Source organism: Paenibacillus sp. YN15, assembly GCF_003285005.1.
Lineage (GTDB): Bacteria > Bacillota > Bacilli > Paenibacillales > NBRC-103111 > Paenibacillus_AR.
The window spans coordinates 1-57,671 of the sequence record NZ_QMFA01000037.1 but is presented as its reverse complement, the minus strand read 5'-3'; the positions used below and the strand labels follow the sequence as shown (position 1 = coordinate 57,671).

The window sequence follows — 57,671 nt, the reverse complement described above, 5'->3', positions numbered from 1 at the left end:
CCTGGCTCCCCCAAGGGGGATCGCAGGCGGACCCGGTATTCAGGCCCGGAGGAGCGGGTTATCTGACGGAGACCAATCTGGTGGACGCATTGGCGTCCGTCCCCCTGGACCTGCAAATAGCCAGCGCCAATCTCCAGCACGGGATGCTGTCGGTGGATCTTTTTTTGCCGAAGGGTGTGAGCGGGGAAAGATTCGTCTATCATGATTTGTATGGGCTCTTCGCCTTCTCCTGGAATTCCACCGCCAATGTAAACCATCTGCTGGTGCGGGTGCTGCAGCCAAACAACGGCGACCGGCACTCCAAGGAGCTGCTGCTGGCCATGGAGGCCAAACGCAGCCAATGGAACAGGGAGCTGCTGCCTATGGACAGTCCCGTTTCCCTGTTCAAAAGCGAGCTGGAGAAGCAGGGGAATTTCAGCTATACTCCCGTTTGGATGAAGCAAAACTGATCGCCGCCACAAAATATTCACGAAATCGTGCGGTCAATTGCAGGTTATGCTATAATTAAATGCTGTAGATTTGAGTGTGATTTTCATCATGTTCGGAGGCAACCGGATGAATTCATTTCACCTGCCAGAGTTGGCAAAGCAATATACACAGTACGATATGATCCGGCTTCACACGGATGTGCCCGACTTCCCGGAGGCGCGCTCCAGGCTGCTTCTGGCCTTTCTTAAGGAATCCGGAAATGCGGGGAAGGCGGCGGAAAACCTGACGCTGGCCGTAGCCCTGGTGCAAATGGGCATTGATATCCATGAGATGGTCTCCGTGTCCAATCAGGTGAAAGAAAAGAAAGCTGTCCGTTCCCGCCAATTGAAGGTATTGGCGGGCGATTATTTCAGCTCGGGATATTACCAGCTTCTGTCCGAAGCCGGGCAGATTGAGATGGTGGAGCAGATTGCCGGTTCCATATGTGAGGTCAACCGTCTCAAAATGACCCTGTATGCCCGCATCCAGCAAATGAAGCTCACGGCTGACGAGTATTTGCAGCGGATGACGGTCATCCGCGCCCAGCTGTTCGCCCGCTTTGACCACCTGATGAAAAACGGGCTGGGCAAGGCGTGGCACGGCATCCTGGAAAGCTTCGCCTGCTGCGAGCTGCTGGCGGACGAGCTGGACCATTGCGGCAACCCGGACAAGTTTTGGGACAGCTGGGCGTATTGGCGGATCAGGGAGCAGGGATATGCGGAGGCGCTCCGTCAGCTGGAGTCTTCTGCGGACAGGAAGGAGCAAGTCGCCAGCTTGATGCAGAAATGCAGGATCAAGGAACAGCTCCTGCAGCTGCTCGATGAGCAGGTGGGTTATTTGTACGAAAAGGCAAAGCTACTGGATTCGGACAGACTGATGCAGGAGCTGCTGCAGACCGGGGACCCTTTTCTCCGTATGGTGCGGCAGCCGCCGGCTGCTGGAGGAGCGATGAGGTGACGAGCGGATGAATTCCACCCAAACCAAGGAAAAGTTTGTGCATGAGGTCTTTGAAAGCATCGCCCCCAAGTATGATTTGATGAATGATGTGCTGAGCTTCCGGCGGCATAAGGCCTGGCGCAAACGAACCATGAAGCGGATGGCCATGAAGCCGGGGGATACGGCCATCGACCTGTGCTGCGGAACCTGCGACTGGACCATTGCCATGGCCCAGGCCAGCGGCTCCGGGCGGATTGTCGGGCTTGATTTCAGCAGGAACATGCTGGAGCTGGGCAGGCGGAAGGTGCAGGAGATGGGGCTGGAGCGGCAGGTTGACCTGATCGAAGGCAACGCCATGGCGCTTCCCTTCCCGGACAATACCTTCGATTACGCCACCATCGGCTTCGCTCTCCGCAATGTGCCCGATCTGGTGCAGGTGATTAAGGAGATGCGGCGGGTGGTGAAGCCCGGCGGAATGGTGGTTTCTCTGGAATTGTCCAAGCCCGTCTGGCAGCCCTTCAAGTCCATTTATTATTTTTACTTCCAGAGAATTCTTCCCTTGCTGGGCCGGCTGTTGGCCAAGCGGTACGAGCAGTACAAGTGGCTGCCGGAATCATTGATTCATTTTCCCGATCATCAGGAATTGGCGCGAATCTTCCGGGAATGCGGTCTGACCCGGGTGGAAGCCCGGCCCTTCACCGGCGGCATCGCCGCTCTTCATCTGGGAATCAAATCCGGTGAGGAAGGAGGGGGCGCGGCGTATGTGGAATAAAATCAAGATTTTCCTGGAGATGATTAAATTTGAGCATACCGTGTTCGCCTTGCCTTTCGCGTATATGGGCGCTCTGCTGGGCTCAATGATGGTAAACGGCCACTTGCCTTCATGGGGCCAGATCGGCTGGGTGACGCTGGCCATGGTGGGCGCCCGGACGGCGGCCATGAGCCTCAACCGGGTCATTGACAAGGCCATTGACGCCAGGAATCCCAGAACCCGGAACCGGGCCATTCCCGCCGGTCTAATCAGCTCCGCGGAAGTGATTTTGTTTATTGCGGTCTCATTCGCCTTATTATTCTGGGCCAGCTCCCAACTGAACTCATTATGCGTCAAGCTGCTTCCCATCGCCGTCTTTTTCCTGGTCTTTTACTCGTATACCAAACGGTTTACCTGGCTGTGCCACATTATCCTCGGTTTAACCATCGCCCTTGCGCCTCTGGGCGGCTGGGTGGCGGTAACCGGCAGGATCGACTGGACATCCATGATATTCTATCTGACGGTGGCTTGCTGGACGGCAGGTTTCGATGTCATTTACGCCTGCCAGGATATCGAATATGACCGCTCCGCCGGTCTGCATTCCATTCCCGCCCGGTTCGGCATTGCCAAGGCGCTCTTGATCTCCAGAGGGCTGCATGTGCTGACCGCCATCGGTTTTGCCACGCTGTATATGATTACCGATTTGAGCTGGGTATTTTTTGCGGGACTCATTATTGCGTATGTGATTCTGTATTATGAGCATCACCTGGTCAAACCCCATGATCTTAGCAAGCTGAATACGGCATTCTTCACCATGAACGGCATTCTGAGCATGCTCGTATTCGCATTTACCTTATTCGATATGGTGGTGCACTGATGGCAAAGGCAAGGAAGCCGTGGATCGTCGGCATAACGGGGGCAAGCGGTGTGGTATACGGCGTGGAGCTGTGCCGCGAGCTGCTCCGGCAGGGGATTCAGGTGCATCTGATTGTAACGGATGCAGGATGGCGGGTGCTGAAGGACGAGCTGGGCTGGAACACGTCGGACCGCACAGCGGAGCTTGGACGGCGGCTGGACCCGGCAGACGGATTGCTTACCCTGCATCCGGTCCGCGATGTGGGCGCCGCCGTAGCCAGCGGCTCCTTCCTTACATCCGGCATGGTCATCGTCCCCTGCTCCATGGGAACCTTGTCCGCCGTGGCCAGGGGAGCATCCGACAATCTGCTGGAGCGTGCGGCGGACGTGGTGCTGAAGGAGGGGCGGCCCCTCCTTCTGGTGCCGCGGGAAACCCCCTTGCATGCGATTCATCTGGAGAATATGTTAATTCTCGCCCGGAGCGGTGTGAAGATTATTCCCGCTATGCCGGGCTTTTACCACCAGCCCCGGACTCTGGAGGATATGGTCCGATTCCTGGTGGGGAAAATCCTGGACATGATGGATGTCGAACACGATATGTATACAAGATGGGGAGCGCATACAAATGAATCCATATCCGATACGGATCGGCCGTATTGATTACACCAATGTGTGGCCGATCTTTCATCACTTTCCGGAAAGTCAATTCGCCGGCAGAGTGGAGCTGGTCCGCCAGGTTCCTGCCAGTCTGAACCGGGCTATGGCGGAAGGAACGGTAGCCATGGGGCCCATCTCCAGCTTCGCTTACGGGGAGCATGGGGATGAATATGTGCTGCTGCCGGACCTGTCCGTCAGCGCCTGGGGGCCGGTAAATTCCATCCTGCTGTTCCACCGGAAGCCGCTCGCCGAGCTTGCAAACGGCAGGGTTGCGCTGGTAAATACCTCGGCCACCTCCGTAAATTTGCTAAAGATCATCCTGGAGCATTATTATAAAGGGACACCCTCCTACTTCTCCTCGCCCCCGGATCTGGACGCCATGATGAAGGAAGCCGACGGCGCTCTCCTCATCGGAGATGACGCCATCCGGGCCAGTTGGCAGGATCACGGGTATCTGATGACGGATCTTGGCCAGGAATGGAACCGGCTAACCGGGCAGTGGATGTCCTTTGCCGTCTGGGCGATCCGGGAGGATGCGGTCCGGCAATATCCGGAGCTGATCCGCGAGGTGTATGAATCCTTTGTGGAGAGCAAGGAGAAGGGCTTGAAGGACGCCTCCGGCATGATCAGCCTGGCAGTGGCCACGGTAGGCGGAACTGAGGCCTATTGGGACCGCTACTTCCGCCAGTTGGCCTACGATTTTGCAGAGGCCCAGTGGAAGGGATTGTCGCTGTATTTCAGGCTGGCTGCAGAGCTTGGGCTTTTGGACAAACAGCCGGCTATCCGGATCTGGAAGGAAAATACCCTAATGCAGGTGAAGGAATGAAAATAGTCGACATTTATGCCCGCTTAAAAAAAGATTTGAACCAAATAGAAAAAGAACTGGACCGCTCCGTCCGTTCGGAGCATGTCCAGTTAAGCGAAGCCTCCCTGCATCTGCTGAAGGCGGGGGGCAAGCGGCTGCGCCCGGTGTTTGTCCTGCTGTCCGGCCAGTTCGGACGCTACGACATGGACAGGCTGAAGAATATAGCCGTATCGATGGAGCTGATCCATATGGCGTCGCTGGTGCATGACGATGTCATCGACGACGCGGATACCCGCCGCGGCCAGCCCACCGTCCGCGCCAAGTGGGATAACCGGGTGGCCATGTATACGGGGGACTATATTTTTGCCAGGGCGCTGGAGGTGATTACCAAGCTGCCCGATCCCCGGATTCACCGGTCCATGTCCTCCGCATTGGTGGAGATGAGCATCGGCGAAATGGAGCAAATCCGGCTGTTCTTCCATTCCGGCCAGCGGGTGAGGGATTACTTGCTGCGCATCAAGCGGAAGACGGCCTTGCTGATCGCCATAAGCTGCCAATTGGGCGCGCTGGCTGCCGAGGCCGGCGACCTGATCAGCCAGCGGCTCTGGCGTTACGGGTATTACGTAGGCATGGCCTTTCAAATCCGGGACGATGTGCTGGATTTAAGCGGGACGGAGGAGCAGATCGGCAAACCGCCGGGCAGCGACATCCGCCAGGGCAATATCACTCTTCCCGTGATCTATGCCCTCCGGGAGGAAACCTCCAATGTGGAGCTTCTGACAGAGGTGGAGCGCATCCAGGCCGCCGACGGCCAAACGGATATCAGCCGGTTTTTGGAGCTCATCCTGAACAGCGAAGGTGTGCGGCATGCAGAAGCCTTGGCGGAGCGGTACATCCGCAAAGCCATTGAGGCCCTTGCGCCCCTGCCGGATGGACGCCACAAGGAGGATTTGATCCGCATCGCCCATTTTGTGGGCAACCGTTCATATTAGGTCCTGTCCGGAACGGGCAGCAGCAATAGCCTCTACATACTTGCGCGCTTTTGCCTCCAGATGGGCCAGACTATCCTGGTCCTTCCCCGCTCCGGGGCTGTAAAGAGCGCTTCCCAAGCCTGCAGCCGCGGCTCCCGCACGCACATATTCCCCGATGTTGGACAGGCCGACTCCGCCTGTAGGCATCAGGGGGATCTGCGGGAGAGGCCCGTGGATATCCTTGATATAGGAGGGGCCAAGAGGGCCTGCGGGAAAAACTTTAACTACATCAGCCCCCAGTTCATACGCTGCCAGAATTTCCCCGGGGGTCATGGCTCCGGGGATGCTTATGACCCCGTAGCGCTTGGTCAGAGTTACCGTCTCCGCCTTCAAGCTGGGAGACAGGATGAATTGCGCCCCCGACAGAATAGCCCCGCGGGCCGTTTCCGGGTCCAGCACCGTCCCCACCCCAACAATAAGATCATCGGGCATGGCCGCCCTGGCCTTCTCCACCAGCCCCATAATTCCCGGTGTTGCCGCTGTCAGCTCCAGCACCCGGATACCGCCGGCATACAAGGCCCGGATAACGGGCAGCGCCTCCTGGGGCGAGGCTCCCCGCACAATGGCCACTGCAAAATTCCGTTTGATTTCTTCTAACAGATTCATGCCCTTCCCTCCATCCCGCAGTTTCATTCCATTTTTTGGCTTCAGCCGGGGATTTACCGGCTCGGCTTCCAATGCAGCGCAAGCAAATCCAGATCCTTCAGCGTCTCCCAAACCTCATCGCGCGTGCGGGAATCCAGAGGCGCGTTGGGATTGCGGACATGGGAGGAGGCAATAACCCCGCCCTGCTGCAGAATTTCCTTATGGACCGCCATGGCATAACCCGGGAGTGTGCCGATCCGGATAAAGGGGAGGTACCGGTAGAAAATCCGCCGGGCCGAATCCCGGTCCCCGCTTTGGAAGGCCTTGTAAATCTGGACGCATACCTCCGGAAATTCGCAGGCCGGCATCGTCCCGACTGCGCCGCGCACCAGCTCCTCATAGAAGTACATGGCATTCATTCCTCCGAAAACAGCCAGCCTGCCCTCTGTCTGCTCCAGCACCTCGGTGATTTTCACGGTGGTTGGAGGCGCTTCCACCTTTACCATCGTAATATTCCCGAAGTCCTTGGACAAACGGGCCAATAAGGAAGCGGGAATGGACACACCGCTGGCATTGGGCGCGTCCTGAATCATAATCTCAATATCCACGGCCTTGGCGATGGCGGCAAAATAATCGTACAGCCGCGTTCCGTCCGCTTTTGCCATGTAAGGGGGAAGGACCATCAGGGCAGCCGCTCCCTGCTTCTGGGCCTGTTTGCTTAGCTGAACGGCAGCCTCGGCGCCTGTATGGCCGCTGCCAAAAATAAGCGGGACCCGTCCCTTCACCTCGTCCGAGACGATCTCGGCAATCCGCTGCCGTTCTTCCTCCAGAAGCGTGTACATTTCACTGGCCATGCCGAACAAAGCGATGCCGTCCACTCCCGCCGACAGCTGGAACCGGACCAGCTCCCGCAGACTGGCTTCATCCACCTCTCCACGGGTGTTGAAGGGTGTGGCAAGAATCGGGTAAATTCCTTCAAATTGTGTGCGAGCCATACTTAAAACCTCCCAAGTGATCATAATTTGCAATTTAATTCTATAATACAGAATATAATTTATCAATATGAAATTAAAGTGTTTATTTTACGCATTTCGTTTGTATGGCGCTTTTGGTTCATATATAATGATCTGGATCACTTACAGAGGCTTGTTTCAATGAAGAGGAGGGGTGTTGTAAATGAAGGAAGAAAAAAATACAGCTTTGCTGACGCAAAGCGTTACCCGGGCATTGGCGATTCTGTCCTGCTTCTCCGACGAGCAGCCGGAGGTGCGCATTATTGATGTGGCAAAGAAGCTGAATCTGACCCAAAGCAATGTTTCCCGCTTGCTGACTACCATGGTTTGTCTGGGCTTCGTGGAAAAGGACGAGTTTTCCGGCTTTTACCGTCTGGGCCCGGAAATCGTGTCCTTGGGAGGGATTGCTCTCAACCATTACGAGATCCGCAAGCAAGCCCTTCCCGAGCTGCATCAGTTGGAGAGCCGGCTGGGGCTTGGGGCCAATCTTGCCATCTTGAATAAGCAGCGGATTTTCTATCTGGCCCATGTGGACAGCCATCAATCTCCGCGCATGTACACGCTCATCGGGCGTTCAAACCCGCTGCATGCTACGGGAATCGGGAAGGTGCTTTTGGCTCATATGGAGGAGGGAAAGGCGGCAAGCCTTCTGAAGGAGGAGGAGCTGGTGGCGTATACGGACAAAACCATTACCGACCCGCTGCATCTTCTGGCCCAGCTGGAAACGGTGCGCAAGCAGGGCTATGCCATTGAGGATGAGGAGCTTGCTTTGGGGCGGGTCTGCCTGGCCTGCCCTGTCCGTGGGCGCACGGGCGGGGTGATTGCGGGAATCAGCCTGTCAGGGCCGGTAACGGAAATGAAGCTGGCCAGCCGGCAGACGGAGCTGGCGCAAATTCTCATCGAGACCACAGACCGGATTTCCATGAAGATGGGTTACATAACGGCGGGAAGCGGCAGATAAGCTATGGCTCGATGAAGGGCTGATGCGAATGCTTGAATTCGTTGGGGGTCAGTCCGGTGTATTTTTTGAACAGCGTGCAGAAATAGGAGTAGCTTCGAAACCCGATCTTCGACGCCAGCTCGTAATTCCGGTATTGGCCCGTCAGCAAATAATGCTTCGCCATCTCCATCCGCTGCTCCAGAATATAGTCGACGATGGAGACTCCCACCTCCTTGCGGAACAGCTGGCCCAGATAGGAGGGGCTCAGCTTCACCCGGCTGGCGATGAGCTCCACATTGAGGTCCTCGTTCAGATGCGTCTTGATGTATTGCACCGCGGCGGAGAGCTCATGCCGCAGATGGATGGACTGGGACTGCCGTTTGCGATACTCGGCGGCTTGATAAGAAACCGTTTCCAGCATGCGGTTGAAGGAGGATTCGCCGTGCAGGGACGGGGAGACGCCCGGCGAGCGCTTCGGCTTCGGCTCCGGCATGGACGCAGCCGCGCCGGGTGAGGCATCCGTCAAATACCGCAGCAGGCTCTCCAGCCATTCCGCGGCGAAGGACGGCTCCGGCCTGTAGGTCAGAAATTCCTTCCGGACGGCCGAAACCCATCCCTCCGGCTTATCGTCGAATCCGCGGGCGATGTCCTCGAACCGTTCCTCCAGCTTCTGCAGAATCTTGGAAGGGACGGTGCGGAAGGGAACAATCTGGTCGCTCCATACCGGCTCGGCGCCGTCCGAATAGAAATGATGGACCCGCTGCTTCACCGTCTCCTTGTACATTTGGCAGATGAAGGAGACGGAGGAGAAGGGGCGGCTGACGGTAACCGATAAGCGGATTTTCATATATTGGCCCAGCGGCTTGGAAATTTTCCTGAGCAGCAGGGTAATGTTCTCCTTACTGAGGGCATCGCAAGCTGTGCGCTGTCCCGTCAGGATCAGAACGAACCGGCCAAAGGCAACGGGGAACAGCTCGAACCGGCCGGGAATTTCCGTCTGGGCGCACTCTCTTACGATTTCCAGCATGCTGAATTCGATGAGCGAACGGTCCTTGCTGGGATACCGCTGCTCGAAGGCTGCCAGCTCATCCACGGAGCAGTCCAGAAGCAGGTATGCCGGACGGTGAAGATCCACTCCAAGCCTGTCCCCGGAGGCAAGAATTTCTTCCGGGCGGGACAGCAGCGAGGAGAGGATGTCCTCGAAAAATTTTTGCCGCAGCGGATATTGGTAGTTTTGCACCAGAGCCTTATGGCTTTGTTCGCTGACGGTCAAGCGGTTAGCCTTGTCATGCTCCTCGCTGGCGCGCTGCAGCGCCGTCCGCAGCTCCTCGGCGGAGATGGGAGCCTTCAGGATGTAGCCGTCCGCCCCCTTGCGGATAGCCTCCTGGGCATAGGCGAAATCGCGGTGGGCGGTTAAGACGATGCAGCGGATATGAGGATGCTCTTCCCGGATGCGGCGGAGCACCTCCAATCCGTCCATAAGCGGCATGGTAATGTCCAGAAGCAGAATGTCCGGCTTTAGCGACCGGCAGCATTCCAGCGCCTCCGCGCCGTTCTCCGCTTCCCCCGCGATGGCGTAGCCCCATTCCTTCCAGGGAAATTGGGAACGAATATGCTGCCGGGTCATCCACTCGTCATCCACAATCAAGATTCGTTTCATCGGTTTCCACCCCCAGATGTATCAAAATTCTTGTTCCCTCATCAGGCGCGCTTTCGATCTGCAGCTCGTAGCCGCCGCCGAACATCATCTGCAGCCTGCGGTGCACATTGGAGAGGCCGATGCCGTGGCCGTTGGAGGAGTCCTCCGTCAGGCTGGGGCCGTAGGCCGGGTGCCGGGCCAGGCGCTTCTCGATCTCCATCCGCACATCCTCCGTCATCCCTCTTCCGTTATCTTCGATCATAATATCCCAGCCGTCCGGACCGCTGGTAGTTCCGATGAACAGCACTCCGTTTGCATGCGAGGAAGCAAGGCCGTGAAAGATGCTGTTCTCCACGAGAGGCTGAAGCACAAACTTTGGCAGGCGGCGCTCCATCGTGAGAGGGTCCAGGTCCATATGGAATGTAAATTTGTCCGGATAACGGACCTTCATCAGGTGGATGTAGCTTTCCAGAGCGCCGATTTCCTCGCGGAGCGTAACCGGACCGGGATTGGCCTTCAGGGAATAATCCAGCTGCGCCGTCAGGAAAGAGATCAACTGGTCGACCTTGGCGTACTCGCCGGTTCTCGCGGCCATGCTGATGGTATTCAAGGTATTGAACAGAAAGTGGGGCTTGATCTGCGCTTGCAGAGCGAGCATATCCGACAGCTGCTTCTGCTTCTCCGTATCCTTAAGATCGGCGATCAGCTCGCGGATGCGCGTGGTCATCCGGTTGAAGTGGGTGGCCAGCAGGCCCAATTCATCCTGCCGGTTCATGCGGATGGACGTATCCAGACGCCCGGCGCTGACGGCACTCATGGAATCGGCGATGACGCGCACCGGACGGCTGATCAGGAGGGAGATGGTATAAGCCATGCCCACGGACAGCAAAAGCGACACCAGGCCAAGCGCCCATGTGAAGGAGAGGGTTTTTTGCAGCGGCTGGAGCAGCGCCGTTTTGTCCAGAATCCAGACCACATCCCATCCGACGATGGGGTTGGTCGCTCTGGTCAGGACCAAGCTATGCCCGGCGGCCGTTTGCCGTTCGGCTTGGCGCCAGCCGCCTTCAAACCAGCCGGTTTCGACGCCGTTTAAGCGGTAGGATTTGTTGAAGACATCATATTGGGCAAAAGGGGGACGCCCGAACACCGGCTGATGCTGGGCATCCAGCAGGACGAATTCGCCGCTCACCTGATTCGGGGCTTGGGGAAGCATGGATTCATACAGCCGGTCCAGATAAAGATCCAGTAGGATAAGCTTGTCACCCCCTGCGGAAGGAAGCTTCATGGCCGCCGTGACCGTATAGTTGGACGCGATGGAGAAGTACGGGCCGATCCAATATACTGTTCCGTTCAGCCGAACCTGCTCCATCTCCTTGGCAAGAACGGGGTTGTCGAGAAGCGCCCACTGCACGTAGGAGGTGCTGGCCGACAGGCTTCCTTGCTCCAGCAGATGGATGTTGTATACATTGGGCAAATAGGGGAGCAGGCTGTCGTTGAACCAGTCGATGATCTCCTCGCTGGAGCCGGACTGGAAGCGGCTGTCCGCTCCGATGGTGATGAACAGATTGCGGATATGCTCCAGTGTAATTTTCAAATAATCATTGGATTTATTGGCGATTTGCGATGCGTATTCATATTGGGCGTCCAGCAGGGAAGCGGAGGAATGCCGGTAATAGCGGTAGCCAAGGATCAGGATAATCGATTCCACCATGACGAAGGTGATGATGAATACTTTCACAGCGATGCGGCGCTTCATATGGCGAACCTCCACGGATGTCCGTTTTCCTCTATATTATAGACGAACGAAAGTCGAATGTTACCGAATTTTGCAGCTTCGTTAATATTTGAAGCTTTTTCAGAGATATTGAACGGTCATCCTCCTCTGCGCTATGGATAATGAGGGTAGCGCAGCTATATTCAACCAAGCAAGGGGGATATCCGATGAAACGGATGGCAAGAAGAATGATGGCCGGCACGCTGGCAATGCTGCTTCTGGCGGGGCAATGGACGGCAGGGGCCGGGAGGGCGGCGGAAGGGGTGACCGGCGCGGGAGAAACAGTTTTGGAAACCATCATCATCGACAATGACAGAACCGGCGCTCCCAATACGCCGGGGGGGAGCGCCGACAACAACGAAGGGCTTCTTCCAATCCGGCATGTCCGCCGGAGGGTACAACGCGCTTGCCTATGCAGGAGGCACTCATAACGCCAACAACAATACGGCGTACGCCATGTATACGCCCTCCGAGAGCGGAGAGAGCTTCGTTATCGGGACGTACCGGGTATCGGTTTGGATTTTTCAGCGGGCTTCGACGGAGGCCCTTCTGCTGACCGAAGTATACCGCAACGGCGAAGTGGCGCGGGCGTCCTTTCCCAACAAAGCGCCTGCAGGCGGCTGGGTGGAGCTGGGAGTCTTCGATTTCCAAGGTTCGGGAACGGAATATGTAAAGCTGTTGCGGGACCCAACGGGACCGACAGGATACTTCAATGCGGATTCCGTAAGGTTCGAGCGGCTGCCGTCCCGCATATCCTCGCTCCGTGATTTAAGCGTCGGCGGCATCTCGGTTTACCGGCCGGGGGTTACGGAATTTACCTATAATGCCGGCTACGAAACAAGCTTCATCACCTTGACGCCGACGGCCGCAGATCCCAAGGCTGTGGTGGAGGTGAACGGAGCCGTGTTGGAGCAGGGCCAAACCAGCGGCCCGATCCCGCTGGAGATCGGCGAGAATTGGATTCCGGTGGATGTCACCGCCGAGAATCCGGATTATTCCCAGAGGTATATGGTGAAGGTGAAGCGCTCGTCCGGGACAAGCACGGATGCAGATCTGAGCGGTGTGCTGCTGGATGGAGGGGCGCTAACCGGCTTCGACCCGACCGTGACGTCTTATACCTATACCGTCCGTCATAACACAGCCGCGGTTTCCGTTGCGCCGATTCCTTCCCATCCCCAGGCCACCGTTAAGGTTAACGGCGCGGAGGCCGACGGAGCGGATATGCCGGTTGCCGTCCCCCTGAACGAGGGAGCAAATGAGGTGCGGATCGAGGTAATCGCCCAGGACCCGGCTTATACCAAGACCTATGCTTTAAACGTGATTCGGCAAAAGGCGGATGCCACGCTGAAGCGGCTGCTGATTGACGGAGCGCAGCCGACACGCGGCTACCAGGTGGGAGGCGGCCAGAATCAGTCGCCGGGCTTCGAGCCGGATGTAACCGATTATGTCCACGCGGCGCCGGTGGGGGCGGAAGGTGTTGTCATATCGGCCGAACCCGGGGATGTGAACGCGGAGGTGCGCATCAACGGCGCAAGCTTGGGGGAAGGCAGGGAGAGCTACACGGCGGCCATACCTGTGGGACCACGCCAACGGCGGAAGAAGCAGGGAATCACGAGCATCTGACCGTCTGGTTCATCGGAGACGATGGCATACCCGCTCCGGTGACAAGCGGCAAATACGAACCGGAGACGGGAAGGGTGACGTTCGCTGCGTCGCATTTCGGCACGTATGCAGTGGTGTATGTCACGATGGAGTTCAATGATCTGGATGGGACGCCCTGGGCCCGGAAAGCGGTTGAGGTGCTTGCAGCCAAAGGAATCGTGCAAGGGACTGCTCCGCGGACATATTCGCCGGAGGCCGGCATCACACGGGCTGAGTACGTCACTCTGCTTGCGAGAACGCTGGGCTTGTTCTCCGGCAGCAGCGGGACCGGGACCGGCGGACCGCGCTTCACCGATGTGCAGCCCGATGATTATTTCTTCGCTGCCGTGACGGCATTGTCCGAAGCGGGGATCTTGCAGGGCTATGAGGACGAAACCTTCCGTCCGGAAGAGCGGATCAAGCGGGAGGAGCTTGCGGCGTTGACGGAGCGTGCGCTCCAGGCGGCGCAAAAGCCCCTCAAGTCCGGGGACGCCTCCCTGCTGGATGGCTATGCCGACTCCGCGGATATCGCAGCTTATGCCCGCGGCAGCTTCACGCGGTTGATAGCCGCCGGCCTGCTGACGGGAGACCAATACGGGCTGCGTCCGGCGGAGGGCGCCACCAGAGGGGAAGCGGCCGTTCTGCTGCATCGGGTCTACAGCGGCGGGACGGAGTGAAATTTTAAAGCTTTTTTAGAAAAATTGAAAGGTTGCGGCTCTGCCTCAGGGTGTACACTATAGTTAGGTGATGAACCACGGAAGCTGTTCAAGCCGTGTACACCTTGAGGAAAGGGACGGGAGAAGCATGAGCAAGCAGCGATCGCGCATCGTTCCCGCATTGGCCGTCATCCTGTTGCTTTCGATAAGTCTGGCAGGCTGCAGGCAGCCGTCCGGAGGGGCGGAGCAGGAAGTCGGAAACGGCGGCGGACCCGTGACCCGGGTGAAAATCGAAGCCATGGTTTCGGCCCAGAACACCCTGCCGGCCGACGCCTCCCAGGACGTCATCAAGCAGGAACTGGACAAAGCGGTGGGCATCGATCTGAAGATTACCTCTTTGGTCGGAGGGGTGGATTACCGAAACCATTGGAACCTGCGGATCGCAGGCAACAGTCCCCCGGATATATTTTATGTGGACCGGATGGATATGATCCGGCTCTCCCGGCAGGGGGCGCTTTTGGACCTGACTCCCTATCTGGAACAGCTGGAATCGGCAATCCACTTCGTCGGCGAGGATTCCCTGGCCACGGGGACGGTGGACGGCAAGGTGTTTGGCATCCCCAAGACTTCCCCGGCTCCCCAATATACCTTGTGGCTGCGGCAGGACTGGCTGGAGCGGGTGGGCATGAATCCCCCGGCCACTCTGCAGGAGCTGATGCTGGTGATGAAGGCCTTTACCGAGAAAGATCCGGACGGCAACGGCAAGAATGATACCTACGGCTTCACGGGAAATCCGGTTACCAACGCGCTGGACCAGATTTTCGGCGCATTCGGCACGACGTTTCCCGGGAAACTGTATATCAAGGATGGTCTGCTGACCAATTCCGTTTACGATCCGTCCATGAAGCAGGCGCTGGCTTTCCTGAGGGAGATGGTAGTGAGCGGAGTTGTGGACCCGGATTTCCTGGCCAACACGAAGATGCAGCAGGTGAACAAGGCCTACCAGGGCCAGGTGGGCGTGCTTAACTTCAATTGGCCGATGGTCATCAACAAGGACACGGCGAAGCAAATCGAAGAGCTGCAGCCGAATGCCAGGTGGATTCAGATCCCGCCGCCGGAAGGGCCGGGCGGAGCCTATAACGAAATCGACGATTTCGGCGCCCGCAGCATTCTGGTCATGCCGGTGACGTTGCAGAATGAGCCGGGCAAGCTGGAGGCGATCATCCGGCTTCTGACCTACATGTCCTCGCCGGAGGGCTCCCGTCTTGTACAGTACGGGCTGAAGAACGTGCATTACACCATGGACGGCAGCGATGTCAAGCCCACGGACAAAATCAACGAGGTGCTGTATTCCCATCTGTACCAGCTGCTGGGCCGGGAGGAAATGACGTACCTCCAGACCAAATTCCCGGCGGCGGAGCCGTACTTCCGCTTCGCCATCGCCCAGCCGCGGATCAAGGTGTACGACTCGTTCGTCCAGATGCCGGACGACTACCCGGCGGCGGACATCAAGCGCTACATCATGGAGCAGACGTACAAGTTCATCTATGGCAACCGTCCGTTGGAGGAGTACGACGAGTTTGTGCGCACCCTGGAAGCGAAATACGGCTACGATTCGTATATGAAGACGGCGCAGCGGCAGTTGGAAGAGCAAGGGCTGCTGCAATGACGAGGGGAGGAGAAGGGAATGGTTCGACTGGCAGAGGATGCGGAGCGCGACGTGCTGGTCCGGGATTTCGGGGCCGTGCCGGATGACCCGGCCGACCAGGCGGCGGCACTCCGGGCGGCCATCGCCTATGCGGCGGCACACGGGAAAGCCCGTGTGCTGCTGGAGGCCGGCCGCTACTCCCTGCACAGCTTCGTGGTTGACAGCGACGAGAAGCATCCGGGATGGTGCATGAGGCATCTGTGGTTATGCGGGGCGCAGGGGCTGACGCTGGAGGGCGCTACAGACGCCAACGGCCGTCCTGCCACCGTTCTGGCCGGCTGCCATGCAGGAGAGAACGAGCAGTATCTGCCCGCCATTCTGTGGGCGGACCGGTGCGCTGGCCTGCAGCTCCGGAATCTGGCCTTCACCCGCGATCCTGTATATTCCAGTGCAGGTGTAGTTGTGGGAAGAGGCGAGGATTACGTTGTTGTGGATGTATTCGAGGGCAATCCCCATAAGGACGGAATGGCCTGCTTCTGCGCCAACCGCTTCGACCTGCAGACCAAGGCGCTGCTGGGTGAAAGCGTAACCTATGGCCAGGGGGCCGAGGCCGGAGCCGTGTGGCGGAGCATCGAAGGCGGCGAAGGGCGGAGGCTGCGCCTGGACAGCGCCATGGTGGCGGGGCAAGTGAAGATCGGTGAAGGGTTTTCCTGGCACATGGGGGCCAACACGGAGTTTCAGGTTCAGTTGAAGGAATGCCGGGACCTGATCCTTGACAATCTGCATACGTCAAGCTCCAACGGATTCGCCATGCAGACCGAGTGCTGCCGCAATGTGAAGGCCAGCCGGATCAGGTTTCAGCCCGAGGGCAATCTGCTGTTCACGGCCCCCCGGGATGCCTGGAAAATGTATAAGTGCGAAGGTGTGTTCGAAATCGAACATATGTACGTGGAGGGCGTGCGGATGGACGGACAGAACATGCACAGCACCTTCCTGCTGGTGGACCGGATTCTGGATGACAGACGCTTGAGGCTGTGGGCCAAATGGAGCTACGCGCCTCTGCGGAACGGCTCGACGGTATCCATCTTCGCCGGCTCGGAGGAATACCGGAATACCATCCGCAGCTGGCGTCCGGACGGACAGGGAGAGAACGGCCACTATTATTGGGTGGAGCTCGCCGAGCCGGTGAACTCCATCCCTTTTACCCCCGCTGCGCATATGGTTGCTGCCTGTTGGGAGCCGGAGTCCTATACCATCCGCAGCTCGGCCTTCCGCAACATTGCCGGGTGCGGGCATATCGTCAAGCATCGGCAGGTGACCATCGAGGATGTGGACTACCGGAACCTGATGAACCCCGGCATTCTGATCGGGGCGGAATGGACGGGATTCTTCGAGGGCGGGCATCCCGGGCAGGTGACGGTGCGTCGCTGCACCTTCGACAACTGCGGCTATACGCCCCGCTGCGGCGCAACCGGGGGCATCGGCATCCGGACCGAGGGGCTGAAGGGCTTCTACAACAAGGATATTGTAATCGAAGATTGCACCTTCTGGCGGGTCCCGGTGGGGGTGGATGTGCATCATGCGGAGAACGTGCGGCTTACCGGGAATATATTCCCCAAGGGGGGAGAACGGTACTGGACCGATTCCCGCACGACGAAGCGCATCGTGATTGAAGAGAGGGAGTGAGCATCGTGGAGTTGGCAGCCGACAAGAAAGAGGAGGCTCCGGCAGCGGAGCGCAAAAGTGAGCTGAGAAGGCATTTCAGCTTGCATAAGTGGCTTTATATTTTCCTGATCCCCGGTTTTCTGTACCTGCTGGTCTTTAAATACATTCCCATGTTCGGCATTGTCATTGCCTTCAAGGATTTCAGCCTGGTGCGGGGAATTTGGGGGAGCGATTGGATCGGCTTGGAGAATTTCGCGTACTTGTTCCAGTCCAAGGACTTCTACATTGTGCTGCGGAACTCGCTCTTGCTGAGCTGCTACCAGATCATATTCGGGTTCCCGGCGCCGATCATTTTGGCGATCATGCTAAACGAAGTGCGCAGCGTCATCTTCAAGCGTGTGTCGCAAACCGTTTTGTACCTGCCTCACTTTATCTCCTGGGTGGTGCTGGCGGGAATAGTCATGAATTTTCTGTCGCCGTCCACGGGACCGGTCAACCATGTAATCAAAGCGCTGGGCCACGAGCCCATCTCCTTCCTGCTGGAGCCGAGTTATTTCCGGACGATTCTGGTATCGGCGGAGGTGTGGAAGGGTGTCGGCTGGGGAACCATCATCTATCTGGCCGCCATGACCGGCATTGATCCGTCTCTGTACGAATCGGCCCGGATGGACGGCGCTTCCCGGATACAGCAGGTCCGCTACATCACCCTTCCCGGCATCGCCTCGACCATCATCGTTCTGTTGATTTTGCAGCTGGGCAATATTCTTGACAACGGCTTCGAGCAGGTATTCCTGCTGTATAATCCGAGAACCTATGATGTGGCCGACGTCTTCGAAACCTATACGTACCGGATCGGACTCATCGACGGCAGATTGTCCTTCGGTGCGGCGGTGGGCCTGTTCAAAGCGGCAGTCGGCTTCGTATTGATCCTCATGGCCAACCGGATAGCGAAGCTGTTCGGCAAACAAATTTGGTAGGTGAGCAGGATGAGAAAAGCAAAATGGGATCTTTTCGATGCAGTCAACTATACGCTGATTACGATTATTTGCGCGGTTATGCTGTATCCGTTCTTGAATGTGGCTTCCGTATCGTTCAGCTCTTACAGCGCGTATGTGAATAACCCGATGATGATCTGGCCCCATGAATTCAATATCGATTCGTACAGAGAAATCATGAAGCGCGCCCTGTTGTGGAAAAGCTACCTGAATACGATTATCGTGACGATCTCAGGGGTCGGAACCGGGATTCTCCTGTACATTCTGACGGCTTATCCCTTGTCCAAGCGGATCGTGAAGGGACGCCGGACGCTGATGGTGCTGGTGGTGTTCACCATGCTGTTCAACGGGGGGCTGATCCCGAATTTCTACCTGATGCGTTCCCTTGGTTTGCTGGATACGTTGGCCGCTCTGGCCCTTCCCGCCCTGCTGTCGGGCTTCAGCCTGATTCTGATGAAGAATTTCTTCGAATCGCTGCCCGAGGAGCTGGAGGAAGCGGCCCGGATCGACGGGGCATCCGACCCGTTCATTCTCTTCCGCATCGTCGTCCCGCTGTCCAAGCCGATTATCGCCACGTTGTGCCTGTTTGCAGCCGTCGGCTACTGGAATAACTTCTTCAACGGAATCGTCTACATCCGCAGCGAGAACAAATGGCCGCTTATGCTGTATCTGCGCGAGGTGATCCAGTCTGCCAGCACCATGGCCGAGCAGGCCAATGCGGCGGAGATGGGTGCCCAGAACGTCACCAGCGAAACCTTGAAATATGCCACGTTGATCATTGTCATGATTCCGATACTATGCGTATACCCGTTCCTGCAAAAATATTTCGTCAAGGGCATCATGCTGGGTTCGGTCAAAGGATAGCTGCCAGGGGTTACCCTGATGCTATAAAAAGCTTTACCAATGCGTTCCACACAAATGGGAGGGGATCTGAATGTTCAAAAAACGGAAAGGAATGCTGGCCGTCCTGTCAGCCGCCGTGCTGATGACTACTGCTGCGTGCGGAGGGTCGGACTCAGGCAATGAAGCCGCCACAACGTCCCCCGGCGCCACGGGAGGGGCCGCAACGGCTGCGCCAACCACATCGGCGCCGGTGGCGATTAAGATTATGGGGAACTATGACCAGCCGGAGATCAGCGAGACCGACGCCAAATTCATTCAGGAGCTGGAGAAAAAGAACAATGTGAAGCTGACCTTCGAAATTCCGCCGTCCACAGGCTATGTGGAGCGTGTGCAGCTTATGCTGGCGTCGGGGGAATATCCGGATGTGGTGTTCTTCGGCAATACGTCGGAGAAGAGCTTCCAGAACGCGGTGAAGGACGGCATTCTCATCCCGGTCAACGACTACATCAAGTCAGCGAAAAATCTGGAGAAGTTCACGTATCCCGCTTCGTGGGACCAACTGAAGATCAACCAGGACGGGAAAATTTACGGCATTCCGCGGACCTCGGTGGTCCGCAACGACGGCTACTGGGTGCGCAAAGACTGGCTGGACAATGTAGGCATCACCATTCCGGCCAACAGTGAAGTGACCATTGCCCAGTTCGAGGACATTCTGGTCAAATTCACGAAGAATGATCCGGACAAAAACGGCAAGAACGACACCTACGGCTATGCCGGGGCGTATAACGGCCGCAAGGTGCTGGACCCGCTTCTGACCGGTCCCTTCGGGCTGCTGGGATGGCAGAAGGCTGCCGGCGGCGCTTACGAATATATGAACCCGATGTATGACAAGCAGAGCGACGCGTTCAAAAAAGCCTTGGAGTTCACCACCAAGATGTACAAGGCCGGCGTGTACGATCCGGACTCGGCATTGAACGACGGCACGAAGCAGCGGGAGCGCTTCTGGCGCGGACTGACCGGTGTTTATCCCGGCTTTGCCGGCCATTACGCCTGGCATTTGACAGAAGTTCAGAAGCAGAACCCCAAGGCGGAGCTTACCTTCATTCACGTGCAGAATGAGAAGGGCGAAGTGAAGGGCGGCAATCTGGCCACCAGCCCAACCGGCTTGTGGGGCTTCTGGGCAATTACGAAGTCGGCGAAAAATCCGCAAAAAATCGTGGAGCTGCTGGACTCCTGGCTGTCGGATGAATTGTGGCCCACCGTTGTAGACGGATACGAGGGGCAAGATTACGCCTTGCAAAATGGAGAGAAGGTTGCGATTAACCCCGCACCGAAAAACTACATCCGCCGCAATTCCATGCGCAGGGCCTATGACGCCGAATTCTTCATTACGGCAGGAACGCCCAAGGATGTGGAGAGCAAGATCATGCCTTGGCTGCAGAAGTCGCTGGATACGGTGATTGCGGGCAAGGATCTGGGCTTCCAGCCGGAGGCTTCAAAGAAGCCGAACTTTATGGATTACCAGAAGGTTTGGGACCAAACCATGATGAAAATCGTGGTGGGCGAAGCAACCGTCAGCGAGTTCGACAAGCTTCTGGACGGCTGGTATAAAGCCGGAGGGGAAGACTATGTCAAGGAAATGAATGAGTTTATCAAGAAAATGGAAGGCTCCAAATAGTCCCGATAAGATGACAGGGGAAGCGCAAAGCGAAGGAGGCTTGCTTCCCCTTTTTCAATGGAGGAGGAATGGTTTATGGAAGCATCGGCAGCACAGCATCATGCGCAAACCTTCACTCTGGTTAGCCCCGGCGGTATGGTGAAGGGCGACATCCGCCTCTCATCCGCCGGAGTATTGGTCTATTCCGTTGCGGTTTACGGTGAGTCCGTTGTTGAGGAATCGGAGCTTGGCATTACGGTGGATGGGGTGTGCTTAGGCTCGGAGGTGCGGATAGAGGGCGGGAGCGTTGCGGAAATCCGGGAAACATACCCCACCAGGGGCTGTCATACGCAGGCGGTAAACCATTGCTTCCAGTTGACGGCCGCTATCCGGCATGTGCCGTCAGATACCGTGTGGACGCTGATGGCCAGGTGCTACGACGACGGATTTGCCTTCCGGTATGTGATTCCCGGAGAAGCGGGAGCAGGCTCGCGCCTGGTAGGCGGCGAGGCCTCCAGCTGGACTATGCCGGCAGGCAGCAGCGTCTGGTACTTCGAGCGGGATAACGGCTGGAAGCTGAAGAGCTATGCGGGGGAATGGCTGAAGGTCCCGGCGGAGCGGCTCCATGAGGTATCCGGGCAGGGGCCGGTGCAGGGTACGCCGCTGGTCTATGATCTGGCCGGCGGGGATGGGCGACGGGTCCGGTATGCGGCTGTGATGGAAGCGGCCTTGTCCGATTACAGCGGCATGAGAATCGAGGCGCAGGAAGGACGGCGGCTGCGGGCGAATTTTACGGAAGGGGAGAACGGCTTCGAGGTTGCGGGGACCATTGTGACGCCCTGGCGGGTTGTGCTGGTCAGTCCGGATTTGGACGGTCTGGTCAATTCCGATCTGTTGACCAATCTGAACCCGGCCCCGTCTCCCGAGTTGTTCGCCGATACGGGCTATATCCGGCCCGGCCGCTCCGTCTGGCGCTGGTGGAGCCTCGGAACCGGCACGCCGGAAGAGGAGCGCCGGATGATCGATTGCGCACAGGAGTTGGGCTTCGAATATACGACCATCGACGAGGGCTGGGAGCGGTGGGACGATCCATGGGGCAGCCTGCGGGAGCTGACGGCTTATGCCGCTGAACGGGGGATCGGCGTCTTCGTCTGGAAACGGTCCAAGGAAATCAACCATCCTGCGGACGGCTGGGCCAGCATCCGCAGCTTCTTCCGCAAGGTGAAGGAAGCGGGATGTGCCGGCCTTAAGGTCGATTTCATCGACTGTGAGGATAAGGCTTCTATCGACTTCGAAGTGAATGCCCTTCGGATTGCCGCAGAGCTTAAGCTGATGATAAACTTCCACGGCATCTCCAAGCCGACGGGAGAGTCCCGGACCTATCCCAACGAAATCTCCCGTGAAGGCATTCGCGGACTGGAGCTGAACAAGATGAAGGAGGGGCCGATCCCCGCCTTCCATAATGCCGCTCTGCCGTTTACCCGATTCGTTGCCGGGCATGGCGATTATACGCCGGTGGGCTTCACCAATCCGGGGGCTACCACATGGGCGCATCAGCTGGCCACCGCCGTCCTGTTCACCTCGCCGCTTCAGGTGATCGCCGAGAATCCGGAGGTGCTGCTGCGCGACCAGCGGGTTGCTCCGGCTTTGGAGCTGCTGAAGGCGATCCCCAGCGTATGGGATGAGACCCGTGTGCTGCCTGTGAGCGATATCGCCCGGTTGGCCGTGATGGCCCGCAGGAGCGGGCAGGTCTGGTTTCTGGCGGCATTGAACGGCACCGGCAAGGCGATGACGGTGGAGCTGGAGCTTGCCCCGCTGCTTGGCGATGTCCGCTGGGGCGGCGTCCAGGTCTTGAGTCCGACGCCTGAAGTTTTGGAGAGACGGGAACTGCGGCGGGAGCCTGGGGATGGTGCCATACGGATTGCTCTGCAGCCGGCTGACGGCTGGGTGGCCATGATCACCCCCAATTAGAATGACAGATGATATCCATGCCTTTGCCACTTTTGCTGAGGTTGTCCCTTATTTTGGGGGCAGCCTCTTTTTTGCTTGCGCGCTCGGACAGGTGCGAAAAATTTTTATACTATTTCAAAAAATATTTCAAAAATCATCCAGCCGTTTTTTTTATCATGGAAAGGGACAGGGAAGGGGGGATACTCAGCGAAATTTCAAGAGCTTCAAATGAAAGCGGTAACAAATTGGGAGGCCCTGTTTTGCCGGTTTCCTGAATGACAATTTTTGGGAGGGATTTTATTTTTATGATGAAGCGAATGCTCTCTCTGCTTTTGGCCATTTTGCTGCTGGGCTCATTTATCCCGCAGCTGGCTTTTACTCCAACAGCCCGGGCGGATACCGGACCGCAGCCGGAAGAGAAGCTGCACTATTACATCCCGCCGAACTATTTTTACAGCTTTGGTTCGTGGACGTTAACCGGAAGCTACGTAACCGGCCGGGCCACGGCGTCTACAGCGGAGGAAGCGGACCCGGGCGACGGCGGGGAGCCGGCTATTGCCAGGGTCAATGTTGAGTCTGCCGGCCAATACAAGCTGTGGGTGCGGGACCGGGATTTTGCCACCAATCAGCCTGGCACCCGTACCTTCCATGTGGGGGTGGACGGGGCAAGGGCGGACAAGAAATTCGGCGCTCACGGACAAGAGGGCTTCCGTTGGACGGAGGTGGGGGTTTACACCTTGGAGGCCGGGGTTCATGAATTGTCCCTGATCGATACCTCCGCCTTCTATGCCCGTTGCGAAGGGTTCTTTCTCACCAAGGATTTAAGCCTTGTTCCTCCGGAGGATCTGGATGAATTGATTGAGCTGGCGCAGCCTGAGGACCCGTTCTCCGCGCTGCCTCCCGCCGATTTTCCGGAATGGGCGGCAGCCGATGTCCCTTCCGCTGAAACAGCCTCGATTGAAAACGGGAGCGTCAAGGTGGTGTTTCATAAGGGAACCGGCCAGGAAGGCGATCTGGTGCAAAATGAAATTTTTATCAAAGAGGATGGCCAATGGCTGCAGGTGAAGGAAAAGACAGAGCAGCTGGGTTTCCTGATGATGGCCGCCTCCAATAGCCAGTTTGCCGGCCAAGACGGGCAGTTTATTCAATTCAGTCAGGAAGTGGAGCTGGAGGGTGTCTCCGTCAATACCGTCGTCAGCGATTTTTTTCGCTCCGGGGTTCCCGTCTGGTTTATTCCCAGCGGTTTTACGAAGATCAATGACCATAAGGTAGAGCTCAGCTTTCCAAGCCACAGTGAAGCGGAGCTGAAGGTTGTCTTTGAATTGGATGATCTGAGCGATGATCCCAAGGTTACTCTGGAGGCGGAATTCTCTCAGGAGGGAGCCTATTCGTTCCTGCTGTTCAGCGGGAATGAAACCGCCTACAGTGACTTTGACACCGTTACTGCGCCTTTGCTGTATGTGAAAAAGAATGTTCCGGCCGGCTCAACGATTGTGCCGGAGTCCTACTTGTTTACGCCAATGGCTACCCTGCATTACGCGGAGGGAAACACCCGCTTTGGGGGCAAGGCGATGACCTCGGGCATTGCCATGGACCCGGTGTCGGTGCCGCAGGATTATGCCTATCCGGAAACCTCCTCCTTCGGTCTGGTGCTCCGCGGGCCGGAGCAGAATGTGCGGCCGCAATTTACCGCGCCCATGTTCGGTTCGGGGCACAGCCTATTCGAGGCGGGGGACAGCTATTCCGTGTCCTACCGGATTATTAACCAAGCGGCTTCCTGGTATGATACCTTCAAGCATACCGCAGAAAATCTGTATAACGCCCGGGATATCCGCACCAACTATTTCCACTCGCTGAATGAAGCCATCTATAACGCCACCGACCTGATGATGGACGACGATTACGGCGGCTGGGATACAGAAGACATGGCCCATTACAATATGGAGGAGAAGGATCTGGTTACCGTCTCCAACAGCATGGCGGCTTTGCAGCGCTATCTGCTGACGGAGGATGAAGCGATTTTGGATGACCGCGCCATACCCACTCTGGCCTACATATTGGGCAGAAACAGGCCGCATTTTCGGGGAACGGGAGACGGGGGAACCAGCAATTATGCAGGTGCCCTGCCCACTCCTATTGGCGGGCCCATCACCAATTATTCTGCGCATGTTTACGGCGGTCTGTATGAAATGACCCAGGGACGGATGCCTTTCCTGTTGGATCAGGCGGTACAGTCTCCCTCCCAGCAAGCCAGCCTAGCCGGAGTGGCGGACCAGGCGATTATGTTCAAATACACTGAGGATGAGCAGTATTTGAATCATTTGCGGACGCTGGCCGACCGCTATTTGCAGCAGCATCCCAATGCGGGAGCCAACCGGGAAATCCGCTTTGTCAACGGCTTTGTATATGGGGATTATATTCCGATGGTTGCCACTCTGCTGGCCGCTTATGAGGCCACGGGAGAACAGCGCTATCTGGATGGGGCGGAGCAGAACGCCCAATTGCTTCTGACCGGCGTATGGACTACGGGCTATCATGATGATTACGCGGAAACGGATTATACCGTCACTCAGGAAAAATCCGGCACCCGGCCCCTGTACGCCAACCGCTTCAATTTCTGGTGGCACGGCGAGCAGCAATGGCGGCTGGGCAATGTGGACGGAGAAGCCAAACCCGCCCAAGAGCTGGGCGTGCCTCTGGAAACGGAAACGGCTCCGGGCTGGCTGGGCGGCCGGGTTGGCATGGGGACGGAGCATCCCTCTACTCCGGGGCACGGCAATGTGATCACCATGAACAACTGGGCGGGGATGCTCGCGAAGCTGTCGGTGTACACCGGGGATGAGTTTTTCTACAACATGGCCCGCAACGCTACCATCGGCCGGTACGGCAACTATCCCGGCTACTATCAGGACCGGATTCTCTTCCATCAGATGAAGGAGGATTATCCGTACACCGGACCGGACTTTACCTCCATCTATTGGCACCACATTCCGGTGTTCATCAGCATGCTGGAGGATTTCCTGATCAACAGCGCCTGGGTGAAGTCGGAGCAGCATGTGGAGTTCCCGTCTCTTTACCAGTCGGGGTACGCCTATTTCGCCTCCAATCAATTCGGCCATGCGCCGGGGAAATTTTATGAGGAAGAGGACATGTGGCTGTGGCTGGACCGGGGCATCGTAGAGCCGGATACGGTGGAAATCGACTATGTGGCCGCCCGCAAGGACGGGGTGCTGGGCGTGGCCCTGATGAATGAAGGCAATGATGCGGTGACCTCCACAGTGACGCTGGGAGAGAAGGCCGATCCTGCCGGGAGCTATACGGGTACGGCAACGGTCTATGAGGCGGACGGAAGCAAAAGCGCGGTGAGCGTGGTGAACGGAGCCTTTACGCTGACCATCCCGGCCAAAGGGATCAAGTCCGTGGTGCTCCATGGCCTGACAGCGGTGAAGACGCCGGCGTATGCCAATCCGGACTTCGAGTATTCCAATTATACGGAAGGCACTACAGTGGAGCATACCCGGGGCAAGGGCCATGTGATCCAGGTAACGCCGGAGAGCTATTATGCCTACGTGTACGCAACGGATCAGAATGACACCACCGACAAGGCAGTTCTGAACTATACCATTGGAGGAGAGTCCTTCAGCGCGGAAAAGACGGGTTATCCCTATGAGTTCCTGATTAAAGTGGATGATCCTTCCAAGAGCTTTCAGTATGAGCTGACAGTTTTCAAAACGGACGGCGGAACGGAGGTTCTGGGCGGCGGAGAGCTGAAGCCCTATGATTTCTCCCATTCGGGCATCGAACTGGAGACGAGTCAAGGGAATACTGTAAGCATGGATACATGGGCGCTGAGCAGCGGCGCCGATTCCCAAAACAATACGCTGCGGTTGGAGGTGCCGGCGGAGGACTTCTTCCCGCTGCTCCCGGCGGCGAATGTGCTGAAGGGGATGAAGGTGAGCGGTGTGCTGACCCATAGGACGGATGGCTCCACCAGGCTGCTGTCCAGTGAAATTGTGGGCAACGAGGTGAATCATGCGGCAGGGACGTTAACGCTGATAGTCAAACCGACTGCCGCAGTTCCGTTGGCTTCCTATGACAGCTATAATATCTTCCTTTCTGTTCAGGTGCCGGCGGAGCGGGTGCTGGAATATGAGGAATTGGAGGTTGCGGTGACTCTGGCAGGCATGAACTCCTCCCGCAAGGAAATCCGTCTGGTGGTCAGCCAGTCCGATTTTCCCTATCCGCTGGAGGAGAATAAGCTCAAGGGCTTGAGGATCAAGGGGACGCTGACCCATAAGCAGGATCAATCGGTGCTGCAGCTGGATTCGGTAATCCGGGGCAATGAAGTGCGAGCCGGCGGCACCACGGTGCTGGTGGTGGAGCCTACGCTTGATGTTCCATTGAAAGATTATAAGGATTACAATTTTGCGGTCAAAGTGGTTTCTCCGGCGTATTGGCGCGTGGACTCGCTGCTTGAGCCGGTAGATGTTGCCGTGACTTTGGCGGGCATGAACTCCGCGAAAAAAGAAATCCGTCTGGTGGTCAGCCAGTCCGATTTCCCTGAGCCCTTGGAGGTCAATTCCCTGCAGGGCTTGAAGATCAAGGGAACGCTGACCCACAAGACGAACCAATCGGTGCTGCAGCTGGATTCGGTGATCCGCGGGAATGAAATTCGGACCAACGGAACGACGGTGCTGGTGGTGGAGCCTACGACGGCGGTCCCATTGGCGGACTATAAGGACTATAATTTCGATATAGCGGTATATTTCCCAGTGTCTGAACAAGGAAGCTATGAAGCTCCGTTCGATCTGACCGTAACTCAGGCGGGCATGAATCCCGGCCAGCGGGTGCTGCGGCTGGTTGTGCCCCAGAGCGAGTTTCCTGTGCCTTTGGAGGAGCTTCTGCCCAACGGGCTGCGCATTACTGGCGAATTCAAGAATATCCACGACGGCACGGTGCTGGGGCTGGACAGCTTTGTGCTGAGCACGGAGATCCGGTCCTCCGGCACAGCGGTTCTGGTGGTGCCTCCTACCTCCCGGGTATTGCTGAAGGAGTACAAAAACGCTGATTACACCATGAGCCTGACCATCCATCCCCAACTGGAGGGAATCTGGAATCTGGATGACCGGCGGGAAGGGCATTTCCTGTACAAGGTCAATGAGGATGGCAATGGAGTGACCGTCACCGGTTTCACCGGACGGGGGGAGGCGGTTATTCCCCCGGTTATTGCCGGTCTGCCCGTTGTGGCCATTGGCGATTCCGCCTTCCAGGGCAAGGGGCTGACCCAAGCCGTGATTCCGGACAGTGTGCGCTCCATCGGCCATTCCGCTTTCCGGGACAATGCGCTGACCGGGATCGTATTGCCGGAGCAGGTGGAGACTGTGGAGGACTCGGCCCTGCGCCTCAATGCGCTGACGGAGGTGGCAGTGGGAGGAACGGATGCGGTGTTGGGCCGGCGGCTGTTGGACTTTAATCCCGCCGGTTTGACGATCCTGGGCTATGAGGGTTCAACCGCTCAAGCCTATGCCGCAGCCAATGGGTATAAATTCCAGGCTATTCTCCCGGTAGAGATCGGCTTTCAGCCCGATGGCCGGGAGGCCTGGGGCAAGACCGCTTCCACCGTGGTAAGCGTCACTTACGGCCGGCCGGAGGTGCTGGCCGTCTGGTCCCCCGGCCCGGAAACGCCGGGGAAGGAGGCAGGCTGGCAGCCGGTGGATGCGGCGCAGCCTGTGAAGCTGGAGGCCGGCGACGGCCTCTGGTATCTGCATGTGCGGGCGGAGGACGGGGCTGGCCACCCCGTTTTTGCCCGGTCCCAGGCGTTCCGGCTGGACAATACGGCTCCTGATCTGGAGGCGGTGGGGACGCAGGAGGACGGGACAGCCTATGCTCCCGGGGGGTGGACCTCCCGGACCGTAAGTTGGGCGGTCTATGCCCGGGATGAGGGCAGCGGCTTGGACCGCATTGACGTTTCGCTGGACGGCGGGGAGAATTGGCGGGAGTATGCTCCGGGGGAAGAACTGGGGCTGACGGATAGCGGCGTGCACACGCTGCTGTTCCGCGCCGCGGACCAGGCGGGCAATCTGGCGGAGGAAGCGTATGTGACGCGCATCAGCAAGGAAGGGCTGCAGGTGGCGGCGGGCTTCAGCAAGGACGACGGGACGGTGTATGTTTCCGGGACATGGAGCAACCGGCCGGTAACGGCCAGCGTGTACGCGGTTAATGTGAACGGGCCAACCGTTACGTCCGTTACCTACTCGCTGGATCAGGGGCAGGTATGGCTGCCGTATGAAGGCCCTATTGTTATCGGCCAAGAAGGGATTCACAAGCTCTGGTTCCAGGCGGAGGATGAGGCGGGGAACCGGATGCTGGAGAAAAGCGAGGTTCGGCTGGACCTGACTGCGCCGGAGGTGGAATTTGCCCCGGATGGAAGGGAAGAGGCATTGGAGGGGGCAGCCGCCGTTATAACAGTCCGGGATGAAGGCTCCGGAGCGGATGGAGGGTCCCTGGAATATGTATGGAGCCGCAGCCTGGACACACCGGGAGAGGAAGCGGGCTGGAGCGCTTTTGCCAATGGAGAAGCAGTAAGACTGGAGTCGGGCTACGGAGAGTGGGTGCTCCATGTCCGGGCAGCCGACCGGGCGGGAAATCGGGTGTTGGCCCAATCCCGGGTATTCCGGTTAGACGCGGCGGACTGGCATAATGCCTACTTGAGCAGCCTGAGCCTTGCGCCGGTAAACCTGGCGGGATTTGACCGGACGGTCACCGACTACACGCTGCACGCAGACCACCAAGTGGACAGCATAACGGTGAAGGCGGTGCCGAAGGTGCCGGAAGCGGCCATGAAGCTGAAGCATAATGGAGGAGAAGCCGTAGAGCTGGCAAGCGGGCAGACCACCGCCGGTTTGCCCCTTGCAGTGGGGACTAATCGGCTGGAGCTTCGGGTGACGGCGGCGGATGGAGCCGCGGAGAAGCTGTACACGGTGAACGTGATCCGGGCATCGGCGCCCTATGTTCCGCCGGAGGATGGGGATGAAGAGTCCAGTGAACCGGCTCCAGAGCAGCCGAAACCGAATGAGCCGACCGCCCTGGCCCCAGGGCAGCCGGAGCCGGGCAAACCGGGGGCGGGGGAGCCGGAGACAGGGGAGCCGGACACGGGAGGCCCGGGGGCGGAAGAGGAGCCGCCCTTCACCGATGCGGCTGACCATTGGTCCAAGGAGCTGTTCAGGGAGTTGAAGGAAAAGGGGATCATCGACGGTTATCCGGACGGCAGCATCCAGCCGGAGCGGGGCATGACCCGGGGGGAGTTTGCCGCGGTGCTGATCCGGGCGCTGGGCGAGGAATCAGCCGGAGCCAGGCTGCCGGAGGAAGCATTCGCGGATGCGGAGGCCCATTGGGCCAAGGAGGCGATTTACCAAGCCTATGTCCTTGGCTGGATCAACGGATTGGACGGTGGCCGGTTTGGCCCGGATGAAGGGGTGACCCGGGAGCAGCTGGTGGTAATCCTGATGCGGGCGATTCTGAGCATACAGGGCAAAACAGTGGAGGAGAGCGGACAGGCGGCGCTGCTTGCTTTCAACGATGAGGGGAAAATATCGTCCTGGGCCCTCGGATGGGTGAAGCTGGCGGTGAAAGAGGGCCTGGTTGATGGATATCCCGACGGCAGCTTCCGCCCTGCTGAGACCGCCACCCGGGCCGAGGCGGCGGCTTTGCTGGCCAGAGCGCTGCAAAGCTTAACCGGCCGCTAAGCTGCTGCAAAGCCGTTTTTCGCGCCGGATGGCCTCATCTTCGCAAGAGCTGTCCGAAACGTCAAATGGGAGGAATAAATATTCAGCAAGCTGCAAGCACTCGCGGAAAAAGGCTGTCTTGAAAGCTTTAAAAATGGGAGAAACGCTAACGAATCCAGGTATCGCTATTTGACTATAGGTGAGCCTGTTTGAAATCTAACGAATCGTAGGATCGCTATTTGTCCGGATTTGCGCCGAACTGCGTTCAAACAGGCGAATAACGTGATATAGATTCGTTAGATTTTTTATCATGCCCGTTTTGGCGAAATAGCGTGATAGAGATTCGTTAGCCAGATTCTGCTTGTCCTCAGACGTCACCTTGGCGTACCTTTCGGACAGCAGCCCCCTTTTCTCTTTTTCGGGCGGAGCATATAAAAATTTCTATACAACATCAATAAATTTTTAAAAAATGGCGAACGGCCCTTCTGTATCATAAGAAGTGTAAAGAGAAGCAGGGAAGGAGCGGATTGGCCATGCTGCTGAGTGGAAGAACCGCACTTGTAACAGGCGCAGCGGGTAAAATTGGAGCTGCCATTGCAAGGCGGCTGGCTGAAGAGGGCTGCCGGGTGGTCATGACGGATATCAAGGAACCGGAGCTGGAAGAGGCGGCTTCGCAGCTCCGGCAACGGGAACAGGGAGCGTCCGTCATCACCAGGCGGCTGGATGTTGCCTGCGAGGACGAGGTAGCGCAGGTTTTCGCCAGTCTGGAGCATCTGGATATCCTGGTGAACAATGCCGGTGTAACCCGGGCCGGCTCCATTGCCGGGCTGACGCTGGAGGAATGGCGGGAGACCCTCGATCTGAACCTGACCTCGGTCTTTCTTTGCGCCAAACATGCCCTGCCCTTGCTCCGCCGATCCTCCCGCCCTGCCGTGGTCAACATCTCTTCCATCAATGCCCTGCGGGCCAACCCGGGGTTTCCGGCTTATTCCGCGGCCAAAAGCGGCATCATGGCCCTCACCCGCCAGCTGGTGCTGGAGGGGGCCGCATGGGGGCTGCGGGCCAACTGCATTTCCCCCGCCTCGATTGTGACCCGGGAAGTTCAAGGCCAGCAATGGCCTAATCCGGACTTTCAGGCGAATGTGGATTGTTACCCCGCGGGGCGGTTGGGCTATCCGGAGGATGTGGCCAACGCGGTTCTTTTCCTGGCCTCAGACCTGGCGTCCTTCGTCAACGGGGCGGATCTGCCCTTGGATGGGGGCATGTCGGCGCTGGCGCCCGGAGCGCTGGTGCGGGACAGGCTGCGGGCCCGCTGGAAGCCGGGAAGATACGCATTCGTTTCCCGGGAAGAGGAAGCGCCTGAGGTGCGCCGGGAGGACTCCGGGGGACCAAAGCCATGAGCAAGCGGTACAGCGCCTCCATTATAGAGCTAGAGGGGGAATCCGTCCTGCGCCTGCGGGATGAACAAACGGATTGTACAGTGGACATTGCGCCCGGCATTGGCATGAATGTCATCCGTTATGCCCGGGGCGGCCGGGACATTATCCTGCCCCCGCTTTCACTGGCCCAACTGAGAAGATGGCCCACCCGCTTCGGCATTCCCGTATTGAGCCCGCCCGGCCGGGTCAGCGGGGGACGCTTCCAATATGCCGGACGCTCCTATCAGCTGCCGCTGACCCACGGGCCCCATCATGTGCATGGGGAAATCGGCAGGCTGCCCTGGGAGCTAAAGCGGCATGGCGCCTCTGCCGCGGAAGGGGCGTTTGCGGAAGCGGTGTACGCCTATGACCGGGACCCGCAGCGGTATGCTTATTTTCCCCATAAGCTGGAATGCCGTCTGACATACAGCGTGAGGGACGGGGATTTATACCTTCAAGGAAGCGCCTTCAACGGAGGGGAATGCACAGTCCCTCTTGCCCTGGGATTTCATCCGTATTTTGTCTTCTCCGGCGGGCTGAAGGATGTGGTGCTCTATGCGCCACCCTGTGCGGAATGGCCCCGAGACGGAGAAGGGCAAGCCGCCGGACTGCCCGTGCCTACCGGGCTCACACAAAGATTGGAGGAAGGGCTTCCGTTGGGGGAAATGAATAGCGATCTTGCCTTCCTCCGATTGGAGAGCAAGGAGAGCGTCTGGGTCATCGAGGATCGTCCTGCCGCCCGGCGTCTGCTCCTGCGGACGGACCCGCTGTTTTCCAATATGGTGCTGTTCAAACCCTCCTGGGCCAACGCCATTTCCCTGGAGCCCCACAGCTGCGTCCCCGATGCCTGCAATCTTCCATGGGACGGAGAAGAAACGGGGGCAAGAGGGCTGGATTCCGGAAGCGCCCGACTATTTTCCTGGTCCATACAAGTGAATGAGAGGTGACCGTAATGAAAATTACCAGTATCGAGGGCTTTATCGTCAAGCTGCCCCCGGCGAAGCCGGCCAGTACAGCCAATAGACGTTTTCTTACCAAGGACTATTATATTAACGAGGGCAGACGCTCCTGCATATATTCCACCCATGCGGAAACCGTATTTGTGAAGGTGACCACCGATGAAGGGGTGGAGGGCTGGGGAGAGATTCTGGCGCCCACCAATCCGGAGGTTGCGCTGGCCATCCTGAAGCATCATCTGGCCCCCTTGGCACTGGGGGAGAATCCTCTGCAAAATCAAGTGCTGTGGGACAAAATGCTGGATACGCTGCGGGAGCGGGGCTACACGGGAGGATATCTGGTCGACGCCATGGCCGGGCTGGATATTGCCTTCTGGGACATAAAGGGCAAGGCTCTGGGGCTTCCCGTCTGCATGCTTCTGGGCGGCAAATACCGGGATCGGCTGCGGTGCTATTGCTCCAGCGTTCCGGGAGCCACTGTGGAGGAGAAGCTGGAGAGTGTGGCGCGGATCAAGGAAGAAGGCTTCCGCGCCGTCAAAATCCATACCTTCGGGCAAGGCAAGACCAAGGACCTGGAGCTGCTCCATGCGCTTCGCCGCACCTATAATGCGGATCAGCTGGAACTGATGTATGACGCCCACGGGAAGCTGAACCATACCGAGGCCTATACGCTGGGAAGAGAGCTTGGCGAGATGGACGCCCTGTTCTTTGAAACGCCTCTCACCTTCGAGGACCTTCCCGGCCACCGCAAGCTGGCAGAGGCTGTAGATGTGGCGATTGCAGTGGGAGAGCCGCTGCGCACCATCTATACCTTCCGGGAATGGATCGTCTCCGGGGCGGTGGAGGTGGTTCAGCCGGACATGGGGCGCAACGGAATAACGGAGATGATGCGGATTGCCGCCTTGGCAGAGGCCCACCATCTCATGTTTGCCCCCCATCTCAGCGCCCACCAGGCCATCGGCCACGCCGCTTCCATTCATGTGTCGGCTGCCGTCTCCAATTTCCTGCTCTATGAATACCAGCCCAATGCGCTGAAGAGCTGCAGCCCTTATTCCCAGGCCGCATTCCGGCTGGAGAAGGACCACCTGACAGTGCCCGATGTTCCCGGGCTCGGTGTGGAAATCGATGAGCTGGCCTTAAAGCCGTTTGTAACCGGTTCCTTTAAGGAGGGGGAAGGCAAATGAATGTCGCCTTGGCAACCGAAAAACAGCGGGTGAAGCAGGGTTTGCTAAGGAGGCTGCTGCGCGTCATTCGCCGGTATAAGATCATGTATTTGCTGCTTGTTCCGGGTCTGGCCTACTTTACCATCTTCAAATATATTCCCATGCTGGGCTTGATTCTGGCCTTCAAGAAGTACAATGTGGTGTTGGGCTTCTGGGACAGCCCTTGGGTGGGGATGGCCAACTTCAACCAGTTCTTCGAGGGCGCCTATTTCTGGGACCTGATTGAAAATACCGTACTCATTTCCCTGTATAAGCTGTTGTTCGGATTTTCCGCTCCGGTAATCCTTGCCCTTATGCTCAATGAAATAAACAGACAGTGGTTCAAGCGGATCGTCCAAACCATCACCTACCTGCCCCATTTTCTGTCATGGGTCATTGTCTATGGTCTTATGCTGGCTCTGCTTTCCCCCGGCGAGGGGGTGGTCAATATTGTTCTGAAGCAGATGGGTTATGACAGCATTTCCTTTCTGACGTCTCCCAACTGGGCCCGGTTTCTGGTGGTCGCTTCAGATATTTGGAAGGAGATCGGCTGGGGCGCCATTCTCTATCTGGCCGCGCTGGCGGGCATTGATCCCAGTCTGTACGAGTCCGCCCGGATGGACGGCGCTTCCAAGTGGAGGCAGATCTGGCATGTCACCTTGCCGGGCATCCGCAATGTCATCATTGTGCTGTTGATTATCAAGCTGAGTCATATCCTGGACGCAGGCTTCGATCAAATCTTTATGATGGCCAACGTCTTCAACCAGGAGAAGATCGACATTATTGATACATGGGTCTACCGGGAGGGTGTGCAGCGGCTGCAGATGGGGATTGCTACGGCAGTGGGCATGTTCAAATCCCTGATCGGACTGGTGCTGGTGGTAGGCGCCAATGAACTGGCCAAGAAATTCGACGGACAAATCTGGTGACGAAGGAGGAGAGGCCTCATGGAATACCTCACACCCGGTGAAAAAATCGCCAAGATTATCAATTATGCAGTGCTGGCCTTGCTTGCCGTCGCCTGCCTGTTTCCCTTTTATTATGTAATTGTAATTTCCATGTCTCCGGAATCGGAGGTCGTGCGTAAAGGAATTGTCCTGTTTCCCGATACCGTAACATGGAATGCCTACAGGGAGATGTTCCGGGAAAGCTATGCTCTGGATCAAGCCTATAAGGTTACGCTGTTCCGCACGATTGTGGGCACGGCGCTTAATCTGCTGATTACCTTCATGACCGCGTATCCCTTATCCAAGAAGATGCTGCCGGGAAGATCTGTCTTCATGTTCTACATCGTGTTCACCATGCTGTTCAGCGGGGGCATGATTCCCACCTATCTGGTGGTGCAGAGCCTGGGGCTTACTAACACCATCTGGGCCCTGATTGTTCCCGGCCTGGTTGGGGCCTTCAACGTGATTATTATGAAAAGCTTCTTTGAGCAGCTGCCCCCCGAAATCGAGGAATCCGCCAAGGTAGACGGTGCAGGTGAATTGCAGACCATGGCCCGCATTGTATTTCCCTTGACCATGCCTGTTATGGCCACCGTAGGCCTGTTCTATATGGTATTTCATTGGAACAGCTATTTTGACGGGGTATTGTATATCAGCAAGCCTGAGCTGAATCCCCTGCAGGTAGTGCTGCGCACCATTCTCCTCAGCGTGCAGCAGCAGAACGCGGAGATCAACCAGTACGGCGACGATCGTCTGGTAAGCTCCCACGCCATCAAGATGGCGGCTGTCGTCTTGACCACCGTTCCAATCCTGCTGGTGTATCCGTTTATCCAGAAGTATTTTACCAAAGGAGCCATGCTTGGGGCAGTAAAAGGATGATGCCGCTTCACCGGCATTGACCTTCTTCATTATATTCCACTATGATTAAAAAAAGGGGAGATGTGCATGTTTAAAGGAAAGCGTTTCAGAAACACGATGATTGTGTCATTATGTGCGATTTTGCCTGTACTCAGCGCCTGCAGCGGTAACGGGGACTCCAAGGGAGCCGATCCGACGGCGGCCTCCAGCACTGCCGGGGGAACAACTCAGCCCGATAATCCCTTTGCCAAGAAAATGACCCTTAACATGTACAATGCAGGCAGCTGGATCGGCGGCGGCACTCCGCTGCCCGCCCGCGAGCAGGACATCCAGCGGCAAATGCTGGAGAACGCCGTGAACATCGATCTGCAAATGACCATTCCCATTGCCGGCGAGGACATCGCCAAGCTGAATACGCTGCTTGCTTCCGGAGACATTCCCGACATGATCTTCTTCAATAACCGGACCGATGCCATCAAGTATTATCAGGATGGATTGATTGCCGAGCTGGACGGCTATCTGGATCAGTTCCCCAAGCTGCAAAAGTACTTTTCCCAGGATCAATGGGATGCGCTCAAATTCAAGGGCAAAACCATCGGCACCCCCGGCCTGGAGCTTGTCAGCGGAATTGCCGGATGGTGGATCCGCAATGACTGGCTGAAAAACCTTAATCTGCAGGTTCCCACTACAACCGAAGAGCTGTTCCAGGTCATGAAGGCGTTTACCTTCAATGATCCCGATAAGAACGGGAAGGACGATACCTACGGGTTTGTCGGCGGAGTTCCCAAGGACGGGGATATCTCCAACACCGCTGTTCAGGGACTGGGACTGAACGCCATTATGTGGCTGTTCGGCGTCAATCCCCACAAGATTGATATTGTGGACGGGAAGCTGGTGAATCACAACACCGATCCCCGCATGAAGGAGGCGGTCACCTATATTAACCGGATGGTGACGGAGAAGGTCATTGATCCCGACTGGGTGACTCTGGCGACAACGGGAGAGAAAATTCAGAAGGGTAAAATTGGAATATCGGTATCGGATTGGAGAATGATGGATAATCCCACAAAAATAATTGAAGTCAGCGGTGAAACTCCTGAGTGGATTTCTATGGCACCGGTAAAAGGGCCTGACGGCAAGCAAATTCTTGGCGAAATGGCTTTCCAGAGCAACATGTGGGTCATTTCCAAGAAGGCCGCCCAGGACCCGGAAAAGGTCAAGCGGATTCTGGCCCTGCTGGAATACTGGTATGCAGATGAGGAGGCCTATCCGTATTTTGCTTATGGTGACAAAGGAATCTTCTGGGATTATAATGAGAAAAAAGAGGTTGTCCGGCTTACGCCGGAGAAGGCCGTGCAGGAAGCAAAACACTATGTGAACCACTACAAGCTGCCCCGCAGGGCTGCCGATGCCTTGTATTATAACTTTAAGAAGCTGGAATTTACATCCGCCGTTCACCAGACCAACCTGAAATACAGCATCTCGCCCAAACCCAGCGTCTATTTGGTCCCCGATGAGAGCGACAGTCTGTATCAGGACCGGAAGAAATTCATTAATGAAGCGCTGTTGAAATTCATCTATGGCCGGGAGCCCATCAGCCAATGGGATAATTATGTGCAGACTCTGGAAAAGACCTACAAGCTGAAGGAATATGAGGAAAATGTCATGAAGCAGCTGAAGGAGCAGGGGGTTATAAAGTAACAGGTTATAGCGGCGGGAGGGCTGTCCTCCCGCTGCTATTGCCATTGTTTGCGCTTTATCGCAGCAGCAGCCACAATCCACCGGGAGGAACCATGAAAAGACGAACAAGCAGTCTCACCTTCAAATTGTTTGTGATCTGCCTGATCTTTGTTCTGGTCTGTGTGTTGATTATCGGACAGCTATCCTCCCATTTTGTAAAGAAGCAGCTGACGAACCGGGAGCAGGAATTCGTCGGCCAAATTTTGTCCAAGGTAAACGAGTACCTCACCTTAAACTTTTCCTCCATGCAGACCATTCTGTTCTCCGTGGAATCCTTTCTGGAGGCCAAGGAAGAGGACGGCATTCAGGACAATCAGTTGGGCCGCCATCTGGAAACGCTGTACGAGATGAATCTTCAGCATATTTCCAATGTCTACGTCATCAGGGATAACCTGAGCATTCTCGGCGGCCGGACGGTTACCCGGATCGTCAATGAGCCTATGCCGGAGCTGACAACCATCTATGCCGACTCTATTGACGGCGGTTACTTCAGCACCAAGATCAGTTCTTTGTATTACAACCGTTTTTCCGGCTGGACCATTACCATCTCCCGCATATCCCGGTATGATCCTTCCCTTGTCATAGCCGTAGATTTAAATTTAGTCGATCTGAGCCAGAAGCTGCTGATGGTTCATCAGCAGGAGCGAATTCAGCTATTCATCGCAGATTACAGCGGTAATGTGCTGGTTTATTCCAACGGTGTGAAGTCGGGTGTGCCGGACACCATCGGCATCCCCGAAACCATCGGCGGGATGGAGATGGAAGAAATCATCAGCGCCAACAGCAGCATGATTATAGCTGACGGGGGGACCAATGGGGAGAAGCTGGTGGTGAAGCTCCATTCCCCCACCTACAATTGGCTGCTGGTTGCCGTCAGCGACGGCACAAGGCTTGCCCAGATTCTCCGGCAAATCGACGCCCACTTTGTACAATTAAGCCTGATCGGCCTCTTGCTCAGTCTGGTGACCTCCGTATTCATCACCCGCTATATCCGCAAGCCCGTGTTTGCCCTCATCGGCAAAATGAAGCAGGTGGAGCAGGGGCGGCTGGATGTGCGCCTGGCCATGCAGCGCAATGACGAGTTCGGCTATTTGTCCCGGACCTTCGATAAGATGCTGCTCCAGATTTCGGATTTGTTCCGGCATCTGGAGGAGCATAAGGAGCAGCAGAAGAAACTGGAGATTCAGGTGCTCCAGTCCCAGATCAACCCCCATTTTTTGTACAATACTCTGGGGGCGGTCAGCAATGTGGTCCGGCTGGGCCAGCTGGACAAGGTAGACCCGGTGATCCGCTCGCTGATCTCCATTCTGGAATACGGGGTGAGGAATCCCGCCCAGAAGGTATCGCTGCAGGAAGAGCTTCATAACGTGCGCAATTATGTCATCATTCAAAATATTCGCTATAACAAGGTTTTTGCCCTGGTGGAGGAAATTGATCCGGAACTGCTGGATTTCAAGGTGTTCCGGATGTTTCTTCAGCCCATCGTGGAGAACAGCATCTTCCATGGCTACAAGGGCGGCCGGGAAGCAGGGGAGATCCGGATTGCGGCCTACAGGGAAAAAGACAGGGTGGTTGTGGAGGTAGCCGACTGGGGCATCGGCATGGACAGCGAGAAGCTGGCCGGGCTGCTTAAGCCCAAGGCGGCCGATGAGGAGCAGGACCCCCGCAGCCGGATCGGCTTGGCCAATATTCACGGCCGGATCAAGCTTCATTATGGCCCGGACTATGGACTTTGCATCACCGGAGGCCCCCATAAGGGTGTTTGTGTCCGGGCGGAATTTCCTACTATCCCAAGGGAGGGGACGGGCAATGAACCCTATTCGCTGCCTGATCGTGGATGATGAAGAATTGATTATCCAGCGGCTTCAGCTGTTCTTCGCGGAGCTGTGCGCTGTAAACAGCAATTTTATTCTCCAGGGAGCTGCCTATTCTGGAGTGGAAGCGCTTCAGATGGTACGGCAGCAGCAGCCGGATCTGGTAATCACCGACATCCGGATGCCCGAAATGGACGGCATTGCCATGATCGGGGAAATGCAGAAGCTTCTGCCGCGAACGGAATATGTGATCCTAACCGCCTATTCCGATTTCCACTATGCCAAACGCGCCATTCAAATGGGCGTATCGGATTACATTGTCAAGGTCCCGTTGGACGAAGAGGAATTGCTGCGGGCCATGAACAAGGCGGGACTCTGCATCCGGCAGGCCAGGGAGAAGGAAGAGCATTTGCGCAAGCTGGATATGTCCATTGTGAAGAACCGCCACAGAGTGTTCAAGCAGCTGCTGCGGGAATTGCTCCAGGGTGAAGCCAGATTTGGCCAGGCCGAGGAGATTATGGCCAGCTATGACATGCAGTTGTTTGAGCATACCTATTGCTGCCTGGTGATCGAGATGGATCATTATTCCAACTTTATCAACCAATATCCGCTGTCGGACCAGAGTATATTGAAATACGGCATCCTGAATATTATCGAGGAGACCCTGGGGCAATACGGCTCCAATATCGCCTGCCATTTGGAGAGAGGCCGGTTCATCGGATTTTTGGGCTGGCCGCACAGTCCCAGCGCCAAGGAAAATGAACAACGGTTCTGGAACGTTGCCCAGGCGGTTGCCGGCAATATCCGCACCTATTTGAAGCAGCCGGTTTCCATTGGCATCAGTCCGACGGCAGTAGGCTGGCGGGAAATCGCTCCCGCGTACAACCAGGCGCTTGAAGCCTGCGGGGAGCATTACTATTCCGACGGGGAGACCGTGGTGACGCCCTTTCACCCGGCTGCTCCAAGGTCCAGGGACGGACGCGGCATCCGGCTGAAGCTGCAGGAGCTGCTGATGCTGTTTCACCGGGAGTTTGACGATGTGGGGGAGCTGCGTGGGCGGCTCCAGGCCATTATGGAGCAAGCCTGCAGGGAGCGGCTGCCGAGACAGCTGATGACCGGTCTGCTGAAGGAATTTCTCGCCTCCGCCCACAATCAGCTGGACCGCTGGAAGCAATCGGCCGATGAGCTGCTGGAGGACGACCTGACAGATATGTCTTTGCCGGAGCAAATGGAGCTGATATACAGCCATCTTGCGCGGAAGCTGACGGCAAGGGACACCGCCCTGCGGCCGGATATTGCCAAAGCCGTGGAATATATTGAGGCAAACCTGACGGAGCGGCTGTCCCTGCAAATTATCGCCAAGCAGGTGAACCTGGCTCCCGCCTATTTCAGCACCCTGTTCAAAAAGGAAATGAAGGAGAGCCTGGTGGACTATATCAACCGCAAAAAGATCGAGCTGGCGGTGGAGCTGCTCAAAGCCAAAAACTATTCCAACCAGGAGCTGTGCGACATGGTGGGCATCATGAATGAGGCGTATTTCTGCGCCTTATTCAAGCAGAAAACCGGCACCTCCCCCAAGCAGTATCTGAAGCAGGCCAGGGGATAGGGCATCGTTTGTATTTGCGAAACAACTATTCCCCTGATGTTGGACAGGCAAACTTCGCCTGTTAGGCATCAGGGGAATTTGCGTGAGAGGACCGAGCAGAAAGAATGAATTGCGCTCCGCATGGCACCGCAAAATTCCGCTTTATTTCCTCCAAAAGATCCATGCCACCCCGCTCCAGAAGTAAAGAAAAGTCAAGCGGAGTAGAAAGATTCGCGTAGAAGGGAGCTCCTTTCAACCTTATAATTTAAATTGAAGCAGGACGCTTCTGCAGGGCGTACCGGGCTTTAAGAACATACGTCTGGAAAGGGGTTCGTACTATGAACAGAAAGACAAAGCAAGGTGCCGCGGTGATTCTGTCGCTCTCCTTCCTTCTTCTGGGGGGCTGCGTGAATGGAGGAGGGGACGAAGCTGCTCCCATCAACCTGCCCTCTCCCGCGGCAAGCGCGGGACAAACCTCCGGTGAAGCGGATGGCCCGTTTGGCAAATACGATCCTCCCATAACAATCACCACCGTCAAAGGCTTGTCCTTAACCAAATTTAAGGAAGGGGAGTCCATCCACAACAATATTTGGACCCGCAGCTTCGAGCAGGACCTGGGCATCAAGGTGAAATTTGAATGGGCCATCGACCAGGCCCAGTACGACCAAAAGATGAATGTAACCATTGCATCCGGCTCGTATCCCGACTTTTTCCAGGTATCCCCCATCCAGCTTCAGCAATTGGTAGAGGGCAATAAGCTGGCGGACCTGACGGAGGTATACGAGAAGTACGCCTCCAAGGATGCCAAAAAAATGCTGACTCAGGATAACGGCATTGGTCTGAAGGCCGCCACTTTCCAAGGCAAGCTAAGAGCCATTCCCAGTGCCGCCGCTTTGACGGATCAGGCGCAGATCGTATGGATTCGCGCCGATTGGCTGAAAAAGCTGGGGCTTCCGGAGCCCAAAACCATGCAGGACCTGCTGAACATCTCGAAAGCGTTCACAAAGAATGATCCCGACGGCAATCAGAAGAATGATACTTACGGACTGGTGCTGGACAAAACGGTTTTTGATCCTCTAAAGGGCTTTTTCAACGCCTATCATGCCTATCCCGGCATCTGGATCAAGGACAGCTCCGGCAACCTGGTTAACGGCGTCGTCCAACCGCAGGTGAAGACTGCCCTGGCCCAACTCCAGGCCATGTTCAAGGATAAGCAGATTGATCCGGAATTTGGCGTAAAAGATTTTACGAAGAATATGGAAAGCCTTGTCACGGGCAAAATCGGCATGGTTATTGGCTCTATGGCCTATCCGGTGGGAGGACTTCAGAAGACGCTGGACAATGATCCCAATGCGGATTGGAGGCCTTATGCTGTCGGCTCCATCGATGATAAGCCCGTTAAGATTCAATTAAATCCTACGGTCAATGCTTATTATGCAGTGAATAAAAATGCCAAAAATCCTGAAGCGGTGTTCAAGCTATTGAACTACAACATCGAGAAGCGCTGGGGGGAAACGGCAGACCCGGATACCTATCACAAAAGCGATGGGGTAGAGGTGTTCCAATATGTTCCGGTTGGAATTACAAAAATTAAAAAGAACCTGGAGGCTTACCGCGTCGTACAGGAGGCGTTGGACAGCAAGGACACCTCCAAGCTGGATGCGGAGCAGAAGGGCTATTATGACAGCATTGTGAAGTTCCAAAATGGCGACACAAGCCAATGGGGGTATGCCAGGGTATTCGGGAAGGGAGGCTCCCAAAGCATTATCGATTTCTATGACACCAATAATATGTTCATCTACAACGAGTTTATCGCAGCGGCAACGCCAACCATGATCCAGAAGCAGGCCACACTGGATAAGCTGGTCCTGGAAACCTTCACCAAGATTATTCTGGGCGAGTCCTCTATTGATGAGTTTGACACCTTCGTGGAACAATGGAAAAAGTTGGGCGGTGAACAGATTACCAAGGAAGTGAACGAGGCAGCGGCCCAATAAATAGGGGGAGAGAAAGCATGCGAACCAAATATACGAGAGAATGGCCCCTGCACGTTATGCTTTTGCCGGGAGTTGTCCTGGTTCTTCTGTTCAGCTACGGACCGATGTTGGGGCTGGTAATGGCATTTCAGCAATTTGTCCCCACCAAAGGAATATGGGGCTCTGCGTTTAACGGACTGGATAACTTCCGCTATGTGCTGGAGCTGCCGGGTATCTACCAGGTGCTTTTCAACACGGTGTTTATTGCTGTTATGAAAATTGCGGCCGGTATTGCCATTCCGGTGGGAGTGGCTCTGCTTTTGAATGAGCTGCATCGGACTTGGCTGAAGCGAGGCATTCAGACACTCATTTATTTGCCCCACTTTATGTCCTGGATTATCCTGGGGGGGATTCTGATTGATATTTTGTCCCCCTCCCAGGGGATTGTCAACCAACTCCTCGTCAAGCTGGGAGCGGAGCCGATCTTTTTCCTGGGCAGCAACAAGTGGTTTCCCTATGTTATCGTAGCCACCCATGAATGGAAGGAATTCGGTTTTAGCACCATTGTGTATCTGGCGGCCCTTACCGGAATCAATCCCTCCCTGTATGAGGCTGCCCTCATGGACGGGGCAAGCCGTCTGAAGCAAACATGGCATATTACATTGCCCGGCATTCTGCCCATTGTGGTGCTCATGTCCACTTTGGCCCTGGGGCAGGTGCTGAATGCAGGCTTTGATCAAATATTCAATCTTTATAGTCCCCAGGTGTACAAAAGCGGTGATATCCTAGATACGCTTGTGTACCGGATCGGCATGCTGGAGGCCCAATACGGAGTGGCTACGGCCATCGGGCTGTTCAAATCCGCCGTTTCCTTTGTATTGATTGTCATTTCCTACGGGATGGCCAGCCGCTTTGCCAATTACCGCATTTTCTAAAGGAAGGAGGGGGCCCTGACTTATGCTGTATACCCATACAAAAGCTTACCGCATCTTCAATATCTTCAACCATTTTTTTCTCATTAGTCTGTCTTTGCTGTGCGTGCTTCCCATTGTGCATACCCTTGCCGTTTCGTTCAGCAGCAGCTGGGCAGCTTCCTCCGGCGCAGTGGGCTTATGGCCGGTGGACTTTAGCTGGAAGTCCTATGAGTTTGTAGCCGCCAAACCGGAGTTTTTCCGGTCCATGGGGGTGACGGTGCAGCGGGCGCTGGCAGGCACGGCGCTGAATATGTTTTTGACCGTCATTATTGCCTATCCCTTATCCAAGGAAACCAAAGCCTTTCGCTGGCGGACGTGGTATGTGTGGTTTTTTGTGTTTACAATTTTGTTCCATGGCGGACTTATTCCCAGCTATCTGGTGGTGAAAAATCTGCAGCTTCTGGATACGCTGTGGGCTTTGGTTTTGCCCGGGGCGGTGCCGGTATTCAACGTCATCCTGCTGTTGAACTTTTTCCGCAGCCTGCCCAAGGAGCTGGAGGAGGCGGCCGCCATGGACGGGGCGGGGCATTGGACCTTATTGTGGCGGCTGTATGCGCCACTGTCTTTGCCGGCTCTGGCTACAGTCATTCTGTTTACAATTGTGGGGCATTGGAACGCCTGGTTTGACGGATTGATCTATATGAATTCCCCCGAGCGTTATCCGCTGCAAAGCTATATGCAAACCGTAGTGATCCAGATGGATCTGGAATTGCTAACGTCAACAGACCTAAGCATGCTTGAGAGCATATCCGACCGGACCACCAAATCGGCGCAAATTTTTCTTGCGGCGTTCCCGGTACTGCTGGTTTACCCGTTTCTCCAGCGCTACTTTGTAAAGGGCATTGTGATGGGAAGCGTAAAGGAGTAAAAGGGAGTATACTGTAGTCGATAGCGAACGGGGGATGTCGATGACAGGGAAAACCGGCCTTTGGTCGCCTGGAATATACTACAAGCTGTTTTTGGCCTTTGCGGCGGTGGTGCTGCCCATTATTGCCATCAGTTTCATGCTCAATGAAAGCGGAGCCAGAATGGTGGACAACCAGATCAGAGCCACATCGGATTCCGCCATGGATCTGTATATGAATATGCTGGAGCTGGATCTGAACAGGGTCATCGGACTGCAGCGGGAGTTTGTCATTGATCCCAACCTGAACGAGCTCAGCGCCCGTGGGGAATTCATGTCCCATTACGAAATTCGGGGAGCCGTCAATGAAATCATGCGGGGACTGCGGATGCTGAAGGCCTCAGGAAGCTTCAATGAGGATGTGAGGGTCCATATTCCCGGTTTGGGGCGAACCCTATCCGCCTCCTCGGATTCCATTGAGGATATTCCTGCCGGAGAGTATGAAGCGCTGAAGGTGATGCTTGATCCCCAGGCCTCTCCCTTCATCCGTTACAACGGCAGGTTGTATCACGTGATCCACTATCCGGCCATGTACAGTCTTCCCGAAGGGACGGAGCCGCTCTTTCAGCTGGTGCTGGAGCTGTCGGAGGAGAGGCTGACCGAGACGCTGAAGCAATTCAATACAAGCCCGGGCAGCGAGACCTTTCTGTTTGGCAACGGCTGGAGCATCGGCACGGAAGAGGGTTTGTCCGGGACGGGGCTGCTGGAGTACAGGGAAGCGGGCCAACGCTCCGTTACCATAGAGGGGGAGGAATATTTTCTCACTGCCTCCGTTTCCGATGTATGGGGTCTGACCATGATCAAGGCGGTGCCCCGGCAGGAAATTTTCGGACCTTTGCGGCAATACCGGACTTATCTGTGGATTTTTGCCGGGATGTCCTTGGCGCTGATCTTTTTTTTCAGCTATGGCATCCGCCTGATGATTCACACGCCCCTGAAGAAAATGGTCAATGCCTTCAAGCGGGTGGAGCAGGGTGATTTGGAGTTGGCCATTGCCCACCCCTACAGGGATGAGTTCGGCTATTTATACCGCCAATTCAACAGCATGTTGGCCAAGCTGAAGGTGCTGATCCGGGAGGTATACGAAAAGAGCTACAGGCTGAAGCTCTCCGAGTTCCGCCAGCTTCAGAGCCAGATCAACCCCCATTTTCTGTACAACAGCTTCTACATCATTTACCGCATGGCCAAGCTGGAGGATTATGAGCGAGTCATGCGGTTTACCAAGTATCTGGGGGAATACTTCCAGTTTATTACCCGCAATGATTCGGATACCGTTACCCTGGAGGAGGAAGTCGCCCATGTCCGCAATTACGTGGAAATTCAGACCATGCGATTTGCCAGACGGATAAAGGCGGTCTTCGGAGAGCTGCCGGAGGAGGTTAAGGGTTTGCGCGTTCCTCGTCTCATTCTTCAGCCTGTGGTGGAGAACGCTTACAAGCATGCTCTGGAGGACAAGGAGGATAACGGCTTGCTCCATATTTCCTTCCGGCTGGCGGAGGGACGGGTGGAGGCGGCGGTGGAGGACAACGGCCTGCTCCTGCCGGAGGGGAAGCTGCAGGAGCTTCGGCAGCGGCTGTCCCGGCCGGGAGATTCTCCTGAAACTACGGGCTTGTTCAATGTGGCCCGGCGGCTGAGGCTGATTTACGGAATAGAGGCGGAACTTCGGGCCGAGCGGAGTCCGTTGGGAGGATTGTTGGCCGTCATTTCCCTTCCTCTGCAGGGGCCGCCGGCATTGAGGAGCAATGGCTGGGAGGAGGAGAAGGATGTACAGGGTTCTGGTGGTGGATGATGAGGAAATTATTGTGGACGGATTGTTTGAGCTGCTGAGCCAGGTTGACCATCTGGAGCTGGAGGTGCACCGGGCTTATTCCTCCCGGGAGGCTCTGGCGAAGCTGGGGCGCTACAAGATGGATATTGTGTATTCCGATATCCGCATGCCTGGCTTAAGCGGTTTGGAGCTCCAGAGAATCATTGGCGAAAATTGGCCTTTCTGCAAGGTCATTTTCGTCTCCGGCTACAATGATTTTGAGTACGTGCAGACGGCTATGCGCAACGGCAGCTTCGACTACATCGTGAAGACGGAGGGAGACGGTCCGGTGCTGGCCGCTTTGGACAAGGCTGTGGAAAGCATTGCCGGCCGCATGGAGAAGGAACGTCTTATGGAGGAGGCGCGGAAGCGGTGGTTAGCCGGCTTGCCCCAGCTTCAGAAGGACTTCCTGCTCCGTCTGCTCACGGGGGAACGCAGGGCTGATCCCGCCAGGCTCAAGGTCCGCTTCGGGGAGCTGGATATGGAGCTTGATCCCGACCGCCCTGTCTACATGCTGGCAGGCAGCATCGACGAATGGCCGGGCAGCGTGGACAAGGGCGACCGTACGTTGCTCTTGTACGCCATGGACAATATTTTGGCAGAATATTTTCAACAGTATGTCCTGTACTTTACCGATTGCGGCAACGGCCGTTTTGGTGTGCTGCTGCAGGAGAGGAAGGCGGGGGAAACCTTTCTGGCCGCTTACGCCCAGGATACTCTGGATGCGGTGCAGTCCACCTTCAAAGCACTGCTGAAGCTGCCGGTTTCCATGATCTTCTCTCCCCGGCCAGTCAGTTGGGAGACGGTCGCGGCCAAATTCAGGGAGCTGACAGCCGCTCTCTACAGCCGGTTCGGCTGGGAAAAAGAAAAATTGCTTATTGACGACTCTCTGGCGGCTCCTGATCCGGGTGAAAAGCCTGGCGGCCCTAAACCCTATCGTGATGCCTGGCTGCAAACAGCTAGGCAGACGGGGCTGTTGCTGGAGAGAGGGATCAAGGAGCCGTTCATGCATGTATGCGGCGGTCTGCTGCAGGAGCTGGGCTCCCAGCCGGACTGTCCGCGGAAGTGGCTGGAGGAAATCTATTATACGATTGCCCTGCAGCTCGTCCATTACATGAACAGCTATGACCGCTGGCCTTCCGATGGGGTGACCGCGGATAAGCTGCTCCGGCTCCATGACCACGAATCCTGGGAAGAGGCCGCCGGGAACCTGTTGCGGGTTGCCGATAGCCTGTTTGAAGAGCAGGCCCGGGAGCAGTCCGGCAGATCGGCGGAATGGCTGCATCAACTGCACCGCTATGTAGAGGAGCATCTGGATGGCGATCTGTCCCTGACCAGGCTGGCCCAGGTGGTCTATTTGAATCCTGCTTATTTGTCTCGGATTTACAAGCAGGCCAGAGGGATCGGGCTATCGGATTATGTGGCTCAGGTCAGGCTGGCCCAGGCCCAGGAACTGTTGAAGGAGGGCAGCATGAAAATTCAGGAGATTGCCGAGGCGCTGGGGTACGAGTCTGCCGCTTATTTCTCCAGGCTGTTCAAGAAGCAAACCCGTCTGACTCCCAATGAATACAGGGAGCATGTCCGGTGAGACAAAATCCGTTTTTTTGAAGGAGCTGATTGGAATGAAACCGAATACGGCGGCAAACAAGGAAGAGGCAAGCCGGAGAGAGGAGCCCCGGCTGGAGCTGAAGCAGCTTGTCCGGTCCCCCGCCTTGAAGGGCAGGCCCAGGCTGCAGGAGCTGGTCCGGTTTAGGCTGCACGTGCAGCTTGAAGGCTTGCGCCGGGATCAGGAAACCTTGATCAGGGTCACTGCCGATGCCAATTATTTGCTGTGGGTTAACGGTATTTTGGCCGGACAGGGTCCCCCCCGCAACTTTCCCGATACTCTTGTGGGGGAGCTTTATGATATAGGGCCCTTGCTTCGGGAAGGAGGCAATGAAATTGTGGCACTGGTCCGGCACCTGTATGTGGATACATTCGGCTATCTGGTTGGCGAGCCGGCCTTTGGACTGGCGGGAGTCTGCCAGGGAGCAGATCTGTCCACCTGCAATGGGCAATGGCAATGCCGGACGGAGAGGAGGTGGAATGAGTATGCCCCACGGGTCAATATGCATCTGGGTCCGCTGGAGGAGCAGTGTTGGAACGCCGCTGCCGGGGAGGAGGAAGAGTGGATAGGCGCAGTTGCGTGCCGGAGCATGGACCGCCGGATTATTCCTTCTCCTATGGCTCCCCTGCGGCGGACTGACGTGGAGCTGTCCGGGGACGCAGTGATAATGGGGACTTTCCCCCGGCTTCCCCTCCGAAACGGCAAGGTATACGCCTGCTCCCGAGAGCCGGGAAACCGGGTTGTTGCGGTTGCCCTCCGCATGGCGGAGGCGGCAGCGGAAGAGCAGGTTTATATCGGCATTCGGGGACAGGGCGGTGTCCTGATGGAGAGGGACGGAACCTCCGCAGTCTGCCATCCCTACGGGCATCATGTGGGAGAGGATTATGTTTGCTGCTCCGGCAGCAGCCTGCAGCAGGGCGTTTTGCTGTACCTGATGGGAGCGGAGTATGTTGTTTTGGGAAGCGCTTCTCCTATGGAATGGCCTGACGAGCTTAAGGTGGACGGCTATATTCCTTCTATAGATCCGCTGTTTTCTTTCGACCGCATTATCGGCCAGCTTCGGTACGATTCTCCTCTTTTACCCTTTAAGGAGAAGCTGACGCTGAGGGCGGTTGGGGAGACTGCTTTCCATACCTGGAAGGAGATGGGGGAAATCCGGCTGCTGGGCGAGTCTGTGCCTCTTGTGGGGGAGGACTGTCCGGACATCGAAACCGGCAACGGGATGGTCATCCGCCTGAACCGTTTCCGTTTCGGGCATTTCCGGCTGGAGCTTGAAGCCGAAACCCAGCCGGACAGAGGTCTGCTGGAGATTGGTTACGGCCATACGGAGGATGCTCAGGGGCGTCCGATGGTCTTTAATTATGACCGCCTGGTATGGTCTGGAGGATCAGCCGTCTTTGAAAACCGCTTTACCCCCCGCGGCGCTCAGTATCTGCTGCTGTCCGCCTCTGTCCCTGTCCGGATCAAAAAGCTTGTCGTGGTGGAAGCGCTAGCTCCCATGCCTGCGCATCCGGGACAATTCCGTACCGACAGCCCGGGCTGGAACGGGATTTGGCAGACTGCTGCAGAAACCTTGCGCTATTCCCGTACAGACGTTATTTCCTCGGATTCCTTCCGAGAGTTTTGCGCCTGGCTGGGAGACACCCAGCATATTGCGCTGAATTATTATTACAGCCATTATGATCCGGCTTTTATCCGCTACACCTGGGAGCTGTTCAGCCGCAATACGGACGGGGAAGGCCGCATGTTTTCCGTGGCCCCTGGCTACATGCGCTTCCAGCTTCCCGTCTGGACCTGGCAATTTTGGATCGGAGTGCGCAATCATTGCCTGTATACCGGGGACCGGGAGTTTTTGCAGGCTGTGTGGCCCGTTTGTCTGCAAACCCACCGCTTTTTTGGGCAGTTTCTTACGGAGGAGGGCTTGCTGAAGGACCCGGAGGGCTGGGCCATTGTGGACTGGGCCAAAATTGATTTCGGCGGAGAATCCTTTGTGCTCAACGGTCTGTACCGGCTGGGTTTGCTTGCCTTGGCGGATTTGGCTGAATATGCAGGGGATGGGCAAAGCAAAGGCGCATTTGAGGAAGCCGCCGGGCGGATTGTCCGGGCGCTGGCTGCTCCCCGCTTCTATTGCAGCGAACGGCGGCTGTTCATGGACGGCGTAAAGGAGGATGGACCTGCCGCTACGCTCTCTCAGCATGCGCAAATTTTGGCCGTATCCATGGGGCTGTGGAGGGAGGAGCAGGGAGAGCTGTGGCAGCGGATTTCCGATCCCGGCCTGGAAATCTGCACACTTGGCGAGCCGAGCTTTCATTGGGCCGCCAGCCTTTTATGGGGCACCTCCGCCTTTGTTCCCTTTGTCCGTTACATGTGGGAGGTATACGAATGGAAGATGAGCTTGGGTGTAGCCTGCTTCGGCCATATTCATCCCCGCAACAGGCCAGGCGATTATCGTCATAAGCAAGGTTCACCGGCTCATGGCTGGTCATCCTCCCCCGTTTATGTAAGCGGCGCTTTTTTGCTGGGAATACGGCCTCTTGCCCCAGGTTATAAGGAAGCTATTATTGAACCGTGTTTGGCTTTGGAGGATGTGACAGAGGCGGAGGGCCAGGTCATGACTCCCTGCGGTCCCATTCGGCTTGCCTGGAAGGCAGCGGTGAACGGCGGGGACGGGTGGGTCAGGGGACAGATGCCAAGGGAGATTTCCGCTCTGCTGGATATCCGTCAGCTTGCTGCTCCCGGCGGGAGGCTGGAAATTATTCATCTGGAGGGACTTCAGGCAACAGAGCGGCCAGGCGGCTTCAGGGTTACGGCGCCTTCATTTGAATTACGCTTCAGACAATGATTCTGCTGTTAAAGTCACGCAACGCCCATACTCATTATTCAGGGAGGGAAATGAAGTGACGCTTTTGAAAAAAATGATGCCGGTTCTCCTTGCGTTCTTATTGCTGGCCCATTTGGCCGCTGTTCCTGTGTTTGCTGCTTCTGTTGTCCGGATTGAGCTGCAATCCAGCCATTACGGTCTGGCTGTGGGAGAGACCTATTCAACCATTGTAACAGCGGTTTACAGCGACAGCTCCAGGCAGGACATTACCGCTCTGGCCCAGTTCAGCTCATCCGATTCTGCTGTAGCCTCAGTGGACGATGCCGGAACGGTCACCGCCCTGGCTGAAGGAAAGGCCATTATACATGCTTCCTACGAAGGCTATCAGGCGGCTGCTTCTGTTTTGACAGTAGAAATTACCGGAGAGGAGGAGCAAAGGGTACTGTTCCAGGATTTTGAGGAGGAAAACACGGCTCAATGGCGGTTATTGCCCCAGGGAACGGGAAAATCGGCGCTGGCCTCCTCTGGAGAGCAGGTTCGCTCAGGAGCAAGAGCATTGAAGTTGACCTATAATTTTTCCCAAACCGGAACGAGTGAGCTTGCAGGTCTGATAGCGGCCAATTGGAATAGGGGCATCAAGCTTCCCGGGCAACCTGACAGCATCGGAGTTTGGGTATACGGAGACAACAGCGGCTATCTGTTGGAGCTGGATTTGATGGATGCCCAAGGGGAGGTGTTTCAGTATGGCAAGGAGTCCATGGTGATCGACTGGAGCGGCTGGCGGTATGTGCGCTTCTCCCTGTCATCCCCTGCGGGAAAATATGGCGGCAACGGAATTGCGGATCAGCCCCTGCATTTCTTCCAGCTGTTTATTACCAAGACGGCATCCATGGCGGATAAGCAGGGAGCCATCTATGTAGATGATTTGGAGCTGATTTATGAAGACCCATATGCGGATGTGAAAAGCATCAAGCTGAATAATGTGCGGTATGCCCTGGCTGCGGGGGAGAGCTTCAATACAGTGGTTTCCGGAACCCGCGCCGACGGGAGCGTATCCGATTTGACCCCGTATGCGGAGTATTATTCCTCCAATCCGGCTGTGGCAACAGTGGATACCGCGGGAAGAGTAATGGCCCAGTCCCCAGGTGAGGCTGTTATACAGAGCCGTTTCCGGCAGTTTCAGGCTTCCGCTGCGGTGCAGGTTGTGGCCGTGACGGGAGAACCCAACCAGAAAATTGTTTTTCAATCCTTTGAATCCCGGGACGAAGCCTCAAAATGGATGCTTTTGCCCCAGGGAGCAGGGAAATCCGCTTTGTCCGTATCGGAGGAGCAAGCTCACAGCGGCGCAAAAGCGTTGAAGCTGGACTATCATTTCCGAGAAAACGTTCAGGAGATGACAGGTTTCCTTGCTTCTAACTGGCAAACAGGTCTGCGGCTTCCCGGTACTCCTGACAAGGTGGGGATCTGGGTGTACGGAGACAGGAGCGGCTATTCGCTGGAGCTGAATTTGATGGATTCCGGCAAGGAGGTATTTGCCTATGGCCGGAATGTGGTGAAAGTGGACTGGGAAGGCTGGAAGTATATCCAATTTGCCATCTCGCGCCCTTCAACCAGCTACGGGGGAGACGGCAACCGTCAGACTGATTTGCCGATGTATTTCTTCCAGGTTCTGATTACCAAGAAGAATTCGGTGGAGCGCCAGGGCAGCCTTTATTTCGATGACATCCAGCTTGTTTATCATGCCACCGGCAATGAGGATGATATTGTTGGCGGAATCGGAGACGGAGGCGACTATTCTCCCCCTCCCGAGCCCCAATTAACGGATGTGCCGCTGCCTGCTCCAGCTATGGATGCTGCGCAACCCAGCCAATGGAACAACGCCAACGGGCTGACCGGGCTGGTTTCCCGCCATTCCCATGAAATTGGCGATAACATAAGCGGCATGGCGTTAACCAAGAGCAATAATTTTTTCTACAACACGCCTGAGGTGAAAAGTCCGGAGTGGGGCAGCTACTGGCTGATCGACGGGGATACTGCCGGGCATATGAACACGGTGTTCTCCTCCAGGCTGCATTCAACTGCCGATGCCCAGGAGTGGGCACAGGTTGAGATGGATGCCGTCCGGGTCATTGACAAGGTTGTGCTGAAGGCCCGGGCAGGTGGCATCGCATTCCCGCTGGACTTTGCCATTCAGGTCAGCCGGGACGGCGCTTCCTGGACGACAGTGGTCAGCCGGAGCGATTACGGGCCGGTGGAATCCGATGAGCCGCAGGTGTTTGAATTCCCGGAGACGGAGGCCCGTTATGTGCGGGTAACCGCCACACGACTGAAAAGCGAGAATGGCGCGTACTATTTTCAACTGAAAGAACTGGAGGTTTATAAAGGAGACAGCATCAATTATGCCCTGGCGCAAAACGGAGGAACAGCTTCGGCGGCCAATTCCCTGGGCGGAGATTATTTCGATTACGATGAATTTTATGGCAGCATGTTCGAGGCGGGAGTCAAGTGGCTGCTGCTTGCCGACGGAACCTTTTACAACCAATACAAAAGCGGTGCTCTTCAAGCCTTGCCGCAATCGTTGCTTGACAATCTTCAGCATGTGGCGGACAACGGGGTGCAGATTATTTTCCGCTTCCAGCAAGCTCCGTCTGTGGCCGCGCTTCAGGAGGATGAAGCGTTCCATATTCGTCAATATGCCGAGTTTTGCGGTTGGGTGGCCAATCAGCTGAAGGGCAAAGTAGACGTATGGGCCATCGGCAATGAGCAAAATTTCGGAGCCCGGAAGAGCTATGGGGTGGAGGAGTTTCCGGCGGTTTACGCCCGGATGGTGAAAGCGGCGGCTCAGGAGATAAAGGCGGTTGATCCCCTTACGCCCATTGAGATTGAAACGGCTTTGTTTGATTTCGGCTGGACAGAGGAAATTATGGAGGAAGGGCTGGATGAAATCGTGGACATTATGGGTGTTCACGTGTATAAAGAGCGGCCCAAGGCGGTTGTAACCCCTGAAGCGGTAGGCACCTTTATTCATAATGGCGAGCGGCGCTCTCCCTCTGATCAGCCCTATTCCAATTATGCGGCAGAGGTGGAGGCCTACAAGCAGCTTCTTGCGGGCTACAATCCGGATATTCAGGTTTGGATCACGGAAACCTCCATCAATACGGGGGAAGGCGCCTACAATGTGACATGGCTCTCCCAGGCGAAGTTTTTATCACGCTTATACATTTACCATTACATGCTGGGGCTGGGTCCCACCAATTGGTGGTCTCTCGACCCGGTCAAAACCGGTGAAAGCGAATGGGGGCTGACGGATTTTGCCGGGGTGCGGAAGCCGGCCTGGTACGCCCTGCGCAATGTTTCCGCCCTGTTTGACAGTTCCCTTCGTCCCGTTGATCTGGCAGACGCGCTGGAGCATAGCGGGAGCATTCCGGAATGGACCGACGGCGCCTTTGAAAATGCGGATAGACAGTTGCTGTATGTGCCTTATTGGAGTGCTGTGCCTATGAGTGATGAGAACACAGGCATGCTTACCGATATTCGCCTGGAGCGGGACAATGTTGTGGAAATTGAGGCAGTGGATATGCTGACGGGAACGGTGCAGGCTGTGGAATTTACAAAGGAAGCCGGTGCGGTTCTCATGAAGGACATGATCGTGCGGGATTATCCGATTGTGCTGGTCATCAAGACAGGCTCCGGGGAAGCGCCTCAGGCGGGTGAAGCGCCGGGAGTCCCGGTGCTGTCCGACGACAATGGATATGATTACGGCATCCGGGACGGACATTATCGCATTGCCATGAATATGTGGTGGGGAAGCAACGCCGATACCTATAAGCTGTATGAAAATGGCGTCCTTGTGAATACGCAGGCGCTGGAGGCCCGTTCTCCCGGCGCCCAGTCGGCGGTAACTCTGATCAAGGGAAAACCCAATGGCACATATCGCTATTACGCCGAGTTGAGCAATTCCTCAGGCACCACCCGCAGCGGGGAATGGATTGTTGAGGTAATCCAGGCAGAGCCGGGCAAACCGGTGCTTTCCCACAACAACTGGGGGCAGGAAGGCAGCTTTCAGGTGCGGGCGGACATGTGGTGGGGAGTGAATGGGAGCATATACCGTCTTTATGAGAACGGGGAATTGGTTGATACCCGGCAGCTTGCCGTTGCTACCCCCTTGGTCCAAACTGTCATTACAGAGCTGGAGAATAAAGCGCCGGGCCGCTATATTTACGTATGCGAGCTGGAGAATGAAGCGGGGGTGGCCCGCAGCGAAAGTCTTGCAGTAGAAGTCAGGTAGGGCCTGCGCCGTCAGGCTATAAAAAACATCCGCCGCCGTAGCCGCTTGCTCCCGATAGGGGGTAAGCGGCCTTTTGTATCACATGGTGGGCATCATGAACGAGGCGTATTTCTGCGCCTTATTCAAGCAGAAAACCGGCACCTCCCCCAAGCAGTATCTGAAGCAGGCCAGGGGATAGGGCATCGTTTGTATTTGCGAAACATATGTATATAGAGTACACTTATCATGTGATTTTCGTCATATACAAAACTGGGGTGATGGCGGTTGGATAAGACATTTTTGATGGTGAAGCCTGACGGTGTGCAACGCGGTTTAATCGGAGAAATTGTAAAGCGCTTTGAAATGAAAGGGTTTCAACTCATCGCCGCCAAGCTGTTGATTGTCTCGCAGGAACAGGCGGAATTCCATTACGCGGAGCACCGGGAAAAGCCTTTCTATGGAGAATTGGTGGATTTTATTACCTCCGGGCCGGTGTTTGCCATGGTGTGGCAGGGAGACGATATTGTCACCCTTTCGCGGATGATGATGGGTAAGACCAAAGCAGTGGATGCGGTGCCGGGCACGATCCGGGGCGATTTTTCCATACATACGGGCATGAACCTGATTCACGGTTCCGATTCGCCGGAGGCGGCGGAGCGGGAAATCGGCAATTTCTTCCGTCCGGAGGAGCTGGTTACATATGAACGGGCAAACAGCAGATGGATTTAAGCGCTGTCTTTGCCAGCGCGGCACCTGGATTCCTGGAATCCGGGTGTTTTTTTGTGGTATCGGCGTCACTTCTGCCGCGTACTCGGTTCTTGGATGTGATTTTATGGTCCATCCATTGAATGGTTGCGGACAGAGAATCCGTTATTTTCCGTATTTGGCTCTTTTCTGGACTTTCACGGACAGACGATTCGTTATTTTGCTCCAAAAGGGTGGAGAACCGCTGTTTTTTCACACTTAACGGATCTTGTGTCCGCTCCGAGAAAAATAGGCCGATTTTTGCGAAATAACGGAACCAGGGTCCGGGAAATGAGGCGCAGAGGAAGGGCTGGCGGCCGTACGGATTTTTTGTGGCAGGCAAGAAGGAGTTTGGCGCAAACACATGGAATACATAGCGGAGCCGGCAACCATTTTGCGAGATTGACCTGGCCGGCGATACAAAAAGATACCAGGCAATAAAAGCATCAGCTGTGGGTCTCGTGGAAAGACTTCCTAGCGCATGCCGACCCGGGAGGAAAATAGACGATGGAAGACAAGGATTTTGCCCTTTTTATTAAGAAGGTAAAGGATTATACCGCGATTGATTTGTCCCAATACAAAGAAGCGCAAATGAAACGGCGTTTGACCACGCTGCGGGAAAAAAAGGGATATAAAACCTTTTCCGACTTTTTTGAGGCCATGATGAAGGACAAGAACCTGTTCTATGAATTTCTGGACAGGATGACCATCAACGTGTCGGAATTTTGGCGCAATCCGAACCGGTGGGAGATTCTGGAGGTTAGGTTTGTGCCGGAGATGCTTAAAGCCACAAGCCGTCCCAAGGTATGGAGCGCAGCCTGCTCTACCGGCGAGGAGCCGTATACCCTGGCGATGATTCTGGCGGAGCAGAGCAAGAGGGCGGATATTCAGCTCTTGGCAACGGATATTGACGAGGGTGCGCTGGAGAAGGCGAAGAAGGCGGTTTATCCGGACCGTTCCGTCCGGGATGTGCCTGCCCATTATCTCAAGAAGTATTTCCGCCAGGACCAGCTGACCTTTTGTGTCACCGATGATCTGAAGAGAATGATCCGGTTTCAAAAGCAGAATTTGCTGGTGGACACCTTCGAGGAAAACTTCGATCTGATTGTGTGCCGCAATGTGATGATCTATTTTACCGAAGAAGCCAAACATCTGCTCTATCACAAATTTGCCAAAGCCTTAAAGCCGGGCGGACTCCTGTTTGTGGGAAGCACGGAGCAGATTTTCTCGCCGGGCCAATATAACATGGAACCGGCAGACACCTTCTTTTACCGGAAGAAGTAAGGGGGAGTATAAGGATTCCCTGCTTTTCCCATACTATACATAGAAGCCGTTTTTTCCGGGACTCCAGACGCAACCAAGAGAAAGCGGCTTGACTTCCAGACATGCTTGAGGGGGGCCGTCAAGATGGATAAGCGGAAGGTCATCACTGCTTATCGCCGCGGGTTTATCACGATGCAGGAGTGTGCGCAGATTTTGGGCATCGATTTGTCTCAGCTTACGGGCATGATGAATGATCCCGAGCTGCAGGAGGTACGGATGCGAAAGGATTCGCTGCCCTCTTCTGTTCCGCTGGTGTAGCGCGGCGTAAAGTCCGGCTGCAGGGAATTCCTTGCAGCCGGACTTTTGTGTTTTTGCGGAACTATGGAGGAGCCCAAGCAGCTTATTCACGGAAGCCGGCTCATAAATTGTATTCGAAATTTCATATATAATGGCCTGGTTTGGCGGGAGTTAACATGAAGCGGGTAAGGGATGTCAATAGTCTGAGAAAATGTCACCGTAACTCTTCTAAGAAAATGTCACTTTCAGTGTAGATTGA

General features: G+C 56.1%; 42 protein-coding genes (1 of these 42 running past the window's edge). 38 read left to right on the top strand and 4 right to left on the bottom strand.

Annotation, left to right across the window (positions count from 1 at the left end; translation table 11 throughout):
* The 7 genes from DQG13_RS23425 to DQG13_RS23395 form a co-directional block, all read left to right on the top strand.
* On the top strand, positions 1–449 hold the 3' portion of the coding sequence (locus DQG13_RS23425; RefSeq protein ID WP_113022602.1) for a hypothetical protein. It extends 64 nt beyond the left edge of the window; the window shows 449 of its 513 coding nt (coding positions 65–513); the start codon falls outside the window, past its left edge; the stop codon is at positions 447–449.
* 106 nt (positions 450–555) lie between these two features.
* The gene (locus tag DQG13_RS23420; protein WP_181592955.1) at positions 556–1,425 is read left to right on the top strand and encodes a heptaprenyl diphosphate synthase component 1; all 870 of its coding nucleotides are present in this window, start codon (positions 556–558) and stop codon (positions 1,423–1,425) included.
* A 7-nt stretch (positions 1,426–1,432) separates the two neighbouring features.
* Positions 1,433–2,176 (top strand): demethylmenaquinone methyltransferase, encoded by a 744-nt coding sequence (locus DQG13_RS23415; RefSeq protein WP_113022600.1) that lies wholly within the window; start codon positions 1,433–1,435, stop codon positions 2,174–2,176.
* Positions 2,166–3,032: a UbiA-like polyprenyltransferase gene (locus DQG13_RS23410; protein WP_113022599.1), complete on the top strand. Its 867-nt coding sequence runs from the start codon at positions 2,166–2,168 to the stop codon at positions 3,030–3,032. The genes DQG13_RS23415 and DQG13_RS23410 overlap by 11 nt, the downstream gene beginning before the upstream one ends.
* The gene (locus tag DQG13_RS23405; protein WP_113022598.1) at positions 3,032–3,670 is read left to right on the top strand and encodes a UbiX family flavin prenyltransferase; all 639 of its coding nucleotides are present in this window, start codon (positions 3,032–3,034) and stop codon (positions 3,668–3,670) included. The genes DQG13_RS23410 and DQG13_RS23405 overlap by 1 nt, the downstream gene beginning before the upstream one ends.
* Complete coding sequence (locus DQG13_RS23400; protein ID WP_113022597.1) at positions 3,636–4,493, top strand: menaquinone biosynthetic enzyme MqnA/MqnD family protein; 858 nt, start codon at positions 3,636–3,638, stop codon at positions 4,491–4,493. The genes DQG13_RS23405 and DQG13_RS23400 overlap by 35 nt, the downstream gene beginning before the upstream one ends.
* A complete protein-coding gene (locus DQG13_RS23395; RefSeq protein WP_113022596.1) occupies positions 4,490–5,464 on the top strand; it encodes a polyprenyl synthetase family protein in 975 nt (324 codons plus the stop codon). Before DQG13_RS23400 ends, DQG13_RS23395 begins: the two co-directional genes overlap by 4 nt.
* Here the strand turns inward: DQG13_RS23395 and DQG13_RS23390 are convergent.
* Together DQG13_RS23390 and DQG13_RS23385 are read right to left on the bottom strand one after the other, a co-directional pair.
* Complete coding sequence (locus tag DQG13_RS23390; protein WP_113022620.1) at positions 5,456–6,109, bottom strand: bifunctional 4-hydroxy-2-oxoglutarate aldolase/2-dehydro-3-deoxy-phosphogluconate aldolase; 654 nt, start codon at positions 6,107–6,109, stop codon at positions 5,456–5,458. The genes DQG13_RS23395 and DQG13_RS23390 overlap by 9 nt on opposite strands.
* A gap of 53 nt (positions 6,110–6,162) precedes the next feature.
* Complete coding sequence (locus tag DQG13_RS23385) at positions 6,163–7,083, bottom strand: dihydrodipicolinate synthase family protein (protein ID WP_181592954.1); 921 nt, start codon at positions 7,081–7,083, stop codon at positions 6,163–6,165.
* A gap of 181 nt (positions 7,084–7,264) precedes the next feature.
* On the opposite strand from DQG13_RS23385, the gene DQG13_RS23380 reads away from it, so the two are divergent.
* A complete protein-coding gene (locus tag DQG13_RS23380) occupies positions 7,265–8,062 on the top strand; it encodes an IclR family transcriptional regulator (RefSeq protein ID WP_113022594.1) in 798 nt (265 codons plus the stop codon).
* A gap of 1 nt (position 8,063) precedes the next feature.
* Here the strand turns inward: DQG13_RS23380 and DQG13_RS23375 are convergent, their stop codons facing one another.
* Together DQG13_RS23375 and DQG13_RS23370 are read right to left on the bottom strand one after the other, a co-directional pair.
* Positions 8,064–9,701, bottom strand: coding sequence for a response regulator transcription factor (locus DQG13_RS23375; RefSeq protein ID WP_113022593.1), 1,638 nt, complete (start codon positions 9,699–9,701; stop codon positions 8,064–8,066).
* Positions 9,676–11,436, bottom strand: a complete 1,761-nt coding sequence (locus DQG13_RS23370; protein WP_113022592.1) for a sensor histidine kinase — start codon at positions 11,434–11,436, stop codon at positions 9,676–9,678. Before DQG13_RS23370 ends, DQG13_RS23375 begins: the two co-directional genes overlap by 26 nt.
* Before the next feature lie 185 nt (positions 11,437–11,621).
* Between DQG13_RS23370 and DQG13_RS30975 the strand changes: the two genes are divergently transcribed.
* The 30 genes from DQG13_RS30975 to DQG13_RS30970 all read left to right on the top strand — a co-directional run bounded on the left by DQG13_RS30975 (position 11,622) and on the right by DQG13_RS30970 (position 57,433).
* Positions 11,622–11,885, top strand: coding sequence for a hypothetical protein (locus DQG13_RS30975; protein WP_181592953.1), 264 nt, complete (start codon positions 11,622–11,624; stop codon positions 11,883–11,885).
* On the top strand, positions 11,836–13,077 hold the full coding sequence (locus DQG13_RS23365) for a cadherin-like beta sandwich domain-containing protein (protein WP_181592952.1): 1,242 nt from the start codon (positions 11,836–11,838) through the stop codon (positions 13,075–13,077). The genes DQG13_RS30975 and DQG13_RS23365 overlap by 50 nt, the downstream gene beginning before the upstream one ends.
* Positions 13,078–13,151: 74 nt before the next feature.
* A complete protein-coding gene (locus tag DQG13_RS23360; RefSeq protein ID WP_113022590.1) occupies positions 13,152–13,772 on the top strand; it encodes an S-layer homology domain-containing protein in 621 nt (206 codons plus the stop codon).
* A gap of 127 nt (positions 13,773–13,899) precedes the next feature.
* Complete coding sequence (locus DQG13_RS23355; RefSeq protein WP_181592951.1) at positions 13,900–15,420, top strand: extracellular solute-binding protein; 1,521 nt, start codon at positions 13,900–13,902, stop codon at positions 15,418–15,420.
* Between the two features lie 18 nt (positions 15,421–15,438).
* Positions 15,439–17,085 (top strand): right-handed parallel beta-helix repeat-containing protein, encoded by a 1,647-nt coding sequence (locus DQG13_RS23350; RefSeq protein WP_113022588.1) that lies wholly within the window; start codon positions 15,439–15,441, stop codon positions 17,083–17,085.
* 5 nt (positions 17,086–17,090) lie between these two features.
* A complete protein-coding gene (locus tag DQG13_RS23345; protein ID WP_258525821.1) occupies positions 17,091–18,041 on the top strand; it encodes an ABC transporter permease in 951 nt (316 codons plus the stop codon).
* 9 nt (positions 18,042–18,050) lie between these two features.
* Entirely contained in the window at positions 18,051–18,923 is an 873-nt protein-coding gene (locus DQG13_RS23340) for a carbohydrate ABC transporter permease (protein ID WP_113022587.1), read from the top strand.
* Between the two features lie 70 nt (positions 18,924–18,993).
* The gene (locus DQG13_RS23335) at positions 18,994–20,580 is read left to right on the top strand and encodes an extracellular solute-binding protein (RefSeq protein WP_113022586.1); all 1,587 of its coding nucleotides are present in this window, start codon (positions 18,994–18,996) and stop codon (positions 20,578–20,580) included.
* 75 nt (positions 20,581–20,655) lie between these two features.
* A complete protein-coding gene (locus DQG13_RS23330) occupies positions 20,656–22,530 on the top strand; it encodes a glycoside hydrolase family 97 protein (RefSeq protein WP_181592950.1) in 1,875 nt (624 codons plus the stop codon).
* Between the two features lie 284 nt (positions 22,531–22,814).
* On the top strand, positions 22,815–30,254 hold the full coding sequence (locus DQG13_RS23320) for an S-layer homology domain-containing protein (RefSeq protein ID WP_181592949.1): 7,440 nt from the start codon (positions 22,815–22,817) through the stop codon (positions 30,252–30,254).
* Positions 30,255–30,766: 512 nt separating this feature from the next.
* On the top strand, positions 30,767–31,633 hold the full coding sequence (locus DQG13_RS23315; RefSeq protein ID WP_113022582.1) for an SDR family NAD(P)-dependent oxidoreductase: 867 nt from the start codon (positions 30,767–30,769) through the stop codon (positions 31,631–31,633).
* A complete protein-coding gene (locus DQG13_RS23310) occupies positions 31,630–32,598 on the top strand; it encodes an aldose 1-epimerase (RefSeq protein ID WP_113022581.1) in 969 nt (322 codons plus the stop codon). The genes DQG13_RS23315 and DQG13_RS23310 overlap by 4 nt, the downstream gene beginning before the upstream one ends.
* 5 nt (positions 32,599–32,603) lie before the next feature.
* On the top strand, positions 32,604–33,791 hold the full coding sequence (locus DQG13_RS23305; protein ID WP_113022580.1) for a mandelate racemase/muconate lactonizing enzyme family protein: 1,188 nt from the start codon (positions 32,604–32,606) through the stop codon (positions 33,789–33,791).
* Positions 33,788–34,738, top strand: coding sequence for an ABC transporter permease (locus tag DQG13_RS23300; RefSeq protein WP_113022579.1), 951 nt, complete (start codon positions 33,788–33,790; stop codon positions 34,736–34,738). The genes DQG13_RS23305 and DQG13_RS23300 overlap by 4 nt, the downstream gene beginning before the upstream one ends.
* Positions 34,739–34,756: 18 nt before the next feature.
* Positions 34,757–35,635 (top strand): carbohydrate ABC transporter permease, encoded by an 879-nt coding sequence (locus tag DQG13_RS23295; protein ID WP_113022578.1) that lies wholly within the window; start codon positions 34,757–34,759, stop codon positions 35,633–35,635.
* A 66-nt stretch (positions 35,636–35,701) separates the two neighbouring features.
* The gene (locus DQG13_RS23290) at positions 35,702–37,315 is read left to right on the top strand and encodes a type 2 periplasmic-binding domain-containing protein (protein WP_181592948.1); all 1,614 of its coding nucleotides are present in this window, start codon (positions 35,702–35,704) and stop codon (positions 37,313–37,315) included.
* A gap of 92 nt (positions 37,316–37,407) precedes the next feature.
* Complete coding sequence (locus tag DQG13_RS23285) at positions 37,408–39,195, top strand: sensor histidine kinase (RefSeq protein ID WP_113022576.1); 1,788 nt, start codon at positions 37,408–37,410, stop codon at positions 39,193–39,195.
* A complete protein-coding gene (locus DQG13_RS23280) occupies positions 39,164–40,774 on the top strand; it encodes a response regulator (RefSeq protein ID WP_181592947.1) in 1,611 nt (536 codons plus the stop codon). Before DQG13_RS23285 ends, DQG13_RS23280 begins: the two co-directional genes overlap by 32 nt.
* Positions 40,775–41,091: 317 nt before the next feature.
* A complete protein-coding gene (locus DQG13_RS23275; protein ID WP_113022574.1) occupies positions 41,092–42,750 on the top strand; it encodes an extracellular solute-binding protein in 1,659 nt (552 codons plus the stop codon).
* A 17-nt stretch (positions 42,751–42,767) separates the two neighbouring features.
* The gene (locus tag DQG13_RS23270) at positions 42,768–43,664 is read left to right on the top strand and encodes an ABC transporter permease (RefSeq protein WP_113022573.1); all 897 of its coding nucleotides are present in this window, start codon (positions 42,768–42,770) and stop codon (positions 43,662–43,664) included.
* Positions 43,665–43,686: 22 nt separating this feature from the next.
* Positions 43,687–44,571 carry a carbohydrate ABC transporter permease gene (locus DQG13_RS23265; RefSeq protein ID WP_113022572.1) on the top strand — a complete coding sequence of 295 codons (885 nt, stop codon included), beginning with the start codon at positions 43,687–43,689 and terminating at the stop codon, positions 44,569–44,571.
* Between the two features lie 40 nt (positions 44,572–44,611).
* Complete coding sequence (locus tag DQG13_RS23260) at positions 44,612–46,396, top strand: sensor histidine kinase (protein ID WP_181592946.1); 1,785 nt, start codon at positions 44,612–44,614, stop codon at positions 46,394–46,396.
* Complete coding sequence (locus tag DQG13_RS23255) at positions 46,371–48,002, top strand: helix-turn-helix domain-containing protein (protein WP_181592945.1); 1,632 nt, start codon at positions 46,371–46,373, stop codon at positions 48,000–48,002. The genes DQG13_RS23260 and DQG13_RS23255 overlap by 26 nt, the downstream gene beginning before the upstream one ends.
* A 34-nt stretch (positions 48,003–48,036) precedes the next feature.
* Entirely contained in the window at positions 48,037–50,862 is a 2,826-nt protein-coding gene (locus DQG13_RS23250) for an alpha-L-rhamnosidase-related protein (RefSeq protein ID WP_181592944.1), read from the top strand.
* Between the two features lie 55 nt (positions 50,863–50,917).
* Entirely contained in the window at positions 50,918–55,129 is a 4,212-nt protein-coding gene (locus DQG13_RS23245) for a discoidin domain-containing protein (RefSeq protein WP_113022568.1), read from the top strand.
* A gap of 82 nt (positions 55,130–55,211) precedes the next feature.
* Complete coding sequence (locus DQG13_RS23240; protein WP_258525823.1) at positions 55,212–55,307, top strand: AraC family transcriptional regulator; 96 nt, start codon at positions 55,212–55,214, stop codon at positions 55,305–55,307.
* Between the two features lie 86 nt (positions 55,308–55,393).
* On the top strand, positions 55,394–55,837 hold the full coding sequence (ndk, locus tag DQG13_RS23235; protein ID WP_113022566.1) for a nucleoside-diphosphate kinase: 444 nt from the start codon (positions 55,394–55,396) through the stop codon (positions 55,835–55,837).
* Positions 55,809–56,075 carry a hypothetical protein gene (locus DQG13_RS30570; protein ID WP_146767190.1) on the top strand — a complete coding sequence of 89 codons (267 nt, stop codon included), beginning with the start codon at positions 55,809–55,811 and terminating at the stop codon, positions 56,073–56,075. Before ndk ends, DQG13_RS30570 begins: the two co-directional genes overlap by 29 nt.
* Positions 56,076–56,359: 284 nt before the next feature.
* Positions 56,360–57,136, top strand: coding sequence for a CheR family methyltransferase (locus tag DQG13_RS23230; RefSeq protein WP_113022565.1), 777 nt, complete (start codon positions 56,360–56,362; stop codon positions 57,134–57,136).
* Between the two features lie 123 nt (positions 57,137–57,259).
* Positions 57,260–57,433 carry a hypothetical protein gene (locus DQG13_RS30970; RefSeq protein WP_181592943.1) on the top strand — a complete coding sequence of 58 codons (174 nt, stop codon included), beginning with the start codon at positions 57,260–57,262 and terminating at the stop codon, positions 57,431–57,433.
* Positions 57,434–57,671: the final 238 nt, after the last annotated feature.

Coding starts and splice junctions, on each gene's coding strand:
- DQG13_RS23420 (WP_181592955.1), top strand. CDS start 556: ATGAATTCATTTCACCTGCCAGAGTTGGCAAAGCAATATACACAGTAC.
- DQG13_RS23415 (WP_113022600.1), top strand. CDS start 1,433: ATGAATTCCACCCAAACCAAGGAAAAGTTTGTGCATGAGGTCTTTGAA.
- DQG13_RS23410 (WP_113022599.1), top strand. CDS start 2,166: ATGTGGAATAAAATCAAGATTTTCCTGGAGATGATTAAATTTGAGCAT.
- DQG13_RS23405 (WP_113022598.1), top strand. CDS start 3,032: ATGGCAAAGGCAAGGAAGCCGTGGATCGTCGGCATAACGGGGGCAAGC.
- DQG13_RS23400 (WP_113022597.1), top strand. CDS start 3,636: ATGAATCCATATCCGATACGGATCGGCCGTATTGATTACACCAATGTG.
- DQG13_RS23395 (WP_113022596.1), top strand. CDS start 4,490: ATGAAAATAGTCGACATTTATGCCCGCTTAAAAAAAGATTTGAACCAA.
- DQG13_RS23390 (WP_113022620.1), bottom strand. CDS start 6,109: ATGAATCTGTTAGAAGAAATCAAACGGAATTTTGCAGTGGCCATTGTG.
- DQG13_RS23385 (WP_181592954.1), bottom strand. CDS start 7,083: ATGGCTCGCACACAATTTGAAGGAATTTACCCGATTCTTGCCACACCC.
- DQG13_RS23380 (WP_113022594.1), top strand. CDS start 7,265: ATGAAGGAAGAAAAAAATACAGCTTTGCTGACGCAAAGCGTTACCCGG.
- DQG13_RS23375 (WP_113022593.1), bottom strand. CDS start 9,701: ATGAAACGAATCTTGATTGTGGATGACGAGTGGATGACCCGGCAGCAT.
- DQG13_RS23370 (WP_113022592.1), bottom strand. CDS start 11,436: ATGAAGCGCCGCATCGCTGTGAAAGTATTCATCATCACCTTCGTCATG.
- DQG13_RS30975 (WP_181592953.1), top strand. CDS start 11,622: ATGAAACGGATGGCAAGAAGAATGATGGCCGGCACGCTGGCAATGCTG.
- DQG13_RS23365 (WP_181592952.1), top strand. CDS start 11,836: ATGTCCGCCGGAGGGTACAACGCGCTTGCCTATGCAGGAGGCACTCAT.
- DQG13_RS23355 (WP_181592951.1), top strand. CDS start 13,900: ATGAGCAAGCAGCGATCGCGCATCGTTCCCGCATTGGCCGTCATCCTG.
- DQG13_RS23350 (WP_113022588.1), top strand. CDS start 15,439: ATGGTTCGACTGGCAGAGGATGCGGAGCGCGACGTGCTGGTCCGGGAT.
- DQG13_RS23340 (WP_113022587.1), top strand. CDS start 18,051: ATGAGAAAAGCAAAATGGGATCTTTTCGATGCAGTCAACTATACGCTG.
- DQG13_RS23335 (WP_113022586.1), top strand. CDS start 18,994: ATGTTCAAAAAACGGAAAGGAATGCTGGCCGTCCTGTCAGCCGCCGTG.
- DQG13_RS23330 (WP_181592950.1), top strand. CDS start 20,656: ATGGAAGCATCGGCAGCACAGCATCATGCGCAAACCTTCACTCTGGTT.
- DQG13_RS23320 (WP_181592949.1), top strand. CDS start 22,815: ATGATGAAGCGAATGCTCTCTCTGCTTTTGGCCATTTTGCTGCTGGGC.
- DQG13_RS23315 (WP_113022582.1), top strand. CDS start 30,767: ATGCTGCTGAGTGGAAGAACCGCACTTGTAACAGGCGCAGCGGGTAAA.
- DQG13_RS23310 (WP_113022581.1), top strand. CDS start 31,630: ATGAGCAAGCGGTACAGCGCCTCCATTATAGAGCTAGAGGGGGAATCC.
- DQG13_RS23305 (WP_113022580.1), top strand. CDS start 32,604: ATGAAAATTACCAGTATCGAGGGCTTTATCGTCAAGCTGCCCCCGGCG.
- DQG13_RS23300 (WP_113022579.1), top strand. CDS start 33,788: ATGAATGTCGCCTTGGCAACCGAAAAACAGCGGGTGAAGCAGGGTTTG.
- DQG13_RS23295 (WP_113022578.1), top strand. CDS start 34,757: ATGGAATACCTCACACCCGGTGAAAAAATCGCCAAGATTATCAATTAT.
- DQG13_RS23290 (WP_181592948.1), top strand. CDS start 35,702: ATGTTTAAAGGAAAGCGTTTCAGAAACACGATGATTGTGTCATTATGT.
- DQG13_RS23285 (WP_113022576.1), top strand. CDS start 37,408: ATGAAAAGACGAACAAGCAGTCTCACCTTCAAATTGTTTGTGATCTGC.
- DQG13_RS23280 (WP_181592947.1), top strand. CDS start 39,164: ATGAACCCTATTCGCTGCCTGATCGTGGATGATGAAGAATTGATTATC.
- DQG13_RS23275 (WP_113022574.1), top strand. CDS start 41,092: ATGAACAGAAAGACAAAGCAAGGTGCCGCGGTGATTCTGTCGCTCTCC.
- DQG13_RS23270 (WP_113022573.1), top strand. CDS start 42,768: ATGCGAACCAAATATACGAGAGAATGGCCCCTGCACGTTATGCTTTTG.
- DQG13_RS23265 (WP_113022572.1), top strand. CDS start 43,687: ATGCTGTATACCCATACAAAAGCTTACCGCATCTTCAATATCTTCAAC.
- DQG13_RS23260 (WP_181592946.1), top strand. CDS start 44,612: ATGACAGGGAAAACCGGCCTTTGGTCGCCTGGAATATACTACAAGCTG.
- DQG13_RS23255 (WP_181592945.1), top strand. CDS start 46,371: ATGTACAGGGTTCTGGTGGTGGATGATGAGGAAATTATTGTGGACGGA.
- DQG13_RS23250 (WP_181592944.1), top strand. CDS start 48,037: ATGAAACCGAATACGGCGGCAAACAAGGAAGAGGCAAGCCGGAGAGAG.
- DQG13_RS23240 (WP_258525823.1), top strand. CDS start 55,212: ATGGTGGGCATCATGAACGAGGCGTATTTCTGCGCCTTATTCAAGCAG.
- DQG13_RS30570 (WP_146767190.1), top strand. CDS start 55,809: ATGAACGGGCAAACAGCAGATGGATTTAAGCGCTGTCTTTGCCAGCGC.
- DQG13_RS23230 (WP_113022565.1), top strand. CDS start 56,360: ATGGAAGACAAGGATTTTGCCCTTTTTATTAAGAAGGTAAAGGATTAT.
- DQG13_RS30970 (WP_181592943.1), top strand. CDS start 57,260: ATGGATAAGCGGAAGGTCATCACTGCTTATCGCCGCGGGTTTATCACG.